Source organism: Enterococcus sp. E4-223, from assembly GCF_035727065.1.
Classification (GTDB): domain Bacteria; phylum Bacillota; class Bacilli; order Lactobacillales; family Enterococcaceae; genus Enterococcus_B; species Enterococcus_B faecium.
In genome coordinates this window covers 115,343-173,013 of record NZ_JAPMLH010000005.1, presented here as the reverse complement: position 1 = coordinate 173,013, position 57,671 = coordinate 115,343, and the positions used below count along the sequence as shown (strand labels likewise).

Annotated in this window: 55 protein-coding genes and 1 pseudogene (2 of these 56 running past the window's edge); 49 read left to right on the top strand and 7 right to left on the bottom strand. The window is 38.9% G+C overall.

Going from position 1 to position 57,671, the window contains the following annotated elements; translation table 11 throughout:
- The 12 genes from secY to truA form a co-directional block, all read left to right on the top strand.
- Positions 1 to 1,126, top strand: partial view of a preprotein translocase subunit SecY gene (gene secY, locus OS139_RS08620; protein WP_002288688.1) — the 3' portion only. 170 nt of this gene lie to the left of the window's left edge; 1,126 of the gene's 1,296 nt are visible here — the last part of the coding sequence; the start codon falls outside the window, past its left edge; its stop codon occupies positions 1,124 to 1,126.
- Positions 1,127 to 1,187: 61 nt separating this feature from the next.
- On the top strand, positions 1,188 to 1,835 hold the full coding sequence (locus OS139_RS08615) for an adenylate kinase (RefSeq protein ID WP_002288690.1): 648 nt from the start codon (positions 1,188 to 1,190) through the stop codon (positions 1,833 to 1,835).
- 190 nt (positions 1,836 to 2,025) lie between these two features.
- A complete protein-coding gene (gene infA, locus OS139_RS08610) occupies positions 2,026 to 2,244 on the top strand; it encodes a translation initiation factor IF-1 (protein WP_002288695.1) in 219 nt (72 codons plus the stop codon).
- A gap of 32 nt (positions 2,245 to 2,276) precedes the next feature.
- Positions 2,277 to 2,393, top strand: a complete 117-nt coding sequence (rpmJ, locus tag OS139_RS08605) for a 50S ribosomal protein L36 (protein ID WP_002288710.1) — start codon at positions 2,277 to 2,279, stop codon at positions 2,391 to 2,393.
- A 17-nt stretch (positions 2,394 to 2,410) separates the two neighbouring features.
- A complete protein-coding gene (rpsM, locus tag OS139_RS08600; protein ID WP_002288713.1) occupies positions 2,411 to 2,776 on the top strand; it encodes a 30S ribosomal protein S13 in 366 nt (121 codons plus the stop codon).
- 27 nt (positions 2,777 to 2,803) lie between these two features.
- Complete coding sequence (rpsK, locus tag OS139_RS08595; RefSeq protein WP_002288714.1) at positions 2,804 to 3,193, top strand: 30S ribosomal protein S11; 390 nt, start codon at positions 2,804 to 2,806, stop codon at positions 3,191 to 3,193.
- A gap of 79 nt (positions 3,194 to 3,272) precedes the next feature.
- Positions 3,273 to 4,211: a DNA-directed RNA polymerase subunit alpha gene (locus OS139_RS08590; RefSeq protein WP_002288715.1), complete on the top strand. Its 939-nt coding sequence runs from the start codon at positions 3,273 to 3,275 to the stop codon at positions 4,209 to 4,211.
- 27 nt (positions 4,212 to 4,238) lie between these two features.
- Entirely contained in the window at positions 4,239 to 4,619 is a 381-nt protein-coding gene (gene rplQ, locus OS139_RS08585) for a 50S ribosomal protein L17 (RefSeq protein ID WP_002288716.1), read from the top strand.
- A gap of 271 nt (positions 4,620 to 4,890) precedes the next feature.
- The gene (locus tag OS139_RS08580; protein ID WP_002332021.1) at positions 4,891 to 5,730 is read left to right on the top strand and encodes an energy-coupling factor ABC transporter ATP-binding protein; all 840 of its coding nucleotides are present in this window, start codon (positions 4,891 to 4,893) and stop codon (positions 5,728 to 5,730) included.
- Positions 5,706 to 6,575 (top strand): energy-coupling factor ABC transporter ATP-binding protein, encoded by an 870-nt coding sequence (locus OS139_RS08575; protein WP_002332020.1) that lies wholly within the window; start codon positions 5,706 to 5,708, stop codon positions 6,573 to 6,575. The genes OS139_RS08580 and OS139_RS08575 overlap by 25 nt, the downstream gene beginning before the upstream one ends.
- Positions 6,565 to 7,362, top strand: coding sequence for an energy-coupling factor transporter transmembrane component T family protein (locus OS139_RS08570; RefSeq protein WP_002288724.1), 798 nt, complete (start codon positions 6,565 to 6,567; stop codon positions 7,360 to 7,362). Before OS139_RS08575 ends, OS139_RS08570 begins: the two co-directional genes overlap by 11 nt.
- 202 nt (positions 7,363 to 7,564) lie before the next feature.
- Entirely contained in the window at positions 7,565 to 8,311 is a 747-nt protein-coding gene (truA, locus tag OS139_RS08565; protein WP_002298563.1) for a tRNA pseudouridine(38-40) synthase TruA, read from the top strand.
- A 332-nt stretch (positions 8,312 to 8,643) separates the two neighbouring features.
- Here truA and OS139_RS08560 read toward each other — a convergent pair whose 3' ends face one another.
- Together OS139_RS08560 and rpmB are read right to left on the bottom strand one after the other, a co-directional pair.
- Positions 8,644 to 11,313, bottom strand: coding sequence for a YfhO family protein (locus tag OS139_RS08560; RefSeq protein ID WP_325066877.1), 2,670 nt, complete (start codon positions 11,311 to 11,313; stop codon positions 8,644 to 8,646).
- A 237-nt stretch (positions 11,314 to 11,550) separates the two neighbouring features.
- Positions 11,551 to 11,739 (bottom strand): 50S ribosomal protein L28, encoded by a 189-nt coding sequence (gene rpmB, locus OS139_RS08555; RefSeq protein WP_002290463.1) that lies wholly within the window; start codon positions 11,737 to 11,739, stop codon positions 11,551 to 11,553.
- A gap of 269 nt (positions 11,740 to 12,008) precedes the next feature.
- On the opposite strand from rpmB, the gene OS139_RS08550 reads away from it, so the two are divergent.
- The 15 genes from OS139_RS08550 (at position 12,009) to gshAB (ending at position 32,516) form a co-directional block, all read left to right on the top strand.
- Positions 12,009 to 12,371, top strand: coding sequence for an Asp23/Gls24 family envelope stress response protein (locus OS139_RS08550; RefSeq protein ID WP_002294298.1), 363 nt, complete (start codon positions 12,009 to 12,011; stop codon positions 12,369 to 12,371).
- Between the two features lie 51 nt (positions 12,372 to 12,422).
- Positions 12,423 to 14,105, top strand: coding sequence for a DAK2 domain-containing protein (locus OS139_RS08545; protein ID WP_002301169.1), 1,683 nt, complete (start codon positions 12,423 to 12,425; stop codon positions 14,103 to 14,105).
- 116 nt (positions 14,106 to 14,221) lie between these two features.
- Positions 14,222 to 16,258 carry an ATP-dependent DNA helicase RecG gene (gene recG / locus OS139_RS08540; RefSeq protein ID WP_002301167.1) on the top strand — a complete coding sequence of 679 codons (2,037 nt, stop codon included), beginning with the start codon at positions 14,222 to 14,224 and terminating at the stop codon, positions 16,256 to 16,258.
- Positions 16,259 to 16,306: 48 nt separating this feature from the next.
- Positions 16,307 to 17,308: a phosphate acyltransferase PlsX gene (gene plsX, locus OS139_RS08535; RefSeq protein WP_002289721.1), complete on the top strand. Its 1,002-nt coding sequence runs from the start codon at positions 16,307 to 16,309 to the stop codon at positions 17,306 to 17,308.
- A 121-nt stretch (positions 17,309 to 17,429) separates the two neighbouring features.
- Positions 17,430 to 17,672: an acyl carrier protein gene (gene acpP, locus OS139_RS08530; RefSeq protein WP_002294295.1), complete on the top strand. Its 243-nt coding sequence runs from the start codon at positions 17,430 to 17,432 to the stop codon at positions 17,670 to 17,672.
- A 267-nt stretch (positions 17,673 to 17,939) separates the two neighbouring features.
- Positions 17,940 to 18,944 carry an ABC transporter ATP-binding protein gene (locus OS139_RS08525; protein ID WP_002287889.1) on the top strand — a complete coding sequence of 335 codons (1,005 nt, stop codon included), beginning with the start codon at positions 17,940 to 17,942 and terminating at the stop codon, positions 18,942 to 18,944.
- Positions 18,945 to 19,889, top strand: a complete 945-nt coding sequence (locus OS139_RS08520) for an ABC transporter ATP-binding protein (protein WP_002287891.1) — start codon at positions 18,945 to 18,947, stop codon at positions 19,887 to 19,889. It begins immediately after the preceding gene.
- Complete coding sequence (opp4B, locus tag OS139_RS08515) at positions 19,889 to 20,851, top strand: oligopeptide ABC transporter permease (protein WP_002287892.1); 963 nt, start codon at positions 19,889 to 19,891, stop codon at positions 20,849 to 20,851. The genes OS139_RS08520 and opp4B overlap by 1 nt, the downstream gene beginning before the upstream one ends.
- A gap of 26 nt (positions 20,852 to 20,877) precedes the next feature.
- A complete protein-coding gene (locus OS139_RS08510; protein WP_002287893.1) occupies positions 20,878 to 21,792 on the top strand; it encodes an ABC transporter permease in 915 nt (304 codons plus the stop codon).
- A gap of 25 nt (positions 21,793 to 21,817) precedes the next feature.
- On the top strand, positions 21,818 to 23,599 hold the full coding sequence (locus tag OS139_RS08505; protein ID WP_002294293.1) for an oligopeptide ABC transporter substrate-binding protein: 1,782 nt from the start codon (positions 21,818 to 21,820) through the stop codon (positions 23,597 to 23,599).
- 347 nt (positions 23,600 to 23,946) lie between these two features.
- On the top strand, positions 23,947 to 24,633 hold the full coding sequence (gene rnc, locus OS139_RS08500; RefSeq protein WP_002287896.1) for a ribonuclease III: 687 nt from the start codon (positions 23,947 to 23,949) through the stop codon (positions 24,631 to 24,633).
- A gap of 19 nt (positions 24,634 to 24,652) precedes the next feature.
- On the top strand, positions 24,653 to 28,234 hold the full coding sequence (smc, locus tag OS139_RS08495; protein ID WP_002332017.1) for a chromosome segregation protein SMC: 3,582 nt from the start codon (positions 24,653 to 24,655) through the stop codon (positions 28,232 to 28,234).
- An 8-nt stretch (positions 28,235 to 28,242) separates the two neighbouring features.
- Entirely contained in the window at positions 28,243 to 29,052 is an 810-nt protein-coding gene (locus tag OS139_RS08490) for a Cof-type HAD-IIB family hydrolase (protein ID WP_002332016.1), read from the top strand.
- An 11-nt stretch (positions 29,053 to 29,063) separates the two neighbouring features.
- Positions 29,064 to 30,062: a signal recognition particle-docking protein FtsY gene (ftsY, locus tag OS139_RS08485; RefSeq protein WP_002287900.1), complete on the top strand. Its 999-nt coding sequence runs from the start codon at positions 29,064 to 29,066 to the stop codon at positions 30,060 to 30,062.
- A 186-nt stretch (positions 30,063 to 30,248) separates the two neighbouring features.
- Complete coding sequence (gene gshAB, locus OS139_RS08480; protein WP_002307330.1) at positions 30,249 to 32,516, top strand: bifunctional glutamate--cysteine ligase GshA/glutathione synthetase GshB; 2,268 nt, start codon at positions 30,249 to 30,251, stop codon at positions 32,514 to 32,516.
- 88 nt (positions 32,517 to 32,604) lie between these two features.
- On the opposite strand, the gene OS139_RS08475 is transcribed toward gshAB, so the two are convergent.
- Positions 32,605 to 33,057 carry a YueI family protein gene (locus tag OS139_RS08475; protein ID WP_002287902.1) on the bottom strand — a complete coding sequence of 151 codons (453 nt, stop codon included), beginning with the start codon at positions 33,055 to 33,057 and terminating at the stop codon, positions 32,605 to 32,607.
- A 149-nt stretch (positions 33,058 to 33,206) separates the two neighbouring features.
- Between OS139_RS08475 and OS139_RS08470 the strand changes: the two genes are divergently transcribed.
- The 4 genes from OS139_RS08470 to OS139_RS08455 are packed head-to-tail and all read left to right on the top strand — an operon-like array spanning position 33,207 to position 36,837.
- Complete coding sequence (locus tag OS139_RS08470; protein WP_002297787.1) at positions 33,207 to 34,157, top strand: ABC transporter permease; 951 nt, start codon at positions 33,207 to 33,209, stop codon at positions 34,155 to 34,157.
- Positions 34,150 to 35,109 carry an iron chelate uptake ABC transporter family permease subunit gene (locus OS139_RS08465; RefSeq protein ID WP_002332014.1) on the top strand — a complete coding sequence of 320 codons (960 nt, stop codon included), beginning with the start codon at positions 34,150 to 34,152 and terminating at the stop codon, positions 35,107 to 35,109. Before OS139_RS08470 ends, OS139_RS08465 begins: the two co-directional genes overlap by 8 nt.
- Entirely contained in the window at positions 35,106 to 35,861 is a 756-nt protein-coding gene (locus OS139_RS08460; protein ID WP_002301162.1) for an iron ABC transporter ATP-binding protein, read from the top strand. Before OS139_RS08465 ends, OS139_RS08460 begins: the two co-directional genes overlap by 4 nt.
- A gap of 22 nt (positions 35,862 to 35,883) precedes the next feature.
- Positions 35,884 to 36,837, top strand: coding sequence for a siderophore ABC transporter substrate-binding protein (locus OS139_RS08455; protein WP_002332013.1), 954 nt, complete (start codon positions 35,884 to 35,886; stop codon positions 36,835 to 36,837).
- A 643-nt stretch (positions 36,838 to 37,480) separates the two neighbouring features.
- On the opposite strand, the gene OS139_RS08450 is transcribed toward OS139_RS08455, so the two are convergent.
- Positions 37,481 to 37,777, bottom strand: coding sequence for a phenylalanyl-tRNA synthetase subunit alpha (locus tag OS139_RS08450; RefSeq protein WP_002287909.1), 297 nt, complete (start codon positions 37,775 to 37,777; stop codon positions 37,481 to 37,483).
- A 355-nt stretch (positions 37,778 to 38,132) separates the two neighbouring features.
- Between OS139_RS08450 and OS139_RS08445 the strand changes: the two genes are divergently transcribed.
- From OS139_RS08445 to OS139_RS08420, 6 genes and pseudogenes are all read left to right on the top strand, one after another.
- The gene (locus OS139_RS08445) at positions 38,133 to 38,489 is read left to right on the top strand and encodes an iron-sulfur cluster biosynthesis family protein (protein ID WP_002307335.1); all 357 of its coding nucleotides are present in this window, start codon (positions 38,133 to 38,135) and stop codon (positions 38,487 to 38,489) included.
- A 9-nt stretch (positions 38,490 to 38,498) separates the two neighbouring features.
- Positions 38,499 to 39,398 carry a metallophosphoesterase gene (locus OS139_RS08440; protein WP_002294282.1) on the top strand — a complete coding sequence of 300 codons (900 nt, stop codon included), beginning with the start codon at positions 38,499 to 38,501 and terminating at the stop codon, positions 39,396 to 39,398.
- 519 nt (positions 39,399 to 39,917) lie between these two features.
- On the top strand, positions 39,918 to 40,646 hold the full coding sequence (locus OS139_RS08435) for a WxL domain-containing protein (RefSeq protein WP_002325942.1): 729 nt from the start codon (positions 39,918 to 39,920) through the stop codon (positions 40,644 to 40,646).
- Between the two features lie 144 nt (positions 40,647 to 40,790).
- Positions 40,791 to 42,818, top strand: a pseudogene (locus OS139_RS08430) (lectin-like domain-containing protein).
- Positions 42,819 to 42,925: 107 nt separating this feature from the next.
- Complete coding sequence (locus OS139_RS08425) at positions 42,926 to 44,023, top strand: DUF916 and DUF3324 domain-containing protein (RefSeq protein WP_016628152.1); 1,098 nt, start codon at positions 42,926 to 42,928, stop codon at positions 44,021 to 44,023.
- A 305-nt stretch (positions 44,024 to 44,328) separates the two neighbouring features.
- Positions 44,329 to 45,798: a helix-turn-helix domain-containing protein gene (locus OS139_RS08420; protein ID WP_325066876.1), complete on the top strand. Its 1,470-nt coding sequence runs from the start codon at positions 44,329 to 44,331 to the stop codon at positions 45,796 to 45,798.
- A 92-nt stretch (positions 45,799 to 45,890) separates the two neighbouring features.
- Here OS139_RS08420 and OS139_RS08415 read toward each other — a convergent pair whose 3' ends face one another.
- Positions 45,891 to 46,625, bottom strand: a complete 735-nt coding sequence (locus tag OS139_RS08415) for an MIP/aquaporin family protein (RefSeq protein ID WP_002290500.1) — start codon at positions 46,623 to 46,625, stop codon at positions 45,891 to 45,893.
- Between the two features lie 325 nt (positions 46,626 to 46,950).
- Here OS139_RS08415 and OS139_RS08410 point away from each other — a divergent pair, with 325 nt between their 5' ends.
- From OS139_RS08410 to OS139_RS08385, 6 genes are all read left to right on the top strand, one after another.
- Complete coding sequence (locus OS139_RS08410; protein ID WP_002294274.1) at positions 46,951 to 47,361, top strand: CidA/LrgA family protein; 411 nt, start codon at positions 46,951 to 46,953, stop codon at positions 47,359 to 47,361.
- Positions 47,354 to 48,055, top strand: a complete 702-nt coding sequence (locus OS139_RS08405) for an LrgB family protein (RefSeq protein ID WP_325066875.1) — start codon at positions 47,354 to 47,356, stop codon at positions 48,053 to 48,055. The genes OS139_RS08410 and OS139_RS08405 overlap by 8 nt, the downstream gene beginning before the upstream one ends.
- Positions 48,055 to 49,638, top strand: a complete 1,584-nt coding sequence (locus tag OS139_RS08400) for a helix-turn-helix domain-containing protein (RefSeq protein ID WP_002332009.1) — start codon at positions 48,055 to 48,057, stop codon at positions 49,636 to 49,638. Before OS139_RS08405 ends, OS139_RS08400 begins: the two co-directional genes overlap by 1 nt.
- An 18-nt stretch (positions 49,639 to 49,656) precedes the next feature.
- Complete coding sequence (locus tag OS139_RS08395; RefSeq protein WP_002290506.1) at positions 49,657 to 49,878, top strand: DUF2829 domain-containing protein; 222 nt, start codon at positions 49,657 to 49,659, stop codon at positions 49,876 to 49,878.
- Positions 49,875 to 50,636: a 3-oxoacyl-ACP reductase gene (locus OS139_RS08390; RefSeq protein ID WP_002307347.1), complete on the top strand. Its 762-nt coding sequence runs from the start codon at positions 49,875 to 49,877 to the stop codon at positions 50,634 to 50,636. Before OS139_RS08395 ends, OS139_RS08390 begins: the two co-directional genes overlap by 4 nt.
- 382 nt (positions 50,637 to 51,018) lie before the next feature.
- Positions 51,019 to 51,528 carry a QueT transporter family protein gene (locus tag OS139_RS08385; RefSeq protein ID WP_002332007.1) on the top strand — a complete coding sequence of 170 codons (510 nt, stop codon included), beginning with the start codon at positions 51,019 to 51,021 and terminating at the stop codon, positions 51,526 to 51,528.
- A 69-nt stretch (positions 51,529 to 51,597) separates the two neighbouring features.
- Here OS139_RS08385 and OS139_RS08380 read toward each other — a convergent pair whose 3' ends face one another.
- Together OS139_RS08380 and rpsD are read right to left on the bottom strand one after the other, a co-directional pair.
- Positions 51,598 to 52,137, bottom strand: a complete 540-nt coding sequence (locus OS139_RS08380) for a biotin transporter BioY (RefSeq protein WP_002297927.1) — start codon at positions 52,135 to 52,137, stop codon at positions 51,598 to 51,600.
- 139 nt (positions 52,138 to 52,276) lie between these two features.
- The gene (rpsD, locus tag OS139_RS08375) at positions 52,277 to 52,888 is read right to left on the bottom strand and encodes a 30S ribosomal protein S4 (protein WP_002294265.1); all 612 of its coding nucleotides are present in this window, start codon (positions 52,886 to 52,888) and stop codon (positions 52,277 to 52,279) included.
- A gap of 261 nt (positions 52,889 to 53,149) precedes the next feature.
- Here rpsD and OS139_RS08370 point away from each other — a divergent pair, with 261 nt between their 5' ends.
- From OS139_RS08370 to mutS, 6 genes are all read left to right on the top strand, one after another.
- Positions 53,150 to 54,001, top strand: a complete 852-nt coding sequence (locus OS139_RS08370; RefSeq protein WP_174123390.1) for a formate/nitrite transporter family protein — start codon at positions 53,150 to 53,152, stop codon at positions 53,999 to 54,001.
- Between the two features lie 27 nt (positions 54,002 to 54,028).
- Positions 54,029 to 54,664, top strand: a complete 636-nt coding sequence (locus OS139_RS08365; RefSeq protein WP_002297142.1) for a DNA alkylation repair protein — start codon at positions 54,029 to 54,031, stop codon at positions 54,662 to 54,664.
- A 19-nt stretch (positions 54,665 to 54,683) separates the two neighbouring features.
- Positions 54,684 to 55,457 carry a Cof-type HAD-IIB family hydrolase gene (locus tag OS139_RS08360; protein ID WP_002332006.1) on the top strand — a complete coding sequence of 258 codons (774 nt, stop codon included), beginning with the start codon at positions 54,684 to 54,686 and terminating at the stop codon, positions 55,455 to 55,457.
- 401 nt (positions 55,458 to 55,858) lie between these two features.
- Positions 55,859 to 56,656, top strand: coding sequence for a TIGR00282 family metallophosphoesterase (locus OS139_RS08355; RefSeq protein WP_002297139.1), 798 nt, complete (start codon positions 55,859 to 55,861; stop codon positions 56,654 to 56,656).
- Positions 56,634 to 57,047 (top strand): YlbF family regulator, encoded by a 414-nt coding sequence (locus tag OS139_RS08350; protein ID WP_016628157.1) that lies wholly within the window; start codon positions 56,634 to 56,636, stop codon positions 57,045 to 57,047. The genes OS139_RS08355 and OS139_RS08350 overlap by 23 nt, the downstream gene beginning before the upstream one ends.
- A protein-coding gene (mutS, locus tag OS139_RS08345; protein WP_002332004.1) for a DNA mismatch repair protein MutS crosses the window boundary here: on the top strand, positions 57,031 to 57,671 show its 5' end (the start). It continues 2,005 nt past the right edge of the window; only the first 641 of its 2,646 coding nucleotides appear in the window; its start codon is at positions 57,031 to 57,033; its stop codon lies off the right edge, out of view. The genes OS139_RS08350 and mutS overlap by 17 nt, the downstream gene beginning before the upstream one ends.

Below are 57,671 nucleotides of genomic sequence, written 5' to 3'. Positions count from 1 at the left end.
CTTGGTAAGTGGTAGTGCGATGCAAAACTTTTCCATTTTCTCAATGGGGGTTTCACCATACATTACTGCTTCTATCGTCATTCAGCTTCTTCAAATGGACATCGTGCCTCGATTTGTTGAATGGTCGAAACAAGGGGAAGTTGGTCGTAAAAAACTGAATCAAGCGACTCGATATCTGACATTAGTATTGGCATTTATCCAATCTGTCGGTATCACTGCTGGATTCAATCAATACGCTCAATTAGGTTTCGTGAATAATCCTAACGTAGCAACTTACGTAACGATCGGTTTGATTCTAACAGCCGGTACGATGTTTGTTACTTGGCTAGGAGAACAGATCACAGAAAAAGGTATCGGAAATGGCGTATCAATGATCATTTTTGCAGGTATCATTTCTAGATTGCCTGAAAGTATCAGAGAAATTTATGAAGATTACTTTATAAATATTGATCCTTCAGACATATGGAAATCTGCTATTTTTGTGGCCATTTTACTAGTAGCGGTCTTATTGATCGTGACATTCGTAACATTTTTCCAACAAGCTGAACGCAAGATCCCGATCCAATATACGAAACGCGTAGCTGGCGCGCCTACAAGCAGCTATCTGCCGTTGAAAGTAAATGCAGCTGGAGTTATTCCAGTTATCTTTGCTAGTTCGTTTATTGCTACGCCAAATGCTGTTTTACAAGCATTGAGCGGTAGATTCGGTTCTGAAAACTGGTACAAAGTGATGATGGAGATCTTTAACTATAATACAGCACCTGGTGCTACGATTTATACGATTCTGATCGTTGCCTTCACTTTCTTCTACGCCTTTGTTCAAGTAAACCCTGAGAAATTAGCGGAAAACTTGCAAAAGCAAGGAAGTTATATACCAAGCGTACGCCCTGGTAAGGGGACTGAAGAGTATGTCTCAAGATTACTGATGCGTTTAAGTACAGTTGGTGCAGTCTTCCTTGGTTTAGTGGCATTGCTTCCAATCATTGCTCAAATGGTTTGGGATCTTCCACAATCAATCGGATTAGGCGGTACAAGCTTACTGATCGTTATCGGTGTAGCTTTAGAAACTGCGAAACAGTTAGAAGGCTTAATGCTGAAACGTAAATATGTTGGATTCATTGAGTAAGAAAGCGTGTTGAGGTTTCCCCTCAACACACGTTCTCACACATTTATTAGGAGGGAAAACAATGAACCTCATTTTAATGGGGCTGCCAGGCGCAGGTAAAGGAACACAAGCTGAAAAAATCATTGATGCTTATGGTATTCCGCACATCTCAACAGGAGATATGTTCCGCGCAGCGATGCAAAACGAAACAGCTCTTGGCCTGGAAGCAAAGTCTTATATGGATAAAGGTGCATTAGTTCCTGATGAAGTAACAAATGGAATCGTGAAAGAGCGACTAGCTGAACCAGATACAGAGAAAGGCTTCTTATTAGATGGCTTTCCACGTACGCTAGATCAAGCAAAAGCTCTGGACGCAATGCTAAAAGATTTGAATAAAAAAATTGATGCTGTCATCGATATCCATGTTGGTGAAGAAATCTTGGTCGAACGTCTAGCCGGCCGATTTATCTGCAGCAATTGTGGAGCAACTTACCATAAAATTTTCAACCCTACAAAAGTTGAAGACACATGTGATCGTTGCGGTGGGCATGAATTCTATCAAAGAGAAGATGATAAACCTGAGACGGTTAAAAATCGTCTGGCTATCAACATCAAAAATAGTGAACCAATCTTGGCTTATTATAAAGAACAAGGTTTGCTAAACACTATTGATGGTGCTCGTGAAATCGATGCTGTATTTGCAGATGTACAAAAAATCATTGAAAAATAGCACGATTGCCCGTAGCCGACTTGCATTATGCAGTTACTCTTGTCAAGTTCAATAAATTATGATAGAATATGTCAGTCCGACTTCTAGAGAATCCTCTAGATGATCCATTTTGAGAATTTTGAGGTGGGAACTGCAGTTTCCGCCATTTTATCGTGTGAAAATGCGAAACAAGTACAAGGAGGTACTGTGCGTGGCAAAAGAAGATATGATTGAAGTCGAAGGTACAGTCGTCGAAACTTTGCCGAATGCAATGTTTAAAGTTGAACTAGAAAACGGACACCAAGTTCTTGCTACTGTTTCAGGTAAAATTCGTATGCATTACATCCGTATCTTACCTGGTGACAAAGTAACGGTTGAATTGTCTCCATACGATCTTAACCGTGGCCGTATTACTTATCGCTTTAAATAATTGTACTCCGTAAAACTACAGGAGGTATTATCATGAAAGTAAGACCATCAGTAAAACCAATGTGCGAACATTGTAAAGTAATTCGTCGTAAAGGACGCGTTATGGTGATTTGCCCAGCAAATCCAAAACATAAACAACGTCAAGGATAATTGGAGGTGCTATAAATATGGCTCGTATTGCAGGAGTAGATATTCCTCGTGATAAACGTGTAGTAGTTTCACTTACTTATATCTATGGTATTGGTAACACTACTGCTAAAAAGATCTTAGCTGATGCTGGTGTATCTGAAGATGTTCGCGTTCGTGAATTAACGAATGAACAAACAGATGCTATCCGTGCAGAAGTAGATAAATTAAAAGTTGAAGGGGATCTTCGTCGTGAAGTGAACTTGAACATCAAACGTTTGATGGAAATCGGTTCTTACCGTGGAATCCGTCATCGCCGTGGATTGCCTGTTCGTGGACAAAACACGAAAAACAATGCACGTACTCGTAAAGGCCCAGCTCGCGCTATCGCTGGCAAGAAAAAATAATTCTTAAGTGAAGGAGGTTAAAACTTCATGGCAGCAAAAAAAGTGAATCGTAAACGCCGTGTGAAGAAGAATATAGAAGCAGGTATTGCACATATCCATTCTACATTCAATAACACTATCATCATGATCACTGATACTCACGGAAATGCATTAGCGTGGTCATCAGCTGGTTCATTAGGTTTCAAAGGAAGCAAAAAATCAACTCCTTTTGCCGCTCAAATGGCAGCAGAAACTGCTACAAAAGCAGCAATGGAACACGGATTAAAGACTGTTGAAGTAACAGTTAAAGGACCTGGTTCTGGACGTGAAGCAGCAATTCGTTCATTACAAGCTACAGGTTTAGAAGTGACTGCAATTCGTGACGTGACTCCAGTTCCTCATAATGGTGCCCGCCCTCCAAAACGCCGTCGTGTTTAATGAGTGCCGCTCATTTTGAGTTTTATCAGTAACGTCATTGAACAAGACACTTTTCGTTTTGAAAGGGGTAAAGATAAGAATGATTGAGTTCGAAAAACCAAGAATCGCAAAAATTGATGAAGAAAAAGATTATGGCAAGTTCATCGTTGAACCTCTTGAAAGAGGGTATGGGACTACTTTAGGGAATTCCCTACGTCGTATTTTATTATCTTCTTTGCCAGGTGCTGCCATCACTAATATTCAAATCGATGGTGTACTGCATGAATTCTCTACCATCAAAGGTGTTAGAGAAGACGTCACTCAAATCATCTTGAACATTAAAGGCTTAGCGCTGAAAATGTATGGCCAAGAAGAAAAAACCCTTGAAATCGATATTACCGGACCTGCTACAGTAACTGCTGGCGATATTATCGTTGATAGTGATGTAGAAATTCTTAACAAAGATATGTACATCTGTAGTGTCTCTGAAGGAGCTACGTTCCATGCTCGCTTAACAGTGAAACCTGGACGTGGTTATGTTCAAGCAGATGAAAATAAAAAAGAAGATATGCCAATTGGCGTTCTTCCAGTCGATTCAATCTACACACCTGTTCGTCGTGTGAACTATCAAGTTGAGAACACACGTGTTGGGCACCGTGAAGATTTTGATAAATTGACGATGGAGATTTGGACAGATGGTTCAATTGAACCGTTGGAAGCAATGAGTTTGTCTGCGAAAATCATGACTGAACATTTGGATATTTTTGTGAACTTAACTGATGAAGCAAAAAATGCTGAAATCATGGTCGAAAAAGAAGAAACACAAAAAGAAAAAATGTTGGAAATGACGATCGAAGAGTTAGACTTGTCTGTTCGCTCTTACAATTGTTTGAAACGTGCAGGAATCAATACTGTACAAGAACTTACAAATAAATCTGAGCCTGAAATGATCAAAGTCCGTAACTTAGGACGTAAATCATTAGAAGAAGTTAAAGCAAAATTGCACGACTTAGGTTTAGGTTTACGTAAAGAAGATTAAAACCTTTTACGAAGGAGGGAAACCAACGTGAGTTATCGTAAACTAGGACGCACATCTAGCCAACGTAAAGCGATGTTGCGTGATTTAACAACTGATTTATTAATCAACGAACGTATTGTGACTACTGAAGCTCGTGCGAAAGAAGTTCGCTCAACTGCAGAAAAAATGATCACTTTAGGTAAACGCGGAGATTTGCATGCACGTCGTCAAGCTGCGGCTTTCGTACGTAATGAAGTTGCCAGCGTGCGTGAAGAAAATGAGGACATCGTCATTGAATCAGCTTTACAAAAACTGTTCAACGATATTGCACCTCGTTACGCAGAACGACAAGGCGGATACACACGCATTTTGAAGACAGAACCAAGACGCGGTGATGGTGCACCAATGGTTGTCTTAGAACTTGTCTAAAATCACACTAATAACATCACTTTATAGATGATTCTTTTAGAGTGTTATGATGTTGGAAGATATTTTTCCGAGTCTAGCTCAGCGCTGCTCCTCAAGCGAATATCGCTTGGGGAGTAAGCACTCATCATAAAGTGTTTTTTTATACCTTTAATTACCTGTCATGACAGATATGTTTGAAGGCATAAAAAAACATTTTAAGCGAGAAATAATTGAAAATTTTGTCTTTTTTTGATAGTGTTAGTAGGAACTTTAGGATGAAGAAGGAGTAATCATGGAGCCAATTATTGAATTAGAAAAGATAAATTATAAATACCAGCCAGATGATCTTTGCCCCGCATTGAAAGATGTCTCCTTTACAATTGATAAAGGTGAGTGGATCGCTATTATTGGACACAATGGTTCAGGAAAATCGACACTTGCCAAAACGATCAATGGATTGCTTCTGCCAGAATCAGGGATCGTGAAAGTGGGAAATCAAATATTAGATGAAGAAAATATTTGGACGATCCGACAGATGGTTGGAATGGTTTTTCAAAATCCAGACAATCAGTTCGTTGGTTCGACAGTAGAAGATGACGTTGCTTTTGGTCTTGAAAATCAAGGGATTCCCAGAGAAGAAATGCTAGTGCGTGTGAAAGATGCACTTGAGAAAGTTAGAATGGCTGAGTTTGCTTCACGCGAGCCTGCTCGTTTATCAGGAGGGCAAAAACAACGTGTTGCCATTGCCGGCGTGGTTGCCTTACGACCTGATATCATTATTTTAGATGAAGCAACAAGTATGCTAGATCCAGAAGGTCGTGAAGAAGTGATCTCTACGATCAAGAAGATCAAAGAAGAAAGTCAATTGACCGTTATATCTATCACTCATGATATTGATGAAGCAGCTAATGCCAATCGGATACTAGTGATGAGACAAGGAGAACTTGTCCGCGAAGGTACACCAAAAGAAATTTTTTCTGCTGGTCCTGAACTGATCGACTTAGGTCTGGATCTACCATTTCCTGAAAAACTGAAGAGCGCACTGAAAGAACGTGGGGTTGATGTGCCAAGTGAATATATGACAGAAGAAAGGATGGTGGATTGGTTATGGACATCCGTTTTGAACAAGTAGACTTCACTTATCAGCCGAATACACCATTTGAACAAAGAGCCTTATTTGACATCAATATGACGATCAAAGAAAACAGTTATACTGCATTAGTAGGGCATACCGGAAGCGGGAAATCAACCTTACTTCAGCATTTGAATGCGCTTGTTAAGCCAACAAGCGGTACAGTCCATATTGGAGATCGAGATATTCAGCCGGATACGGATAATAAGAATTTAAAGCCCATCCGAAAAAAAGTTGGTATCGTCTTTCAGTTTCCAGAAGCACAGCTATTCGAAGAAACGGTAGCAAAAGACATTGCTTTCGGTCCTAAAAACTTTGGTGTCAGCGAAGAAGAAGCACTAGTCCTAGCAAAAGAAACATTAGAACAAGTTGGGCTGGATGAAAGCTATTTGGAACGTTCGCCATTTGAACTTTCAGGAGGGCAAATGCGTAGAGTAGCAATCGCTGGTGTGCTTGCCATGAGGCCGGAAGTACTTGTATTGGATGAACCAACGGCAGGACTTGATCCCCAGGGTAGAAAAGAAATGATGGAGATGTTTTGGCGTCTCCATAAGGAACAGCAGATCACTATTGTATTAGTTACGCATTTAATGGATGATGTAGCCAATTTTGCAGATTATGTCTATGTGCTGGAAAAGGGACGAATCGTTAATAGCGGGGAGCCGCAAGAGGTCTTTCAAAACATTGAATGGCTAAAAGAAAAACAACTAGGCGTACCTACTGCCACCGAGTTTGCAGAAGAATTAATGGCTAAAGGGATGAACTTTGCTACCTTGCCTTTGACAGCTGAAGAATTAGCAGACGCTATCGTCCATTATGCTGGAGGAAATGCCCATGATGAATAAATTGATATTTGGTCGTTATATGCCTGGAGATTCCTTGATCCATCGATTGGATCCCCGAGCTAAATTATTAGCCAGTTTTTATTTTATCGGAATCATTTTTTTAGCAAATAATTGGGAAACGTACCTTTTGTTGGCATTTTTCACATTACTTTCTGTCTTCTTGTCAAAAGTAGATTTGAAATTTTTTATCCGAGGCATTCGCCCATTGATCTGGCTAATCCTCTTCACTGTAGCTTTGCAGGTCTTGTTTACAAGTGGCGGAGAAACTTATTGGAGTTGGGGTGTTTTCCATATCACTGAATTTGGTGTGATGAACGGCCTCTTTATTTTCTGTCGATTCGTGTTGATCATTTTTATGTCGACTCTACTCACGCTTACTACACCGCCTTTGGAATTATCGGATGCGATTGAGTACTTGCTTCGTCCATTGAAAGCCGTACGGTTCCCAGTCCACGAAATTTCATTGATGCTGTCGATTGCTCTTCGTTTTGTGCCTACATTGATGGACGAAACAGAAAAGATCATGAACGCTCAGCGCGCTCGCGGTGTTGATTTTGGTGAAGGAAACCTAGTTCAGAAAATGAAAGCAGTCATTCCTTTGCTGATTCCTTTATTTGTCAGCAGCTTCAACCGTGCGGAAGATCTTGCGACTGCTATGGAAGCAAGAGGCTACAAAGGTGGGGAAGGAAGAACGAAATATCGTGTATTGCATTGGCATAATAGAGACACGATGGTTATCATTGCTTTTGTATTATTAACTGTGCTACTGATCTTTTTAAGAGGATAAACGTTCAGTGGGCCGCTATCTATTCTTTTCTTGCTGATCTGTTTGCAAGAAAGGATGCGAGCAGTGTATGACAAGAAATATTAGGGTCTGTGGCAGACTAAGGTCACAGGCCTCTTTCTTTTATCTGAAAAAAAAGAACGAAAAAATTTTATAAAAAAATCATTATTCCAGATAACCTTTTAGGAACAAAGGAGAGAAAAACATGGTACGTTACAAAGCAATCATTGCGTACGACGGAACAAATTTTAATGGATTCCAAAAACAGCCAAATGGGCGTACTGTTCAAGAAGAAGTAGAAAAAACATTACAAAAAATGGCAAATGGAAAAGAAATCACGGTCTTTGGTTCGGGAAGGACAGATGCCGGAGTACATGCGATCGGGCAAGTAATCCATTTTGATTATCCAGAGGAGCGTCCGTTAGAACGAATGCGTTTCGCGCTAGATACCCAGTCACCAGAGGATATTGCTGTAAGACAAGTAGAAATTGTTTCAGAAGACTTCCACGCAAGATATTTGGTCAAAGAAAAGACGTATCAATTTCGAGTGGATATAGGGAAACCACGCAGTCCTTTTCGACGCCATTATGCAAGTTATTTTCCTTACCCTCTTGATTTGGAAAAAATTCAGCGGGCACTTCCTGATTTATTAGGGACTCACGATTTCACCTCTTTTTGTGCATCAGGAAGCTCGATAGAGGATAAAGTACGTACGATCTACGAGGCTAAGATGGAGGTAAATGAAACAAAAGACGAATTGTTGTTTACATTTAGGGGAAATGGCTTCTTGTATAAGATGATACGGATCTTAGTAGGAACGCTTTTGAAAATTGGCAATGGCCGATTGCCTGAAGATAGTATCCCAGATATTATTGCGAAAAAAGATCGTAATGCAGCAGGACCTACAGCACACCCTGAAGGACTTTATTTGTATGAAGTGAAATATGAATAAGAGGTTACGATAGAAGTGGTCAGTTTCAAGAAATAAGAAGGAATTTACGAAAATTACTTCTCAAAATTTTGCAAAATTTCGGCTTATTTTCGAAGGAGCTACTTCTGGAACACCGTTTAAGAAAGAGGTCGTGAGCCTGTCATTTAACTCTGAGTCACAAGGAGCAATTTCAAAAAACAGCTTCTCATCTTTGATGAATATCGTGACTTGTGGACGAGGCGTTGATAAGTGAATCATCTTTTTGTTACCTATTTTTTCTGTAACCAAAAAACGATGGAACGTTGTTTTGATTGCCCTTGGTGCGGACAGTCTGAACAGGTTCCATCGTTTCTTTATTTTCTACGTCTTCTTCTGTGTGTGTTTCGTGGTTGTTCTTCTATTGCTGGATCAATCGTACCATGAAAGGGGCGATTGCGATTAAGATACCAGACATAAAGAACAAACAGTGCAATACATAGGACAAAAAGGATTGCACCTACCATAAATCCTTCAGGCAAGTAACTGAAAGTGACAGTATGTTTACCTGCTGGAACTTTTATCATCAAGAATGCGTCTTTGAAATTGCTGACCTTGACTGGTTTCCCATCAATTTTAGCTTTCCATCCTTTGTCATAAGGAATAGTTGTCACCAACATGGAATCTTCAGCGGTATTTACAGTCCCAGAAGCTTTTCTGCCAGTGGCTTCCATTTCGACACCTTTTTCTTTGATCTGATTCATTGCGGCTTGATAGGCTACAACATCTAGACCAACGACTTTAGGCTCCATGAAACTTATTTCTTTCGTCCCATAAAAACTTGCAGTAAATGTCACTGTTGTCTCTTGAGGATAATAGCCAAGATCATAGTATTGACCAGAAATGTTGATTTGCGTTTTTCGCGATGTACCATTGACAGTGATCGTCGCACTAGAACTTTCTAATTGTGCAAAATTGGTTGGGAACAAACTTAAGTAAGCTTGTGTATTTGCAGGCACATGGACTTCCCAAGTGAGCTCTTTTGGCTGGTTATCTGCTGTTTCTGAGTAAGTGACGCCAGTCGTTGTCTTTGTGATCGTCGTATTCAACTGATTCTTCAAAGTAGGTGTATAGAATGTAAAATACTGTTCATTTAAACCAGACAATGTATTGATCAAGTTTGTCTGACTGGTCAAATTATCTGTCACTGGCTGCTCAACATCATTAACGGACAACGGTGCAGTAAATGCTAGTGGCAATGCATTGACATTCTGATACAGTGTATAGTCGCCACTTTGACCAGCTTGGCGGAAGCCATATTTACTGAACGTGCTTTCGTTTTTAGAAATGTTATATTTGATTCCTGTAAACCCATCCATCAGCAAAGTATTATTGTTATAACGGATATTCAAATTTGTTCCTCTTGAACGGAAACCTAATTTATCCAGGTAAGAGGAAGAATTACGATTTCTTATAGAAGAAAACAAACTGATACCACTGTAACCATAGTTGATCGAATCGTTTGCAGATACTGGATCCAGATTTTCCAAGCGGTAAAACGAGTCGGAATCTTTTTTTGTTTCATTTACAAGAGCTTTCAAGTCAGGATAAGGATCAGTATATAAACTGCGGGAAGCATAATTCCAATCATCAAGAATGCCCTGGATCATACTATTCGTATTGACCAGTGCTTCAGCAGACATGATCAATAATAACAATATATTCAGATGATTGAATGAAAGTTTTTTATGCTGATAAAATCCCACAGCAAAAGCATAGATCCCTAAGAAAACCACTGTCAATACAAAGGAAGTCATCGTCACATAGGTGTAGCTTCCTTCAGGTTTGATGCCCCATGCCACCGCAAAGAGAGCAGCTACGACCAAAATGATTCCTAACAACAGCCCACGATCGTCTTGTTCTATCTTTTCCCATCCTTTTCCTGCAAGCAGGAGCACTAAGAAAGAGAACAGATAGGCATAACGGAATAAAAACATATTCGGTGCATGCATACCATGCCAGAACAAATTTAATGGAACAAGATAAAAACTTGCGATAAGTATGGCGAAAAGACTGCCGTACAAAAATTTATTTTTCAACGGTACTTTCCGACTGGCAAAATAAAACAGACAGAGGACTAATGGTAGCAGACCTGCGTAAACGAACGGAATCGATCCGTATTTTGTCGTGTCATAAACACCAATCATATTTTTCATGATCAGATCCAGATAAGAAGTCGCTTCTGTTTTCAACGTAGTGATCTGACTCAGTGCCTCGCCATTTGACCGAAGATCCAGCACTGCTGGCAATACAATGATCATTGAAGCGCCGCCTGCCAGTAAAGAAGTGATACCATAAGGAACAATCGTTTTTTTATATTCTGACCAGTTTGTCAATAGACGGGCGATAAAATATAAGAAAGAAAATACGCCAATCATAAAACCCATATAAAAACTGGATAAAAACAAGAGTAAATAACTGATAAATAAAAGTTTCGGCCGTTTAAGATCCATAGCACGATGAATCCCCAAAATCACTAATGGAAGATAAACAAATGCATCCAGCCACATGATGATCTCCGAATGTGCAGTGATAAATGAGATCAATGCGTAACTGACGCTAAGTGCAACATGCCCCCAGCGAGGAATCTTGAACGTACGTGCAAGAAACCAAAAAGCCAATCCGGCACAGCCGACCTTAAGCAAAGTCAGAACATACAGTGCATCTGGCATCATCTGGTTTGGAAAAAAGAACACCAGTGGCGTGAAGATCCCGCCTAGATAGTAAGAAATTAAAGATAAATAATTCAATCCTAGAGAAGCATTCCATGTATAAAAAATACTTTGCTTTCCAAGAAGAACATTTCGGAAGCTGGCATGAAAATTAGAAAACTGTGAAAAGGCATCACTTGCCAAAATACTTCTGCTGCTTCCAGGATAGATCCCGATACTTAGATAAACAAGTGCTAAAATCAAAAACGGAATCAGGAAACTAGCTGCTGCGTAGCGTCCGTTTTCTCTAAAGAATGACTTTAAATTTTTTTTCATATTTATTTTCCACCAAATTTCTATGAAGTTGTATTCAGTTTATCATATCCTTGTTTTTCTCTGCTTAAAAAGAGTCTAGTTTTCACAAAAAAATAAAATTTAGAATAAATAACTTCATAATTTGTTCGTATAACAAAAATAAACGCAAAAAAAGGGTAGGAATCAAAAGTCCCACCCTTAAAAATTTTTATTAAATAAAAAACCGTTCACTATCTGAACGGTCCAAGTATCATTCAATTAAACGCGTTCAACTTTTCCTGATTTCAAAGCACGAGTTGACACCCAAACTTTTTTAGGTTTTCCGTCGACCATAACGCGAACTTTTTGTAAGTTAGGTTTAACAGTACGTTTTGTTGAGTTCATAGCGTGTGAACGGTTGTTTCCACTTTTTGTCTTGCGACCTGTAAAGTAACAAACTTTTGCCATGGTAATTTCCTCCTTTGCCTTGATTTGGAGCAATAGAATAATTCAGCTCATACCAGACTAACATATCATATAGAATGGGAATTTGCAAGTACATTTTCATAGATACAATTGACAATTGAGAAGAATAATTGTAAATTAAACAAGGTTATACCTGAAATTTTGCAAGGTTTTTGAGTACTTTGGGTAACTGCCTTTTATTTCAAGTTGCGCTATGATAAAATATGATAGAAGAAAAATGGGAGTTTTTTACCCGTTAAGGAGGCTCATTCATGGCTGTAAAAATTCAAACGTCAGCTGGAACCATTGAAATTACCAATGATGTAATTGCAACAGTTGTTGGTGGCGCCGCGACAGATGTGTTCGGTGTTGTAGGAATGGCCAGCAAAAATCAAATTAAAGATAATATTACTGAGATTTTGCGTAAAGAAAATTACTCAAGAGGAGTAGTTGTCCGCCAAGAAGATAATGGTATTGCTGTAGATGTTTATACGATTATCAGCTATGGTACGAAAATCTCTGAAGTTTCCCGCAACGTCCAAGAAAAAGTGAAATACAATCTAGAGGCATTATTAGGCGTAACTGCCAATTCAGTTAATGTCTTTGTACAAGGTGTTCGTGTACTGCCAGACTAGGCAGGAGACTGGCTGGTAACTCAGCAGTCGATCTGAAGGAGGATTATCTAGGTGAGTGTAACAGAAATAAGTGCAAGCCAGTTCCAGGAAATGGTCCAGGCAGGTGCGAATCGTCTGCAAGTAAATGCAGAATACGTCAATTCATTAAATGTATTCCCTGTGCCAGATGGCGATACGGGAACAAATATGAATCTATCTATGACTAGTGGAGCTAAGGCAGTAGTAGATTCAACCTCAGAAAAAGTAGGAGAATTAGCAGCAATGCTTTCAAAAGGATTGCTGATGGGTGCGCGCGGAAATTCCGGCGTTATTTTGTCTCAATTGTTTCGTGGATTTTCTAAGCAAATTCCAGATGTTGTCTCATTAAATGCTTCTGATCTTGCTGCAGCCTTCACTCATGGAGTTGAAACTGCGTATAAAGCAGTAATGAAACCAGTAGAAGGAACGATTTTGACAGTAGCTAGAGAAGCAGCGAAAGCTGGAGAAAAGAAAGCAAAAAGTACTGATGATGTCGTTGAAGTAATGACAGCTGTTGTAAAAGGAGCAAAACGTGCTTTAGCTAAAACTCCAGACTTGCTTCCAGTCCTAAAAGAAGTCGGTGTCGTAGACAGTGGAGGGCAAGGACTGCTGTTTGTTTATGAGGGCTTTTTAAGTGCATTGAATGGAGAATTCCAAGCGGATGAAACATATGAACCTTCTCCAGCAGAAATGGATGATATGGTCAATGCAGAACATCATCGCAGTGTCCAAGGTCAAATGGCGACAGAAGATATCCATTTTGGTTACTGTACAGAAATCATGGTAAAAATCGGAGAAGGACCTACAGTCGATAGTACATTCGATTACGAAGAATTCCGTAACTATTTAGATGGTATAGGAGATTCTTTACTTGTGGTCAATGATGACGAGATCATCAAAGTCCACGTGCATACAGAAAACCCAGGAGAAGTCTTGAATTATGGACAAAAATTCGGTTCATTAGTCAAAATCAAAGTCGACAACATGCGCTTGCAGCATGAGACGATTTTGGAACACGATGAAGAAGTGAACGAGTTTGCGAAAAAAGAAACACCACGTATCCCGTATGGTATCGTAGCGATCGCTGCTGGTAAAGGCGTCCAAGAGCTGTTTGAAAGTTTAGGCGCTAATTATGTTATCAGTGGTGGGCAAACAATGAATCCAAGTACGGAAGACATTGTTAAAGCGATTCAAGAAGTAAACGCAGATAAAGTGATTGTCTTGCCAAACAATAAGAACATCTTCATGGCAGCTGATCAAGCAGCAGAAGTAGCAGATATCCCAGTAGCAGTTGTTCCTTCAAGAACGATTTCCCAAGGATTGACAGCTATGCTTTCATTCAATGATCAAGCTTCTTTAGAAGAAAACAAAGAAACGATGACAGAAATGTTGTCTAGCGTTGTGAGCGGTCAAGTCACTCACGCGATCAGAGATACCTCAATTGACGGTGTAGAGATCAAAGAAGGAGACTTTTTGGGCATGATCGATGGAAAAATCCTGATCTCTAACCCAGATATCACAGCAACAGCGTTAAGTACACTAGAACAAATGATCAATGAGGACACAGAGATCGTAACGATCTTGGCAGGTGATGAAGGAACAGTTGAACAAGCAAATGAATTTGCTGAGAAACTAACAGAAAAACATCCTGATTTGGAAATCGAGATTCACCAAGGAGATCAGCCTGTCTATCCTTATCTATTTTCTGCTGAATAATTTCTGTGTCAGAATATCTTTCTAACACAGTATTCATTCATAAAAGGCCTTCGGTTAGTGATCAGGTATGATCGCTGACCAAGTCCTTTTTTTGTTAAAGGAGGGAGGAAAAATTTATGCGTTCTTTAGATGATCCAATCACTATGCTGGCAGGAGTCGGAGAAAAAAGAGCAGCTAGTCTTGCCAGCTTGGGCATCCAAACGATTGAAGACTTACTGACTTATTATCCTTTCCGCTACGAAGATATTCAGGAAAGAAATCTAAACGAGATCCAAGATCAAGAAAAGGTTACTTTGAAAGGAATCGTAGTCTCGCCTCCTGTGATGAATCGATTTGGTTATAAAAAAAGCCGATTGCAATTTCGTATGATGCAAGAACATGATGTGTTCAACGTTTCTTTTTTTAATCAACCTTATCTAAAAGAAAAAGTCATTTTATCGGAGGAAATCGCCGTATACGGTAAATGGGATGCAAAGCGTAAAGCATTGAACGGGATGAAGATTTTAGGTTCTCAAACAATGGATGACTTTTCGCCGATATATCACGTCAACAAATCAATTCGTCAAACGACATTAGTTGATCTAATCAAAAAAGGGTTTCAAGAATACGGCACATTGATTGAAGAAAATCTGCCAAACAACCTTGTGGAGAAATATCGACTGCTTGACCGAGCTTCTGCTGTAAGAAGTATGCATTTTCCAAAAGACCACGAAGAAAACCATCAAGCCAAACGACGTGTCGTTTTTGAAGAGTTCTTTTTATTTCAAATGCGTCTTCAAGGATTGAAAAAAGCAGAAAAAGCAGAAACGAATGGTTTGGAGATCCTTTATGATGTCCAAAAATTGAAAGAATTTACTCAAAAGCTACCTTTTGAACTGACAAATGCACAAAAACGTGTAACGAATGAAATCTGTCGGGATCTTCGCAGTCCGCAGCATATGCAGCGACTTTTGCAGGGAGATGTAGGTAGCGGAAAAACAGTGGTTGCCGCGATTGCGTTATACGCTACCGTTACAGCAGGTTTCCAAGGTGCGTTGATGGTGCCTACAGAAATCTTGGCACAACAACATATGGAAAGCTTGCAACAGCTGTTTGATCCCAATGAAGTAACCATCGCATTGCTTACGGGGTCAACGAAAGCAAAAGAACGTCGTGAGCTCCTTGAAAAACTAGAGCAAGGGGAAATTAACATCGTGATCGGCACACATGCATTGATCCAAGATGGAGTCGAATTTCAGAATTTAGGTCTAGTTATTACGGATGAGCAGCACCGTTTTGGCGTGAACCAGCGGAAAGTACTTCGTGAAAAAGGCTGGCGACCAGATGTCTTATTTATGACAGCGACTCCGATTCCTAGAACATTAGCTATTACAGCATATGGTGAGATGGATGTATCTATCATTGATGAACTTCCAGCTGGACGTATCCCGATCGAAACACGCTGGGTAAGAACACCTCAATTGGACAGTGTACTGGATTGGACGAAAAAAGAACTGGCAAGAGGACATCAAATGTATGTCATCTGTCCGCTGATTGAAGAATCAGAAGCATTAGATGTAAAAAATGCAGTGGAAATCTATGAAAAACTTCGTGAACTATTTGCACCAAAATATGAAGTTGGCTTGTTACATGGTAAAATGAAGAATCAGGAAAAAGAAGTAATCATGGAAGCCTTCAAAGACAACCAGATGCAGATATTAGTTTCGACTACTGTAATTGAAGTAGGGGTAAACGTGCCGAACGCGACCGTCATGCTGATCATGGATGCGGATCGATTTGGATTGGCACAGCTGCATCAACTTCGTGGACGTGTTGGACGCGGAAGTGATGCTTCCTACTGTATCTTAGTTGCTAATCCTAAAAATGAACTAGGTGTGGAACGGATGAAAATCATGACAGAGACCACCAATGGTTTTGTACTAAGCGAAAAAGATCTGGAATTACGTGGTCCTGGTGAAGTATTTGGCTTCCGTCAATCTGGTCTGCCTCAATTTGCGATTGCTGACTTGGTGACGGATGGAAATGTTTTGGAGGTAGCCAGAGAAGAGGCTGCAGCCCTTTGGCAGATAAAGGATTGGCAGATGCTTCCTGAGTATCAGCCTTTAGCGCAAAGCCTCCAAATAGAAAATCAGGATAATCGTTATTTCGATTAGCAGACTGTGCTATACTTTATACTGATGACGGAAAAAGGAGTGGAAACAATGAAAATTGCCGTAGATGCAATGGGCGGAGATCACGCACCTCAAGCAATTGTAGAAGGCGTGGCTTTAGCGCAGCAAGATTTTCCAGAAGTAGAATTCTTACTTTACGGAAAAGAAGCAGAAATCAAGAAATACTTAACAAATGAAAAAAACATCACGATTATCCATACAGACGAAAAAATCAATAGTGATGATGAGCCAGTAAAAGCAATTCGACGAAAAAAGACTGCATCAATGGTCCTTGCTGCACAAGCAGTGAAAAACGGTGAAGCAGATGCTGTATTTTCAGCAGGGAATACAGGCGCGCTACTAGCAGCAGGGTTGTTCATCGTAGGACGTATCAAAAATATCGAACGCCCTGGCTTGATGTCTACCTTGCCAGTAGTAGGGAAAGAAGGTGCCGGTTTCGATATGCTGGATCTTGGCGCTAACGCAGAAAACAAACCAGAACATTTGTTGCAATACGGTATTCTAGGTTCTTTTTATGCACGTAAAGTCCGAGGTATCGGACGTCCTCGTGTCGCACTCTTAAACAACGGAACAGAAGCAACAAAAGGTAGTGAAGTGACGAAAAAAGCCTATGAACTCCTTCAGAATGAAACAAGCTTGAATTTTATTGGAAACGTAGAAGCTCGTGAGCTACTCAATGGTGTGGCTGATGTAGTGGTCACAGATGGATTTACAGGCAACGCTGTTTTGAAATCTATTGAAGGAACAGCAATGAATATGATGAATCTATTAAAATCTGCTATTCTAAATGAAGGGATCAAAGGAAAAATGGGCGCTATGCTTTTAAAAGACGGCTTACGTTCTTTGAAAGCAGAAATGGATTATTCCAAACATGGCGGTGCCGTTTTGTTTGGCTTGAAAGCACCAGTCATTAAAACTCATGGAGCAACAGGCCCCGATGCTGTTCGCTATACGATCCGCCAAATCCACACAATGCTTGAGACAGATGTAGTTGGACAATTAGTCGAACAATTTGAAAAAAGCGAAGAATAGTATTTGGATATCTGAAGCAATCCGTTCCATTGAAAAAAAGGTGGACATTCCTGAAAAATGCCAGTAAAATTAGCCATGGTGTAGGTAATTGACAAGTGTATGATTCTTGGAGGTGAAAAAGTTGACTCGCGAAGAAGTATTTAACAAAGTAGCGAAAATTATTTCAAATCATTTTGAGATAGATACCGATAAAGTGACGGATGAATTGAACATCAAAGATGATTTAAAAGCTGATTCAATTAGTATTATGGAATTCGTTTTAGAGCTTGAAGATGAATTCGGTACGGAAATTTCAGATGAAGATGCTGAACAAATTGAAACAGTCGGTGGCGCAGTAGATTATATCAGCAGCCATCTTAAATAATTTCAAATAAAAGCAAAGAAGGATAAAAAGCTGCATACAGCTTTTTATCCTTCTTTTTTTAATCTTTTTGACACGTAAAAGTCATTTTTCTGATAATTCTGGCGATAAACAGAAATTATGTTGCAAAGTAAAGCGATTTTCTATATAATTATTAATAATTCATTACACAAAGATAAGAATAACCTTTGTTATAAAACGCTTTATTCTGTGTAATGTCCTTTTTTATTAAGAAAAACTTCCATTTAGGAAGCAGAGAGGGGTATTCGATTGTCCGATAACCAATTATTAGAAGTTCAGAACCTACATACAGGATTCCGACTCAAAGATGACTATTACGATGCAGTAGATGACGTTTCATTTACTTTAGACAAAAACGAGATTTTAGCAATCGTTGGGGAATCTGGGTGCGGGAAAAGTACCTTGGCTACTACGATTATGGGATTACTTGATCCTAATAACACAAAAATTACAGGTGAGATTTTATATAACGATCTGAATTTAATCGACCTGAACGAAACGCTCTATAATAAAATCCGCGGAAATGATATCGGAATGATTTTCCAAGATCCGTTGTCTGCATTAAATCCTCTCATGAGAATCGAAGACCAGATCAAAGAAGGACTTTCCTATCACACAAAGATGAATGCAGAACAGCGTCAAGCTCGTGCACTAGAATTGCTAGAACAAGTAGGGATTCCTAATCCTGCGAGAGTTGGACGCCAATATCCCCATGAACTATCAGGCGGTATGAGACAACGTGTCATCATCGCAATCGCAATCGCCTGCAAACCTCCAATCGTCATTGCAGATGAACCGACGACAGCCCTAGATGTAACCATCCAAGCACAGATTCTTGATTTACTGAAAGACCTTCAGGAAGAAACAAAAACAGGGATCATCTTGATCACTCATGACTTAGGAGTCGTAGCAGAAATGGCTGATCGAGTGGCAGTGATGTATGGCGGACAGTTCGTTGAAGTAGCGGGTGTAAAAGAACTGTTTGATCATCCTAAGCATCCTTATACACGCTCTTTACTGAACTCTATACCACAAGAAGGAAATCATGATGCAGAACTCCATGTGATCGAAGGTGTCGTTCCTTCTCTGAAAAACATGCCTCGTAAAGGTTGTCGGTTTGCACCACGTATTCCATGGATACCAGCAAGCGATCATGAAGAAGAGCCTATCCTTCATGAAGTCGCACCGAACCACTTGGTACGTTGCTCCTGCTATAAGCATTTCCACTTTAGAGACGAAAAAGGAGAGGTGTAGATGACAGAATTAATCACAATCAAAGACCTGAAAGTTCATTACCCTATTCGCAGTGGATTCTTCAATCGAGTAACGGATCATGTATATGCTGTAGATGGTGTGGATTTTATTATCGAAAAAGGAAAGACATATGGTTTAGTGGGAGAGTCTGGCTCTGGAAAATCTACTACGGGAAAAGCCGTTGTGGGATTAGAAAAGGTGACAGCCGGACAAATCATGTATGAAGGAAAAGATGTAACGAAGCGAAGCAACCGCAAAAAAATGGGTTATAACAAGGATGTGCAGATGATCTTCCAAGATTCAATGTCCAGTTTGAATCCTAAAAAGCGAGTGTTGGATATCATTGCTGAACCCATCCGAAATTTTGAACGATTAAGCGATCAAGAAGAAAAGAAAAAGGTAAAAGGACTGCTAGATATCGTTGGGATGCCGGAAGATGCGCTATATAAATATCCTCATGAATTTTCAGGCGGACAACGTCAACGTCTAGGAGTAGCCCGTGCTGTTGCTACCAATCCAAAACTAATCGTAGCCGATGAACCTGTATCTGCTCTGGATCTATCTGTTCAAGCGCAAGTATTGAATTTCATGAAACGAATCCAGCAAGAATACGGCCTCAGCTATTTATTCATTTCACATGATTTAGGTGTAGTAAAACACATGTGCGACAACATCGCAATTATGTACAAAGGTCGATTTGTAGAAATCGGTACAAGAGAAGACATTTATAATGACCCGCGACATATCTATACGAAACGTCTGCTTTCAGCTATTCCGCAAATCGATGTAGAAAATCGGGAAAGCCACAAAGAAAATCGACGAAGAGTAGAACAAGAGTATATCCAAAATCAAAAAGAATACTATGATGCGACTGGTCGAGTCTACGATTTGCGTACGATCACAACTACACACAAAGTGGCGTTGAAAGATGGAGGTGCAAGCTAATGTGGAAAACGATTCTGCGACGTGTTTTATTGATGATCCCGCAAGTTATTATTTTAAGTGTTCTGATCTTCTTATTAGCCCAAGCGATGCCGGGGGATCCATTTACCGGTTTGATCAATCCAAATCAGGATCCGGCAGTGATCGAACAGATGCGACAAGCAGCTGGCTTGAATGACCCATGGTATGTCCAGTACTTCCGTTGGATCGGAAATGCTTTGCAAGGCGATTTTGGTCAAAGTTTCTTATACAAACGCTCTGTTGCTGACTTGATCGGCGAACGGATCATCAACACTTTATATCTATCGATCTTGACAGTTGTCCTTACTTATTTGATTGCTGTGCCTCTGGGGATGCTTGCTGGCCGGTATCAAAATTCAATCTTGGATAAGATTGTCGTAATCTACAACTTCTTTAGTTTTGCTGTTCCTTTATTTATCTTCGGCTTGATCATGCTATTTGTTTTTGGTTATCGTTTAGGCTGGTTCCCAACAAGTGGATCACAAACACTAGGTTTGCAAGGTGGATTTATCACTCAATGGATAGACCGTTTGAAATATATTCTGTTACCATCAATTACCCAAGCATTTTTGGCGACTGCCGTCACAATCCAATATCTGCGAAGTGAAGTAATCGATTCGAAATCGCTCGATTTTGTCAGAACAGCCCGTTCCAAAGGGGTACCGACGAATAAAGTATTCAGTCGACATATTTTCCGAAATGCAGCGTTGCCGATGGCTTCTCAAATGGGGTATGAAATCACTTCGTTGATTGCTGGTTCTGTAGTTATCGAAAAGATTTTTGGTTATCCGGGAGTCGGAAAACTATTTATTGATTCCATCGGCCAACGGGACTATACCGTGATCACATCCTTAGTATTGATTTTAGGAATCGCGACGCTAGTGGGGACATTACTTTCAGATATCATCATGAGTATCGTTGACCCGCGTATTCGGATTCAATAAAACCAATCAGAAAGGAGAATGGATCGATGAGTGAAAAAAACAATACAGCAGTTCAAGAAAGTATTCCTCCTATGGGGATACGAATGATTGCTCGAGAATTTAAAAAAGATAAAATTGCTATTTTTTCATTAGGTTTGCTAGTGGTTTTATTATTAGTGATCTTTATCGGTGCGATGCTGACCGATCAAGACAAAGTGATGTATGTTAGTATCTTCGACAAATACGCTGCACCAGGAACAGTTTCGACACAAGGACAAAAGTTCATTCTGGGAGCAGATGAAGGCGGACGTGATGTATTAGGACAATTGATCATAGGTGCTAGAAACTCTGTTACGATCGGATTTGCGATCACGATCCTTACTTCGATCATCGGGGTTGGATTAGGGATCATCTCTGGCTACTACGGAGGGATCATTGACAACATCTTGATGCGGATCGTTGATTTTATCATGATTCTACCGATCATGCTGATCATTATCGTCTTCGTATCGATTATTTCCAGATACAATGTCTGGTCCTTTATTTTCATCATGAGTGCATTTTATTGGGTAGCTAAAGCCCGATTATTCCGAAGCAAGACATTATCTGAAGCAAGAAGAGATTATGTAAGTGCCTCAAAAACAATGGGAACCAATGATTTTAAAATCATGTTCCGCGAAATCATGCCGAATCTAAGTTCATTAATCATTACTAATTTGACGATGAACTTTGCGGCAAACATCGGTATCGAGACAACTTTGACTTTCTTAGGTTTCGGCTTGCCGGCAAATGTACCTAGTTTAGGTACATTGATCGGTTATGCAAGTAACGGAGAAGTCTTAGTGAATCGGCAATGGATCTGGTTACCCGCATCAATCCTTATTTTAGTTTTGATGTTGAGTATCAATTATGTTGGACAAGCATTCAAGCGTTCTGCAGATGCGCGCCAACGGTTAGGCTAGTATAGAAGCGAAGGGGGAAATAGGAATGAAGAAAACGATTTTTGGATTTGCAGCGCTGATGTCTGCTGTCGTTCTTGCAGCATGCGGGGGCGGAGGTACAGATACCTCTGGAAACAACTCTGGAGGCAACGGCAATAACAAAGAGGAATTAACTTTTCCAATTGCAACAAAAAATAATGATGATGCAATCGAAGACGGCGAATTAGAAGCTGCGGTCGCAACGGACAGTCAGTTTAAAGGATTGTTCCAGTGGGAGTTTTACCAAGATTCATATGATGCAGCTTTTATGGCTCCTTCTCATGAACCGCTATTTGCAAACGATGACGATTTCAGAATCACAGACGACGGAGCTGCAACGCTTGATCTAGATGAAGATACGAAAAAAGCGACAATCAAAGTAAAAGACAACGTCAAATGGTCAGATGGTGAAGATGTAACGGCGGACGATGTGATTTTCCCTTACGAAATCATTGGGAATAAAGATTACACTGGTATCCGTTATGACGACACTTTCCGTAACATTGTAGGTATGGAAGAATATCATGATGGAAGTGCCGACACAATCTCCGGAATCAAAAAAATAGACGACAAAACAGTTGAAATCGAATATAAAGAAGTAAACCCAAGCATGCTTCAATCGGGTGGTGGTATCTGGTCATACGCAGCACCAAAACATACGTTAGAAGGTGTAGCAATCAAAGATATGGAATCAAGCGATCAAGTACGTAAAAATCCAGTGACTTTTGGCCCTTATTACATGAGTAATATCGTTGCAGGAGAATCAGTAGAATACTTGCCAAACGAGCACTACTGGAATGGTACGCCTAAATTGAAAAAGATCACGATGAAATCTGTACCGATTGCAAGTGCAACTGAAGCATTGAACTCTAAATTATATGATATGATTTTCCAAATGCCAACAGATACTTACGATACCTATAAAGAAATTGCTGGCTATACAAACTTAGGCCGTGAACAAACTTCTTATACTTATCTAGGATTCAAGTTAGGTAAATGGAATGCAGATACAAAGAGTGTGGAATACAATCCAGATTCAAAAATGGCTGATAAATCATTACGTCAAGCAATGGGCTATGCACTAGATAATGATGCAGTAGGTGAACGTTTCTATGCAGGTTTGAGAAGCAATGCGACTTCATTGATTCCTCCAGTATTCCAGTCATATCATGATGATGAGATGAAAGGATTCACACAAGATCTAGACAAAGCGAAAAAACTATTAGATGATGCTGGCTACAAAGATGTGGATGACGATGGTTTAAGAGAAGACAAAGATGGAAATAAACTAACAATCAACTTTGCTTCGATGTCCGGTGGGGAAACAGCGCAACCATTGGCAGATTACTATATCCAACAATGGAAAGAAATTGGTTTGGATGTCCAATACACAACAGGTCGTCTGATCGAATTCAATTCTTTCTATGATAAATTAGAAAACGATGATCCTGAAATCGATGTTTACCAAGCTGCTTGGAATACAGGAACTGATCCAAATCCAAGTGGACTATGGGGACCAAATGCTGCGTTCAACTACACTCGTTATGAATCAGAAGAAAATACAAAATTGATCAACGATATCAGTTCAAGCAAAGCATTTGATGAAGAGTACCAAAAAGAAGCATATCAAAAATGGCAACAATATGCGTTTGAAGAAGCATTTGCGATTCCAACGTTGTTCCGTAATGAAGTATTGCCAGTCAACGACCGTGTCAAAGACTGGGATTGGTCTTATGATGTACCAAACCCATGGGCAAATGTTTCTGTTACAGCAGATTCACGTTCATAATCACTAAAAATGACCGAAAAAGGGCGATGTCCTTTTTCGGTTTTTTGATATTTTTCTGTTTATTTCTCTAATATTCAGGTCAAGGCGCTGATTTCATGACTTCTCCAATAAACGGTGTTCAAAGTCCAGTTTCTCGGTATTAAGTCAAATTTATGCAAAAACATGGAAAGCCATTTTTACAAAATTTTTTCTTCATACTCGAAACTAAACGAATTTTTCACAACTTCTCGTCAATCACTAGGATTATTAAAGCTTTACTTACCTTTTGACCGAACCATTTCAAATTTGACAAAAAACCAGTATAATAAGGAAGTATCGAAAAAATATCCATAAAAGGAATGTGGAAAATGGACAACCAGCTGACAAAAGAACTAAAAGAAAACTATAACATCGTTTTTCACGATCTAAATTTGCTTGAACAAGCTTTTACTCATTCATCCTATGTGAATGAGCATCGCAATCTGCAATTATCGGATAATGAGCGACTTGAATTTTTAGGAGATGCCGTTTTAGAACTGATGGTTTCTCAGTATTTATTCCGTTTATATCCTCATTTGCCAGAAGGAAAATTGACAAAAACACGAGCTGCGATCGTTCGCGAAGACAGCTTGTCGAAATTTGCCAAAGAATGTCACTTTGATCAATATGTTCTGTTGGGCAAGGGAGAAGAGAATTCAGGAGGACGTACGCGACCAGCATTGCTTTGCGACCTATTCGAAGCTTTTTTAGGCGCGTTATATCTTGACCAGGGATTCGACACGACCCATGCATTCATCGAAAAAGTGATTTTTCCTAAAGTCAAAGCAGGTGCTTTTTCACATGAGATGGATCATAAAACAAAACTACAAGAAGTCTTGCAAAAATCAGGTGATGTATCAATCGAATACCGATTGATCAATGAAGAAGGTCCAGCTCATGAACGAGTATTTTGGATCGAAGTTTATGTAGATGATCAATTGATTGGCACTGGACAAGGAAAATCGAAAAAATTAGCAGAACAAGCTGCGGCGGAAAATGCATTGGCAGCACTGTAAAAGTAAGTGAGGGAAAGCTTTGTATTTGAAACGAATTGAAATAGCCGGTTTTAAATCATTTGCAGACAAGACAGTCATTGATTTTGAAAACAGCGTCACAGCAGTGGTTGGACCAAATGGCAGCGGAAAAAGCAATATTACAGAGGCTATCCGCTGGGTATTAGGAGAACAATCTGCTAAAAGTCTGCGAGGCGGAAAAATGCCGGATATCATCTTTGCCGGTTCCGATACCCGTAAGCAGCTGAATATTGCAGAAGTCACAGTGATTTTAGACAATAGTGATCATTATCTGCCATTGGAGTACAATGAGATCAGTGTAACCCGCCGTTATCGACGGACTGGGGAAAGCGAGTTTTTCATCAATAAACAAAGCTGCAGATTAAAAGATATCCAAGAATTGTTCTTAGATTCTGGATTAGGAAAAGAATCGTTCTCAATCATTTCTCAAGGAAAAGTAGAAGCGATTTTCAGTAGTAAACCGGAAGACCGTCGTGGGATCTTTGAAGAAGCAGCTGGTGTCTTGAAATACAAGCAGCGGAAAAAGAAAGCAGAACAGAAGCTTTTTGAAACAGAAGACAACCTCAGCCGCGTCCAAGACATCATCCACGAATTGGAAGAACAGTTAACTCCTTTGGCCGCCCAGAGTGAGGCAGCAAAGGAGTTTTTACGGCTAAAAGAAACACTGACTCAAACCGATGTCTCTTTGATGGTTGCCGAAATCAAGACAGCAAAAAAAGATTGGGACAACAAACAAGCACAGCTTGCGAAATTCAATCTAGAATTAGGCAAACTATCTGAGTCGATCCAAGAACAAGAATCCATTTTGGCGAAACAGCGTAAAGAAAATGCGCAAGCCGACCGTCTGATCGAAAAAAATCAGCAAGTGTTATTAGATCTTTCGGAAAAACTGAAGCAGACAGAAGGACAAAAAGATGTTTTGCAGGAGCGGACAAAGCATACACAAAAAAGCTCGCAAGAATATCAAACTTCATTAGCAGAAGCACAAAAAAAGGTTAAACATTTTGAAAAGCTTCAAGAAAGCTTGATGAAAGAAGCAGCAGAAAAAGAAACAGAGATCCAAAAAGCTGAAGCAAATCTCATAAAAACACAGCAAGAATTAGAAAAATACCAAAAATCAACGAAAGAATTATTGGCAGAATTAAGAGATCAATATGTTGATTTGATGCAAGAACAAGCAGCTGTAGGAAACGAACTGAAGTATCTAGAACGTCAATATATACAAGAAACAGCAAAAAGCAAGCAGACGTTAGCCAAGCAATCGGAAGTAGAAGCATCAGTAGATCGATTGATCTTACAAAAAGAAGAATTGACACAAAAGCAGGCGCAGCTAAAATCATCTTTAACTGAAACAAAAGAGAAGTTAGAAATGATCCAACAAAACGGGAAAAAGTTCCAAGAAGCATTAGCAAAAGAACAGCCTAAAATGTATCAATTGATGAATCAAGTCCAGCAGCTGCGTGCTCGTCAGAAAAGCCTTCAAGAAATCCAAGAAAACTATTTTGGTTTTTACCAAGGGGTTCGATTGGTCTTGCAGCATAAACAGCAGCTTTCGGGTATTGTCGGAGCAGTGGCTGAACTGATCGATGTTCCTGCAGATTTCACGTTAGCTATCGAAACAGCTTTAGGTGGGGCAGCCCAGCATGTCATCGTTGAAAATGAAAAAGATGCTCGGCAAGCCATCACGTATTTGAAACAGCAAAGAGGAGGAAGAGCAACATTCCTTCCACTGACGACAATCAAACCAAGACAATTACCGGCTCATATATTGACACAAGCAGCAGCTGTAGAAGGGTTTATAGGGATTGCCAGTGAACAAGTCAGTTATCCCGATCAAATCCAAACTGTGGTTCAAAACCTGCTAGGAACGATCCTTTTAGCCAAAGACTTAACTAGTGCCAATGCAATCGCGCAAACGATCCGCTATCAATATCGAGTGGTTTCCTTAGAAGGTGATGTGATGAATGCCGGAGGATCCATGACAGGTGGAGCGAATAAACGAGGAAACCAAGGCAGTTTGTTTGTACAAAATCAAGAATTGAAACAGTTGACTAGTGAATTTGAAGAAGCAGATAAACAACTCCAAGCACAAGAAAAAAAAGTTCAGGAGCTGCAACAAGAAACAGCTCGTTTAGCCGAAGAACAAGAAGTTTTGCGTACACGAGGCGAACAATTACGTTTTGAAGAACAAGAAGCGACAAATCAGCTACAAAACATCATAAATGAACTTGAACGTTTTGAAAAAGAAAAGCAAATCTCAACTTTTGAGACACGTGAACTGCAGCAGTTTATCGAAGATTACGAAAAGCAAACGAACGAATTGAAAGACAAACAAACAGATCTTGAATCGCAACGACAAAAAATCGACGAAGAAATCAAATCGTTAAGTCAAGAAAGCGACCAGATGGAAGCCAGAAGAGCACAAGTACAAAGTCAAAAAGCACAAGAACAAGCAGATCTTGCTGTCTTGAAAGAGCAGTTTAATCATCTGCAGATCCAGCTCCGCGGTGCCCGAGTCCAAAAAGCAGAGGCAACCGAACGTCAAGAAGCGATAGAAAAGCAGTTGGCGACATTGACAGCAGACTTTTCTGATCATGAAGTCACAGAAGAAAGTTTGGAAAAACAAATTAACGAATTATCTGCTCAGCGAGAAACATTAAAAGCCGAGTTGGCAAAAGCCAAAGAGCAGCGAGATAGAAGGCAAAAGGAGATCGATAAACTTGAAGCAGTCTTGGCAGAGCGTAATCGTGAGCAAAAAGCACGACTGTCGGAACAATCCAAATTAGAAGTCCAAAAAGACCGAGCTGAAATGATTTTAGATAATCATTTGACCTATCTGCAGTCAGAATATCAGCTGACATTTGAGAAAGCTTCCCAAGACTATCAAGAAACAACCGATATCGAAGACAGTAGAACAAAGGTTGCCTCCTTAAAAGAACAGATTGAAAAACTGGGACCAGTAAACTTAAATTCAATCGAACAATACGAACAAGTCAGTGAAAGACATACATTCTTAGCGACACAGCGAGATGATCTGTTAGCAGCGAAAAACCAATTGTTTGAAACGATGGATGAGATGGATGATGAAGTGCGGACAAGATTCAAAGAAGTATTTGAAGCTATCCGTCAAGAATTCAAAATTGTCTTTCCAAATATGTTTGGCGGCGGTAAAGCTGAATTAGTACTGACAGAACCAACTGATTTGCTGAAAACAGGTATTGAGATTGAAGTACAACCTCCTGGCAAAAAACTGCAAAGTTTAAGTTTGCTTTCTGGAGGAGAACGAGCACTTACAGCCATCGCGTTGCTCTTTTCCATTATCCGTGTCTGTCCTGTTCCGTTTTGTATCTTAGATGAGGTAGAAGCAGCGTTAGATGAAGCCAACGTGAAACGTTTTGGTCGTTACTTGAGCGATTTCCAAGATGACACACAATTTATCGTAGTCACACACCGCAAAGGAACGATGGTCGCAGCAGATGTACTGTACGGAGTGACGATGCAGGAATCCGGTGTATCAAAAATCGTTTCTGTACGGATGGAAGATATCAATGAAGAGGCGAAAATCAACGAAACGAAAGTGTAGGAACGAAAATGATCAAATTAGTAGCAATCGATTTGGACGGTACATTATTAAATGAACAAAAGCTGATTTCAGATGAGAATAAACAAGCATTAGCACAAGCAAAACAGCAAGGGGTCAAGATCGTTCTATGTACAGGACGCCCCTTAGCTGCGATGGCGCATTATCTGCAAGAATTAGGACTGGTAGATGAAGGTGACTACAGCATCACTTTCAACGGCGGTTTGGTACAAAAAAATGATACTGGTGAAATCATGGAAAAGAAAGTGATGGAAGTATCAGATATCCAACGCTTATACAAATTGGCTCAGCAATTGGATCTGCCATTAGATGTTTTGTCTGACAATGTGGTTTTACAGCTGCCTAGTGCCCCAAGGAAGCAATCCTTGTACAATGTGTTGAATAAGCTGCTGCAATTCCAACCAGCGGATATAAGCGATATTACAGATGAATTTGTGCTTAATAAGGCAGTAATCGCTTATGACCAAGAAGAATTAGATCCTAAAATCAAAGAAATACCAGTAGAATTCCATGAAATGTATGAGATCATCAAAACGAGAAGTATGCTTTTGGAATTTATGCCAAAAGGTGTTACAAAAGCTTATGGTATTTCTTTATTGGCAAAAGATCTTGGTTTGAAACAAGAAGAAATCATGGCAATCGGTGATGAAGAAAATGATTTACCGATGATCCAATACGCTGGACTAGGCGTAGCGATGGAGAATGCTGTGCCTTTCGTCAAAGAAGCAGCAGATTTCGTGACAGCCAGCAATGAAGAAAATGGCGTAGCCAAAGTGATCCAAAAATTTGTATTAGAGTAGGGGGGAGTCAAATGGGATTTTTTGATAAAATCAAGCGTGCTTTTACTGGCGAAGAGAAAACAGAAGAAGTTGAAGTACAGGAGAAGTACGACAAGGGTTTAGAAAAGACGCGTAAAACATTTGGTGAACGGATGAATGAGTTGTTTGCCAATTTTCGAACAGTCGATGAAGACTTTTTTGAAGAATTAGAAGAAACACTTATCGGTGCAGATGTAGGTTTTGAAACAGCGATACGAATCACCGAAGCATTACGTCAAGAAGTGAAACTCAGAAATGCGAAAAAATCGGCAGAAGTCCAAAATGCGATCATCGAGAAACTTGTGGATCTCTATGAAGCGGAAGGAATCAATGAAGTAAATGAACTAAATATCCAAGAAGACGGACTAACAGTTATTTTGTTTGTCGGTGTTAATGGTGTAGGGAAAACAACAAGTATTGGTAAACTTGCCCATCAGTTCAAAAACGAAGGTAAAAAAGTATTGATGGCAGCAGCAGATACCTTCCGCGCTGGAGCAATCGACCAGTTAGTTGTCTGGGGCGAACGCGCTGGTGTTGAAGTTGTTCGTGGCAATGCAGGCGGCGATCCAGCAGCTGTCGTATTCGATGCTTTGGAAAGAGCAAAGACAGAGCAGGCAGATGTTTTACTAGTTGATACTGCAGGCCGACTGCAAAATAAAGTGAACTTGATGAACGAATTAGAAAAAATAAAACGAGTAATCCAGCGGGAATTACCAGAAGCACCCCAAGAAACACTTCTTGTACTAGATGCAACAACTGGTCAAAACGCGATGGTTCAAGCAAAACAATTCAAAGAAACAACAGATGTGACCGGTCTTGTTTTGACAAAATTAGATGGTACAGCAAAGGGCGGTATCGTACTTGCTATCCGTAATGAATTGCATTTACCAGTGAAATTGGTCGGTCTTGGTGAAGGAATCGATGACTTGGAGCCGTTTGATCCAAATGATTTTGTCGTTGGATTGTTCAAAGGATTACTAAAAGAAGAATAACCCATGTCTAAAAAGCAGGAGCTGTGACAAAAGTTGCAGCTCCTTGTTTGAATGATTGTTTTTAACATAGCTGTGTTTTTGATGCCTTCATTTTTATACTTATTTGTAAGCGGTTCTCAAACAATTTCGTTCTTTTTCTTAGACTTTTTGATTATAATTAGATTCATATGAATTGGAGGTCACTTAATGATGAATTTTAAGCAATTATTATTGCATGTCAATGCGCGCCCTTTTATCGACCAAGCTCGATTTGGTATAGAACGGGAAGGACAGCGGGTTGATCTTGCAGGAAATCTAGCAAAAACCGATCATCCAGCAATCTTTGGCGATCGATCCTATCACCCCTATATCCAAACAGATTTTAGCGAAACACAAACAGAGATGATCACCCCTGTTACCGATTCTATTCCCGAATTATTTCAGTATCTCGCTGCTGTTTATGATGTGACTGCTCGTTCTATACCGAAAGAAGAGATGATCTGGCCATTAAGTATGCCACCTGCCTTACCGGAAAAAGACGAAGAGATCATTATTGCAAAATTAAAAAATTTCGAAGATGTCTTGTATCGACGTTATTTAGCAAAAGAATACGGGAAGCGAAAACAGATGGTAAGCGGTATCCATTTCAATTTTGAATTTGGCGATGAGTTGCTAAGAACATTGTTCAGCCATCAGGAAGAATTTCAAGATTTTTCCGAATTCAAAACAGAACTTTATTTGAAAACAGCGAGAAACTTTATGCGCTATCGCTGGATGATCACTTATTTATTCGGTGCTTCACCAATGAGTGAGAAGAACTACTTTTTAGATGAATCACATCCGCAAGAACCTGTTCGCAGTATTCGCAACAGTGCGCTGGGCTATACGAATCATCCAAATGTGAAAGTTTCCTATGCTTCTATGAAACAGTATTTAGCAGATATCGAGCGAATGATCGAAGAAGGGAAACTTTCGGAGGAGAAAGAATTTTATACACCGCTTCGTTTCCGAGGCGGAAAGAAAGTCGCAGATTTAGCAACAACAGGTGTTCGTTATATTGAATTGCGGAATATCGATTTGAATCCTTATGCAAGATTGGGTATCAATCCAGAGCAAGTTCGGTTCTTACAATTATTCCTGATGTACATGTTATGGACAGAAGAAAAAGAAGACTGTGACCAATGGGTAGCAGAAGGTACGACTCGAAATAACAAAGTAGCACTAGAACAACCATCAGATCAAACAGAATTTCATCAAGAAGGTAGAGAAATTCTTGAAGGGATGAAGCAAATGCTGGTTGAATTGGATTGGTTGGATTCTCTTTATTTAGTAGAGGAAGCATTGACTCAAATGGATCATCCTGAACAAACGTTAGCAGCGAAACTCTATCAAGAAGCACAGCTATCGAGTCAGCAAGAAGTTGCTGTGGCATTGGGACATCAATATTATAAAGAAAGCCATGAACGTCCCTATCAGTTGGCTGGTTTTCGCGAAATGGAACTTTCTACTCAGATATTTATGTTCGATGCCATCCAAAAAGGTGTCCAAGTCAAAGTATTAGATGAGTCGGATCAATTTTTGCGTCTGCAATTCCAAGACCATGTAGAATATGTGAAAAATGCAAACATGACAAGTAAGGACAGCTATATCGTCCCACTTATCATGGAAAACAAAACAGTAACGAAAAAAGTCTTAAAAGAAGCTGGGTTCCGGGTACCAGGAGGCGCAGAATTTTCATCCATGGAAGAAGCGGTAAAAGCTTATCCGAGATTTGCCGAGCAGGCATTTGTGATCAAACCTAAATCAACCAATTACGGGTTAGGTATCACGATTTTCAAGGAAGGAGCTAGTCTGGAAGATTATCAAGCAGGTTTAGCCATTGCTTTTCGTGAAGACAGTTCGGTTTTAGTAGAAGAATTTATGCCGGGAACGGAATATCGTTTCTTTGTGATCGACGGAGAAGTCCAAGCCATCATGTTGCGAGTCCCTGCTAATGTTATTGGTGACGGTATCCGAACAGTGAAAGAACTAGTTGAAGAAAAAAATAGTGACCCTTTGCGTGGAACGAATCATCGTGCACCTTTAGAATTGATCCAATTAGGTGAATTAGAACAATTGATGTTGAAAGAACAAGGGTTAACGATCGAATCAGTTCCCCAAGCCAATCAAATTGTTTATCTAAGGGAGAACTCAAATATCAGTACAGGTGGTGATTCGATCGATATGACTGATGAATTTTCTGAAGCTTACAAAAAAATCGCCGTTTCTGCGGTAGAAGCACTAGGAGCTAAGATCAGTGGTATCGATTTGATTATACCAGATAAAGAAATCGATCCTACAACTGATAAAAAAGCATATGGGATCATCGAAGCAAATTTCAATCCAGCGATGCATATGCATGTTTATCCTTTTGCAGGAAAAGGCAGAAGATTGACGATGAATGTATTGAAATTGTTATATCCTGAAGTATTTTAAAAGAAAAAGCTTTTGACAGATTGTCCTATTTGATGTCAATCTGATCAAAAGCTTTTTTTGCATGTAAAAATTTATGTGTTTTTTCGTTTTAAAATAAACGATCCCAGAAGCTTTTTTTCTTTTTTGGTTTTTCTTTTTCAGCTGGCGAAGAGTTTTCTTCTGGGTATTTTTTTTCGATATCAATCACAGGTTCATTTACTGCTTCTTTTGCTGTTAAGAGCAATCCGAATTCCTCAGGATTTGCAGTGACGTAATCGTTGACTACAGTGAAACGGCTATTGTTTTTCGTTGCTAGCTGGATATATTGGTTTTGGACAGAAAGGGGTAGAGCCCCATTCAAGAGTATGGAAGCATCTGGATGTTTTTTGAGTTCTTTTAAAAAGTTTTCTTTGTTTTTTGGTTGGATCATTTCAGCAACAGTCATACTAAGATAGCAGCGTTCCCTGAATGTCCCTAAATATTTATGCTGTTCTTCAGGGTTCACTAAAGGTGTACCATAAAGTCCCTTATCCAAATGGCTTTTTACATCATCTTGTGCCATAAAAAATACCCTCCTTCTTCTCTTTGTCTTTCTTACGATTATAGCATATTCCCAATAATACCTAAAACATATGAAAAAGCGGTTGCTTTTGTTCAACGATTCACTTAAAATAAGAATGAAAATCATTCTCAATTAGAAAGGTGGATTGGATGCGCTACGGACGACTAGTAGCATTATTAGTTATTTTAAGTAGTATTTCATTGTTCATCGGAGTATCGAATGTACAATTGTCAGAACTGCTCCAGTTAGATGGGCAAAGCTTACAAATCTTGCTAGCGACTCGTTTGCCACGAACGATTTGTTTGATCCTTGTGGGAGCGACCAGTAGTATTTGTGGGTTGATCATGCAACATTTGACCCAAAATAAATTTGTTTCACCAACGACTGCGGGCACGATGGATAGTGCGCGTTTAGGTATTTTAGTGGCTATGATTTTCCTACCTGGTGCATCCTTGATTGTCCGATCCTTGACAGCATTTTGCTTTGCTTTTGCAGGAACATTGCTTTTTTTATCCCTTACGCGATTGTTCCCCCAGAAAAATCAATTGATGCTTCCGTTGATTGGAGTCATGTTAGGGAATATCATTGGTTCAGTTGCTACTTTTTTTGCTTATCAATTCCAGTTGGTACAAAATATGACTTCATGGCTTCAAGGGAATTTTGCGACTGTGATACGAGGAAATTATGAGTTATTGTATGCTGTTGTTCCATTGTTGCTCTTGGTTTGGCTATTTGCTTACCGATTTACGATCATTGGTCTGGGCGAATCGTTTGCAGTAAATTTGGGAATAGATTACCAGAAGATGCAGTTTTTAGGCATTGGCTTAGTATCATTGGCTAGTGCAGTCATGTTGATCATGGTAGGAAGCATTCCTTTTATCGGAGTGATCATTCCGAATCTTGTCTCTAGAATATATGGAGATCAAGTGCACAAAACAATTGGCGTAACTGCTTTAGCAGGTAGTTTGTTCTTAGTATTTTGCGATCTTGTCGCTCGCGTGTTGATTTTTCCTTATGAAATACCAGTCAGTGTGATCGTTGGAATCATCGGTGGGGCTATCTTCCTTTATCTTCTGATAAGGGGGCGACGATATGCTTAAAAAAAAGCCATCTATTTTTATTGGTATGCTTGTTCTTGTTTTATTTGTTACAGGAATGTACTTGACGATCCATACATATGGAAACTGGCATTTTGCATGGGCATTGAGGAGTAAGAAAATTTTTGCATTTATCCTCGTCTCGCTAGCTGTCAGCAGTGCCACAATCAGCTTTCAGACAATTACGCATAACCAGTTTTTGACTCCTTCCGTATTGGGACTTGAGTCGTTATATGTCCTTGTCCAAACGGTCCTTTTCTTCTTTATCGGAGGAGTGACGATGCTTCAGCAGACAGGTACAGTTTTTTTCTTATTGAACGTTGGGCTGATGGTTGGGCTGAGTCTGTTGTTATTTTTCTTTCTTTTGAAAAAAATGAGAGCGAATCTTTTTTTATTACTGATGTCAGGGATGATTTTAGGTACGCTTTTTGGTAGTGTCAGTACCTTTTTACAAGTCATCATGGATCCGAATGAATATGATTTGCTTCAAGGCAGATTATTTGCAAGCTTTGGCAATATCCAGAGTCAGTATCTTTTGCCTGCTTCTTTGATCATTATCGGCTGCTGGTACCTGTTATTTCGATATCGACATGCGCTAGACGTTTTCCATCTCGGAAATGAACAAGCAGTAAACCTCGGGATAGACACAGATCGTTTTGAATTTTTGATTTTATGTTGTGTCAGTCTTTTGACAGGGACATCAACGGCTCTTGTGGGTCCAGTTACTTTTTTAGGGTTTATTGTCGCAAATATCAGTTATCGTGTCTTTTCTACTTATCGTCATGGTCAGCTATTTATCGGAAGCTTTCTGGTAGCTATGCTGTTTCTGACAGGAGGGCAGCTCGCAGTAGAGCAGATTTTCGGCTGGAATACAACAGTGAGTGTCGTCGTTGAATTTGTCGGAGGAATTTATTTTGTCACAAAATTGATTCGCGAAAGGAAGAGTATCCTATGATTGATTTACAAAAGGTCAATAAACTGTACCATGGAAAATCAGTGGTTAAAGATGTACAGTTAACGATTCCTGAAAAGAAGTTGACTGCTTTTATCGGTCCAAATGGTGCTGGAAAGTCAACGGTGTTGTCGATGATCAGTCGTTTGATACCAAAAGATACAGGTGAAATCTATTTAGACCATAACGAAGTAAAGGCTTGGAAATCCAATGAATTAGCCAAAAAATTATCGATCCTACGACAATCGAATGAAATAAATGTCCAAATCACCGTGAAAGAATTAGTAGAATTTGGACGATTTCCTTATACGAAAGGAAAATTGACGACAAAAGACGAGGAAATCGTTCAGGAATCACTGGAACACCTTGGGTTAGAAGAAATAGCGGATCAATCGATTGACACTCTTTCAGGCGGTCAACTCCAACGTGCGTATATTGCAATGGTACTAGCGCAAGACACGGATTATATTTTACTGGATGAACCTTTGAACAATCTAGATATGAATTTTGCGGTTCAAATCATGCAGATCTTAAAAAAATTAGTACAAGAAATCGGGAAAACAATTGTTATTGTTCTTCATGATATCAACTTTGCTGCAAGTTATGCAGACGAAATTATTGCAATGAAAGATGGGCAGTTATTCACGCAAGGAACGACCCAAGAAATGATAAAAAAAGATGTACTGGACGAATTGTACGAAATGGACATACGAATTTGTGAGATTGAAGGTCGCAGATTCTGTCTTTATTTCTAAAACTAACATTAGGAGAGAAGAGATGAAAAAATTAGTAGTAGGTATCTTGATTCTAGCATCATTTGGTTTAGCAGCATGTGGAAATAGTGACAACACCAGTCAGGCAGATACAAAGAAAAGCAGTACGCAAGCTGAAACGGCATTAACGATAAAAGACAGTAATGGCGATCAAATCGAGGTGCCAAAGAATCCTGAAAAAGTCGTCGTATTCGACAATGGTTCTTTAGATACGATGGATGCTCTTGGTGTTGGAGATAAGGTAGTTGGAGCAGCTACAAGCAGCCTTCCTGAGTATCTTTCATCCTATAAAAAAGTAGAATCAGCAGGTGGAATAAAAGAACCAGACTTAGAAAAAATTAATCAGCTTCAGCCAGACCTGATCATCATTTCTGGCCGGCAAAGAGATTTTCAAAAAGATCTAAGTCAAATTGCTCCGACCATTTTCCTTTCTTTAGATGCGAAAAAGCCATGGGAATCTTTCCAGCAAAATGTCACTACTTTAGGGGAGATCTTTGGCAAGCAAGAAGAAGCCAAAACTCAATTAGAGGAATTATCTAGTGCAATCGATCAGACGAAAAAGAAAGCAGAAGCGTCTGATAAAAAAGCACTAGTCACACTTGTGAATGAAGGGCAATTGTCAGCCTACGGATCTGGTTCTAGATTCGGTTTCATCCATGATTTATTTGGCTTTGAACAAGCAGATGATCAAATCGAAGCATCCACTCACGGTCAAAGTGTTTCTTATGAATATGTGCTAGAAAAAAATCCGGATATCTTATTTGTGGTAGACCGAACAAAAGCTATTGGTGGAGACGACAGCAAAGATGATATTTCTGCCAATGAACTGGTAGCACAAACGAATGCTGGTAAAAATCAGCAGATCATCTCCCTTGAACCAGATGTCTGGTATTTAAGCGGGGGCGGTTTAGAATCAATGAAACTGATGATCGAAGATGTGAATCAAGCATTTAAATAGCATAAATAACAGAGGATTAAACTCTCATACTATGTAACAATAATGTTTCTTACATTCTTAAATAGCAAGAGCCTATCCTAAAAGAAGTTATCAAAAACCATCCGTAAAATCGTATTGATGATTTTACGGATGGTTTTTATTTATTTGGGAAATCTTTTTTCAACGTGAATTCATTCTCTACATCATACGGGTTGATTCTAGAATGGGGAGTGGCAAAAAATAGTGTGATCCATTTTTTCAGCATCAAGATCGCCTCCTTTGATTTGAATCAAAGGTACAAAGCGAAACTTAGATAAAACTTAAATTTAGATATTTTTATTTTGTACCGATCTCTTCTTTAAACGATGTTCCATCTGCTGCTTCTCGGCAATAAGTCCACTAGACTAGAAAATATGAGAAGCTATTTACTGTCCAGCGTTCTTATTACTCAAAGCAAATCGCAGTTGTCACAATCTCTTCTAAACGATGTTCCATCTGCTGCTTCTCGGCAATAAGTCCACTAGACTAGAAAATATGAGAAGCTATTTTCTGTCCAGCGTTCTTATTACTCAAAGCAAATCGCAGTTGTCACAATCTCTTCTAAACAATGTTCAATCAGCTGACCTTCGGTATTAGCTCAAAGCACTGATTTCACAACCTCTATTTAGGCATGTGTCTCAGCAAGTGGTTGATAGTTGATGATCTGCATTTTTCGATAAAAATCGGCGGGAAGCTTACTCCACCGTTTTAATAATTGATAGAAATAACTTTCTTCTGCTTTGATTTTATACTCGCTTAATATCAATCCAAAACTATTCGTTTTTTTTGAAGCTAATTTTTTATAAATATCCAATGCTTTGGTTTTATCTTCATTGACAAATAGTGTTTTTACTTCAATATAAGAACCCTCGATATTTTGTGTTTCTTCGATAAAATAGATGTTTTTTATATATTCCTTCATAGTGATTCCTCCAAAGAAGTCTTTTTATTTGATAAGTTTACTCTACCGAAGAGTTGTTAATAATCCGTGAACAAAAAGTAATTCTTTTTCCAATAGTTGTTAAAGGTTTTTTATTTTTTATAGTATTTTTTGTTATTTAAGAAAGGAATAAGGTTAAACAAATAACAGGTTGCTTTTTGGGTCTTTTTCCGTTCAAGAAACTGAACGAAGAAAAGGGAAAGTTGTCTCTTTTGTGATAAGAGAAATCATAATAAACGAATGACTTACTTTCCAATAAATTGAGAACAGTCAGAACCAGACAAATTAGTTGCATCTGATGGATAAAGTGATTATTCTATGACATGAGGTGATACAGATGAAATTAGAAGTGACAAAAGAAGCACAAGAAGTATTGAAGAATAAATTAGAATCAGACGATCAACTTTTATTAGATATCGAAAACGGTGACGGTCCATTTGCAGAAAGCCAAGTCAGTTGCCAATTGGACACGGCATTTCGATTGATCATTGTCAAAAAAGATACACAAACAGATCTAAGTCTTTATTCTGTAGTGGCTGATACACCAGTTGGACCAATCAAAATCAAAGACAGTGCAATACTTTACATGGATGATCCATCCACACTTGCTTTAGAACCAACTTATAATAGTTTACAATTAAAAGGACCAAGCGGCTTGAGAAAAGGCAACTTGCAAGTTGTTCGAAAAGACTAGAGGGATAAAATGGGAAAATTGGCGATCATCAGCGACCTACATGTGGACATCAATAAATTCGGCGAATCAGAGCTGATGCAGCTTTGGCAAGTTTTGCAAAAGCACAAGATCACTCGGCTTCATCTAGCCGGAGATACGGCTAATAAAGTAGACCGTTGCCTAGCTGTTGTCGAATTTTTCGTCAATAAAGGATTATCTACGACATTTCATTTCGGCAATCACGAGTTGGCAGATGTGCCCAATGAACAGATGATGGACCATTTTCCAGACCCACATTTTTTAAATGAACGGTATATTGCTTTAAATGAGCAGACCGTTCTTTTAGGGATGAATGGCTGGTACGACTATCAGTTTTCCGAATTGAAAGATTACGAGGCAATCGTACGAATGAAGCGTTTGTATTGGTATGATCGGTTCATCCAGCGTGGGAAAACAGATCTCGAGGTCAATGCAGAAATGCTTGCAGCTGCAAAAAATTTGCTAGACCAGCTGGAAGCAAAAAAACTTGAGGTGATTTTATCCACTCATTTCGTTCCTAAACGGGCATTTATCATGTATCAATCTGCTCCTTATGAGCGTTGGAACAAATTAAATGCATTTTTAGGATCAGAATCATTCGGAGAATTACTTGACCGTTATTCAAATATCAAACAAGTAGTTTTTGGCCATACGCATCGTCGCTTTGAAGATAAATCCATCGGTCACACGATTTACAGCTGCAGACCTTTTGGTTATTATTATGAATGGCAGCTGACCCGAGATTTTGTCTTGAAAGAACAGCTGTTAGATAGCTATGAACCCATGAAATTACGTGTCCTCTTGCGTGCCCATCACCCAGCTTTTCAGGCCTATCAAACACAACATTTGCAAGAGGAATTTGAACAGGCGATGACAATCGTTCCGTATTGAGACAGCATTAGTAATGTGTAAAAGAAAATACCTTGTAAAACATAAGGATAAGTAAGAGCAGTAGATCCATTTATCGTGGATATGCTGCTTTTTTTGTGGAAAATAATCAGCGAATGTTTATTTGATCGGATGATTTGTAACTCGCGGAGTACTAAATGCAAGCGTTTATTCTTTTTTTGAACGATAATCACAAAAAAAAATATAATATACATTTTTTATTTAATTATAATTAATATTGATTGAAGTCTAGGCAGTCAAGTCACATTTTGATAGATAGGAGGGGGACTTACGAATTATTTTAAAGGCTATGACAGCTGTATTTCTAGATTGTGTTTGCATCAAGTTGCAATAAAAACTAGAAGTCAAATCGGGCTGATAATCATTTATAACTAATCGATACATAGGACTAAATATAGGTCTATGTTCTTTTATTTCATAAGTATCGTAAAACAGAATTTTGCTATGGATTAATCCAATTGACTGATATGTTTAGTAAATAAAGAAAGAGGAATGTCAATGATGAAAAAAGAAATCGTATTAACAGCAACAACGATGTTATTCAGCATGGTAGCAAGTACGACTTTTGTTTCTGCAACTGAAGTATACCCAAAGGAATATAACACAGAAGGAACGATTACATTTGAAGCAGGAGATGAGGGTGTAACTCCTCCTGTTGATCCAGAGAATCCTGATCCCAATAAACCTGTCGATCCATCAGATCCTCCAAGCCCTGGAACAGGAGGGGCATTATCGATTGATTATGGATCAAAATTCAAATTTGGGACTCAAAAAATTTCTACTGCGGATAAAACGTATTATGCAGCTGCTGATGTGATGAACGATGGGTCTAGAAAACCGACATATGTCCAAGTGACAGATAGGAGAGGTACCTTATCTGGGTGGAAATTAAGTGTCTCTCAACCAGAACAGTTTAAAACTGCCAGTGGGGATGAACTAGTTGGAGCACAGCTGAAATTTACGAAAGGGCAGGCTGTTTCTTTGGTTGATCCAACATATACGCCGCAAACGGTGAATTCTGAATTAACGTTGACACCGGGAGGAAACAATACGTTAGCAATTAATGCTAAATCAGGAACAGGTGTGGGGACTTGGGTCTATCGATTTGGTGCAAATGAAAATGAAAATCAAGATGCGGTACAGCTTTCGGTACCCGGTAAATCTGTCAAGTTAGCGCAACAATATTCCACTAAATTAGTTTGGACATTAGAAGATACACCTAACAACTAGTTTACTGAAAAGAACTGTTAAAAATAAATACGTAGTCATATTGTCTTGCGAGGTAATCGAGCAAAAATTGTCAAAGGCTAGGCTAAATTTGTTTGGATACGAATAGTTCATCTAGGAATTTAACGTTCAGGAGGAAAAGATATATTGAAAAAGAGGAGGATCGTGCTCATTTTAAGCAGTCTCTTAGTGACTAATATCTTTCCGATCATAGGGTACTCTTTGGAATTGAATCAGTTGGAGCATGGAAATAGAAGAGACGAAGAAAGCAAACTCACTTCGACATTCGACAGTTTAATAGAATCCAACCAGACACAAGAAAGCAGTGAGGATTTAAGTATTTCGAGTAGTGGAGAGACCACTGACAACGTAGAAGCTGAGGGTTCGGACAAACAAGGACTGGAAGATGCACCAATTTCTGCGGTTGAGCTGCCTGACGATCCCAATATTATTTCTATCGATAAAATTTTTCAAACACCTATCGGTACTAGCACGTCCATATTGGAAAATGGGAAGTTACTGCAGTTGAACCCAGCAGAAAGGTCTCAAAGAGGTGCTATTTGGTCAAATAAGAAGATTAGTTTACTCTCGGATTTTACATTTAAATCTTATTTATACTTAGGAAATCAACGAGATAGAGCGGGAGATGGCATGACCTTTACATTGACTGGCGATCCTAGAATGGCTAGTAATCCCAGTCAAGTTATTGGATCGCCAGGTATGGGAATTGGCTCATATTCTACTCGTTCTGGCCAACCTTACATTGCGAATGCGCTCTCGATTGAGTTTGATACGTATAAAAATAGTGGTTCTTCTGATCGAATGGATCGAGAGATAACTGCTGATAATAGAGGGCATGGACATGTCGCTTTTGTCACGCCTAAACCAAATAATAATAATTATTCTGGAGAGCATACTGGCGTGACGGTAGCTCCTACATTTCTTTCTAATGGCACATGGCGCTTGTTAATAATTAAATGGGACGCGGAGCAAAGAAGTCTTACTTATGATTTGGAAGGTGTCGGTCGCTCTTCTCGGATTATACCTGATCTCATTAGGCAGTTCGGTTCTACAGAAGTAAATTGGGGGTTTACTTCTTCAACAGGTACTTTTTTTCAAGAAAATGCTGTCGCTGTCACGCGACTTCCATCGAATGTCACATCAACAGCTGATGTAAAAGTCAACGATAGTGATTATGGTGCCATCGCTGAAGCTGGAGGAAACGATAAGATAACTATCAGAAATACATTGAAGGTCGAGGGGGATTTTCTTGAATATAAGAAAATGCAGACTAGTATCGACCTCCCACAAGAATTAACTATTCCCGAGCATATCTTGATCAATGGAAATCAAATTGATGCCAAAGATATCTTGATAACCGGAAATCGAGTCACGCTAAATCTAACAGATTATTTTATTGCTGGAGATACGTTAATAATCGAATTGGAGACAACTTTGCAGGAAGTAATTCCTGAAAAAGTACTCACTATGCATTTTGAATACCTTGAAAACGAGAATTTGATTGAGTAATCGAATGAAATAAACCTAAAGATCGCAAAGCTGAAGGAGATAGATATCCATGTTTATTATAAAGATAAAGACAGTCAGATTGATATTGCTGAAATGAAAACAATCACTGGGAAAATAGGAGAGAAGTATAAAGAAACTCCTATTGATATTGAAGGGTATGTCTTTGACTCGGATTCAGCGAATACAGAAGGCATCTTCTCCGAAAATACAGAGGATATCTATTTTTATTACAGAAAAGGCAAACTTTATCTCTCAACTGCTCCTCAATATGTCAATTTTGGAAAACATAAAATATCCAGTAGACCATTAAGTGAATTCGGACAGTTTTCAGGTGGGTTGAAAATTATAGATGAACGGGCTTTTGGAAGTTGGAAATTACAATTGAAACAAGAGAAAGTTCTTACAAATGGAGATTTTGAGCTTCCAGAAGCTCTTTCCTTTGTTACCTCTGAAAATACAACGGTTATAGGGACATCCGCTGTTACGATTTTCGAAAGTGATCAAAAGGGTGAAAGCGATTTGTCCTCTCTTTTAGATTCTACAGCTCATCGTGGAATCAGAATAGATATTCCTGTAGAAAACCAAAGAATCGGAACCTTTGAGGGGAAACTATCTTGGATACTTGCAGATGTCCCAGGAAATTAACAGGAAGAGAAGAATATAACAAAATTATTGAGTTTCAAGAAGGGCACAGGTACCATAGGCTCTTGTGTCCCACAGAGACAAGATTTTGTTATAGTCTTCTCTTACATATGATTAAAGGAGCGATTTTCTTGAGACCAAAACAACAATTATTTATCACACTCCTAGTTATTTTAGGGGCACTTTTTAACAATATATCAGTGTCAGCTAGTGCATTTAATTTTTCAGTGACGCCGATAACTTCAGAGAATCAAATCGACAAGAGAAAAACTTACTTCGATCTTCAACTTGATCCGGATCAGGAAGTAGAAGTAAAAGCGGAATTGAGAAATGATACAGAAAAAGAAGTGAAAATCGATATTTCTGTGAATAGCGCAACCACCAATTCAAATGTGATGGTTGAATACGGAAAAAACGAGATTGAAAAAGACATGAGCCTGATCTTTGATCTGGTAGATTATGTGAGCTATCCACAGATAGTGACGCTAAAACCTAAAAGTGACCAAACCGTTGCTTTTCATGTCAGGATGCCGAATGAGCGATTTGATGGTGTATTGGCTGGTGGGATCACATTCCAAGAAATCCAGACGGAAAAGGACCAAACAGAAACTAAGGATCAAAGCTTATCGATTGAGAATGAATACACCTATATTATTGCTTTGTTGATGCAACAGACACTGAACGAAGTTGCTCCGAACCTTACTCTTCATGAAGTTAAACCAGATCAAATCAATGCAAGAAATGTCATCTTAGCAAACGTTCAAAATGATCAAAAAACCTATATCAATCAAGTAGTTATTGAAACAAAAATTACAAAAAAAGGACATTCTGAAGTTTTATATCAAGAGGAAAAAGAAGGATTGCAGATTGCGCCGAATACAAACTTTTCTTTTCCAACAGCTTTGAATGGTCAACCGCTAACCCCAGGTGAATATCACCTTAAAATGACTGTTTTAGGAAATGAAAATGAAAATGGAAAATTTTCGAGAAAAAAAGGAAATACTACGATCAACTATACCAATCAATGGGTATTTGAAAAAGATTTTACAATAGACGGAAAAGTAGCCAAGGAATTGAACACGACGGATGTTACGATTAAAAAAGACAATAATTGGATTTATATCTTAGTAGCTTCACTTTTCTTATTGTTTATTTTATTATGCATACTTTTGTTTGTTTTGAGAAAAAAAGAAGAGAAAGAAAAGTAAGGTTAAGATAACAAATAGTAAATTTTTATTATTGTAGGATGGTTGGGCTCTTTTTATAATAATATAAAATATACCATTTTATTAATAAAAATGCATACTAGTAAATGATATAATTCTTATAACAGGTTTGATCGCGAGAAAGGCCAAATAAAACGCTCTCCAAAATGTTAAAAAAAGACAGGACGATGTATATTATACAAACAAGAATCGCTGACAACAGTGACTCGGATCCAGGAAATCAGTTTTATCCCCAGCTAGTTGGTGAATGCATGGAAAGTAATATACGTAGAAAGAGCTGATGACTAATGAATTATGAGTTTTTTTTAAGCAAAGAAGATCACAGAAGTTATTCATTACTTAAATATTTAGAAGCAAGCTCAAATTTATCAGAGTCAATATCGAATGTTCAAGAAGAGATGTCGCTATCGACATTTCTCTTGAAAAAAACGATCGATAAGCTGAAACATGATTTACAAAAGTTCGATCTAGAGAAAAATTTGCGAGTAACCGTCAGTGAATTGGATATATGTCTGGAAATTAATGGAAAATGTTCTAGCAAAGCTCTGTTATCTCGTTATATAACGGATTCTTTATCTATGAAAATGGTATTGGCTTTCTTTCAGGAAAAATATATCTCAGTAGAAAATTTTGCTAAACAGCATCACGTGAGTTATTCTGTGGCTTATAAAGTATTACAAAGACTAAAAAGAAATCTAAAAAAATATCAAATTTTTTTTGAAAAGAGAAAGTTGACAGGGAATCCTAAAAACATTCGGCTTTTTTTATATAATCTTTTTAACTCAACAGAGATAAGTTTTGTGGAATTGTATACGCTACCTATAATTATAAAAATAGAAAAAATGTTAAAAGATTTAAAACAGTATTATCCTCTGTCTGCTTATGAAAAAAAGAAATTATTCCACTTTTTAGCAATCAACCTGTTGGCTGAACAAGCTGATTCTTTAGATATTGCTAGCAATCAGTCGCTATTTTTTTCGGATATAGGATTTTACCACTTAAAAGGAGTATTAGGAGAAAAATCCGTTATTTTTATCAATAAGACACTCTCTTGGCTTTATCTTCATGATAAATTGGATCAAAAATACTTGAGAAAAAATGAAGATGAAACAATCGAATGGTTGAATGAACGATTCATTGAAAGTTTTGAAAATCAGTTTAATCTGTTGCGAGAAGAGACGAGCCAATTGATCCGAAGAGAGTTAACCAAAATACATTTTAAACTTTTGCATTACACTATTAATAAAGCTGATGAATTTCCACTTGATGTTTCTTTTTTTAGAGAAAACTATCCAGCATTTTATTGCTATTTGATAGAGTATATAAATGATCTAACGTCAAAACGCAAAGAGTTGCTTCAAGATAAATTTTTTCTTTTTTTCAGTTATTTATTATTATTGATCAATCACATACCCATTCAACTGATTTCTGAACCAGTAAAGATCATCATCGATTTTTCTTATGGTGCTGCCTATAATCAATTTATCAAGAAAAATTTAAGCTTGTACATTAATCTGAACACGGAAGTGATAGAGGCAGGAAAGCCTGAGTTCCCGGATGTTATAATCACGAATAGGAATAATCTATATGAAGAAAGTGCATCTCAAGTAGTGGTTTGGCTCGATCCGCCAAGAGCAGTAGACTGGGGGAATCTTACAAAGATTTTGTTGACTATCCAAGAAGAGAAATACAAAGACAGCAAAATTGACAAGCAAATAGACGATTTTCCTGAAGAAATCATCGACAGGATCGAATAGTGAACTTCTTTTAGAAAGTCCGACTGCATTTTCTAAAAATAAAAAAACTTGGTACGCAATCGCTGTACCAAGTTTTTTTATTTAGCTTTTGATTAAGCCATAAATAATAATTTATATAAGAATACTGCTACGACACCAGCACAGATAGGTGCTACAACTGGTACCCATGCATATCCCCATTGAGAAGAACCTTTATGTTTCAATGGAAGAAGTGCGTGTACAAGACGTGGAGCAAAGTCGCGGGCTGGGTTTAGTCCAGGACCTGTAGGACCACCAAGTGAAGCAACTAATGTCCATACAAGGAAACCAAGTGCTAAGTGAGCTGTACCAAGATTATCTTGGAAGAATGGTGCTTTTGTAATACCTAGGGCACCAAAGAATAAAACGAATGAACCAAAGAATTCATTGACGAAACCATTGAATTTAGAACCAACGCTGTTGATTGTTGAGAATGTACCTAACACATGGTTTACGTCTTCTGTTTGGTCGTAGTAAGGTTTGTAACAAGCTACTACGATCAATTGTCCAATCGCTGCACCAATCAATTGTGCAATGATATAAGGAACAACTTCAGCCCAAGGGAATAGACCATTAGATGCTAAAGCAATTGTAAATGCTGGGTTGATGTGGTTACCGCTGATTCCACCAAAAATCATTGCTGGCATCATAACCCCGAATCCATACCCGACAGCAATCAGCATCCAGTCACTGCCATATCCTTTTGTACCTTTTAAATCTACGTTTGCTACAGCACCGTTACCTAGAACGATTAGTAATGCTGTACCAATCATTTCCGCCGCAAGACGGGTCATTAGTGAGTAATCCATAAATACCTCCAAAAGTTATAAAAATGCAAAAAAAAAGAAACATCAACACGAAAAGCATCGGTGCAGTGTTTCGTGTCGGAAGGATTTCTGCAGTCTTAACAAATGTGAATAAAAAAATGAATTCCATTACTTATAAGAAACCAGACCAACAGTAAAACTCCAACTCTTTTTAAAAGTTCTCCACAAATCACCAAGCTTAACTATAAATATACCAAAAAAAAAACGTTTTTTTTCTCAAAAATTGTATCTTAGAAACAGCATGTTTTGAAACTTTCAGAAAAGGTTTGTTAGTAAAATGAAAGCTATACGTAAGGAGTGTTGTTTGATGAAATTTTTTCAAGAGTTTTTCATTATTATTTTCTTTTCTGTATTAGGAGAAGGCATACGGATTTTTGCTCATTTACCTATTCCTGGAAGTATCTTAGGTATTCTTTTTTTATTTTTAGCATTTGAAATGCATCTTGTTGATCCTGAAAAAATCGGAGCAACTGGTGATTTTTTATTGAATAATCTAGCTATTTTATTTGTTCCTGCTGGTGTAGGTTTATTGGAATATTTTGATGATATTGCTTCGATATGGCCTGTTTTACTGGGAGCAGTCGTCGTGTGTTCCATCGTCACGATGGTTGCAGCGGGAAAAACGGCAGAAGGTGTAGAAGCTTTGCTGGGCTATGTCCGTAAGAAAAAAGCAGGAAGGGTATCTGTAAACGAAATGGAGGAAAATCAAATTGACTGAGTTTTTTGTGAATCCACTATTTGGCTTAAGTTTGACTTTAGGAGTGTATGTATTATCTGATAAATTTTTGCGGAAATATAAACTGCCTGTTTTGAATCCTCTCGTATTATCGATTGTTGTTATTATCTTATTTTTGCATTTTTCTGAGATCAGCTATAAAGACTATAATATCGGGGGCAATTTTTTGACTATGCTGATTACTCCTGCGACAGTGGCACTTGCCATCCCTCTTTATAAAAACTTCCGTTTACTGAAAGAGAATTTTTATCCTGTAATGGCTGCGATTTTAGCAGGAATAGTCGCAAATTGCTTGGTTAGTGTAGGGTTCGGTTACTTCTTCTCTCTTCATAAAGAGATGGTGATCTCATTACTACCTAAATCTGTAACGACGGCTATTTCTGTCGATTTATCTCATACGATGGGCGGGGTGAATGCCGTGACACTTGCTATTGTTGTCTCTACAGGTATTTTTGGTTCGCTGATCGCCACTCATATTTTCCGCCTATTCAAGATCGAAAGTCCAGTTGCTCGCGGTGTGGCGTTAGGAAGTACTTCTCATGCTATCGGTACAGCAAAAGCAATCGAGATTGGCGAAGTAGAAGGGATCATTTCAGGGCTTGCGATATGCGTAAATGGGATATTGACCGTTTTGTTGCTGCCGTTATTCTTTCAGCCTTTTGCTGGCTTGTTTTGATGCGAAAACCACTATTTTATGCTACAATAACCAAAACGTTCGAGCATAAAAAAGGAGGGAAAGACGTGTATTTGTCTTCCGAGTATCTTAAACAATTTGATAAAGATCTATATTATAAGATTCTCCTCCTAGAAAGTTTTGAGGATCAAGCTTGGCATACCGCTGCACAATTAGCGCAAGTTGTTCAGCTGGATGCCCGCAGCGTGTCGAAATACCTGAACGAGCTGTCTAAAAACTATCAGCAGTTTAGCGGTAAGACACACCCTTTGTTTACAAAAAATCACCGTTCTGGTTATAACTTTTATGATACGCTCGATTCAATTGAACATGAGCGTTTTTTGATCTATCTCGTGCAAAGTACGCTGAAATTCCAGTTGCTGCACGACATTTTTTTTGAAGAATTCCATACAATGTACCAATTTGCGCAAAAGCATTACATTAGTGAATCTACTGCTCATCGAAAAATCAATGAATGGAAACAGCAACTGCAAACTTACGGAATTCGGCTGCAACGAGGTACATATATCGCTCAAGGCGAAGAAGAAATCATTCGACTTTACTTGCATATGACATTCTGGCAGTTGTTTCGAGGGAAAATCTGGCCATTTGAAACGATTTCTCAAATGGACGTAAAGAATATGGCAGAACATATCATGGCTTTTTTTAATGTTCGTCTGAACGAGATCAAAAAAAGACGATTGGAATATATGCTAGGTGCCTTTTTTTTAAGAAAATCACAGAAGCATTATGTTGTATTGAATGAGAAAAAAAGACGGCTGATTTCTGACAATCTGTTGTTCCAGCGATTTTGCCAAGTCATGGAGCCGGTATTTCCTAATTATTTTCAAGTAGAAGACGAGTTAGGCGCATTATTTCTTGTACTGATGACTCGTGAAGAATATTATAGTGATCCTAAGATACGGAAGAAAATTTTTGATTTTCATCAACAAGCAAAAACACCGCCCTTTACAGCCCTTTCAGAAGCAAAAGCCGCTCTTTCTCTTTATCAGGAAGAGCAGGGGCTGCCAGCAGAAAATCTAACCTTCGAGGCAGAAAACTATTTATTCAGCAGTCATTTTTTCGCCTATCTTTTTCCTAATGCGAAAGAAACGATTGATGGCAATAGTAGTGATTTTATTAATCATTTAGTTATTGAAAACAAGGAATTGAAACAATGGCTCGTACATTTTTTTGAAAGTAGACACAAACATCCCAATCATCTGGCATTTAAAAATCATGCGTTTTTGATGGGTCGGTATCTGACTGTGTTTAAAACATTAGGAGCCTTTACTCCACAGCTTCCAAAGATCACGATCCTTTTAATGACAGATTTCCCATTATTTGAAGAGCAACTGTTAGAGGAGGGATTACGGACATTTTTCCGTAATGAGTATCAGCTGATTTTTCTGCCAACAGATTATCGGGGGAGAGAAGTTGATCTTCTGATTTCGACAAGTAAAGTCCACCGCAAACCATGGGCGGATCTTGACTATTTTATTGTGACTGAAGAACTAAAATTAATTGATTACATCCAACTATCTCAAAAATTTGAAATGATTCAAAAAAAACTATTAAAACAATAACAAAGAAGGAGAAAAAAGATGACATTTGAAGAAATTTTACCAGAATTGAAAAAAGGTGCAAAGATTATTCGTAAAGGATGGAGTGGATTTGAACTTTATGTTGTTCTCGTATCCGATGATGAATTTGATGGCTGTCCAGTGACACCTTACTTATTGATCAAAACAAGTGACGAAGGTTTTTCCAGCTTCGCTCCTACAGTCTGTGATATTTTAGCAGATGATTGGGCGATCGTAGAATGAAAAACCAGTATCCAGATCTAGCTAAACAGGTTGTATTTATCACAGGAGCTGCTTCTGGAATTGGTGCTGCGCAAGCCCGAGCGTTTCTTGAACAAGATGCTTTTGTATTTGGATTAGATCAAAAGTTCGGTAAAATGGAAGAACTCTCTTTGCGATTTCCTGAAACTTTTGCCTACGCACTAGGTGACGTTCGACAAATGAAAGAACTCCAACAAGCGGTATCGAAATGCCAGGATCGTTTTGGTGAAGTTACGATTTTACTGAATACAGCGGGGATATTGGATGCCTACAAACCATTGATGGAAACTGACGAATCGCTGTGGGATCTTATTTATGAGACGAATGTGAAAAGCATGTATCAGCTGACAAAAATCATCCTTCCTGATATGATCCGTCGAAAAAGCGGAACAATCATCAACATGGCTTCGATTGCGGGTTTGGTTGCTGGCGGAGGTGGGATCGCTTATACAAGTGCGAAACATGCAATCGTCGGTTTTACCAAACAACTCGCTCTGGATTACGCAGGACAGGGTATCCGAGTAAAAGGAATTGCTCCAGGAGCCATCCAAACACCAATGAATGCGGCTGATTTCGAAGGAGAAGGCGAGATGGCTGAGTGGGTCGCAAATGAAACACCAGTCAAGCGATGGGCACAGCCGGAAGAAGTAGCTGAGCTGACGTTATTTCTTGCCTCTCCTCAAGCAAGCTACATACAAGGAACGATCATCCCAATCGATGGCGGATGGTTGTTAAAATAACCTTGTGTTTTTTTCAAGCTTCTGTATGATAAGAAATAAAGAGAGAACCAAATGGTTGATGATAAAAGAAAGTCGATGATTGTTCCCGACATTCGATGCCGAACAGCCAGTTCAAAAAATTCTTTTTAATAATCGTTAATATTCGAAACTAAGCGGCTTTTCACGACCTTTTGATATAAACGGTGTTCAAAAGCTTGCAACTGCGGTAACAAGTCCAGCCAAATGAAAAATATAAGGAGCTATTTTTATTTGACTATTCTTATTACTTGTTGCAGGGCAGCTTTTTCACTACCTTCTGCGGCACTTCAGTTGGAATTTTCTTCCCATCCTTTGGTCGCAGTCATTACCAAGATAAAATTATCTTGCAAAGGAGAAATAGAACATGGAAAAAAATAATACCCGTTCAGCCAAACGCTGGACAACGACAGATGCGACTCGGATGGCGCTAGTCACTGGTTTATATGTGGCAGTGACGCTGGTTTTGTCTGTCTTTAGCTTTGGAGTGATTCAGATTCGTCTCTCGGAGATGTTCAACTATCTGTCCTTGTATAACAAAAGATACATCGTCGCGGTAACAGCGGGAGTAGCTTTGGCTAATATTGCTTCTCCTTTTGGACTGATAGATGTTGTAGTAGGAAGCGTCAGCACGCTGATTGTATTGCTTATCAACTATAAAATCACTAGTCGCATCAAAAACATGAAAATCAAAATGGCTGTGACAGCATGCGTATTTGCTTTTTCCATGTTTACAGTAGCTGGTCAGCTAACGATTTTATATCAACTACCTTTTTTCTTGAATTGGTGGGTGATTGTTTTAGGAGAATTGGCATCAATGATTGTCGGTGGGATAATTATTTATTGGATCGGTAAAAAAGTGGATTTGTCAAAATAAAGATCTGTTTAATTTAAAATATGGCAGCGTGGAAGAGACTTTGAGTCTTCTTCCATGCTGCTTTTTTGATTAATTTGTATGAAGAAATCGATTTAGCCGTTTTTTCATCAAGATACCGATATAAGCTGCTCCAGTTGCCTTGATTGCTTCCGGCAGTAAAAACGGCAGTAGTCCACTGGCAAATGCAGTTGTAAAAGTAAGATCACCACTTATTTTCAGCCAGATCGTTCCGCAGATCAATGCAGCAAGAGAGCCCATTAGATTGGCAAAGATTGCATACAAGTAATGAGCATCCGTTCTTTCGATCATCCAACCAGTTATCCACGTTTGTAAGAGAAATCCAATCAAATATCCGCCAGTTGGCCCAAATAAAACAGCTATACCTCCAGTCATCCCTGAAAATACAGGAAGACCAATCAAGCCAAGTAAAAGATAAACTGCAACAGATATCAATCCTAGTTTTCTTCCGAGAAAAGTTGCTGTTAATCCAATAGCAAATGTTTGCCCTGTCAAAGGAACCAAACCAAAAGGAATGGTCATCTGAGAAAGGACAGAAATAATCGCGGCAAATTCCGCAGCAAGTATCAATTCTTTCAATGTTCGGTTCATAACGCCCTCTTTTCGTTAACTTAATATTTTTATTTGGTTAACGAAATTGTAAAACAAAGTGATTCCTTTGTAAATAGAAAATATAAAAAAAGACCAGCTATCCAATAGATAGCGGTCTTTTTCAAGAAAGCTTTTGAAATTATAAGCTTTGGTTGTAGTATTCAACGACAAGAGCTTCGTCGATTTCTGGATATAGTTCGTCACGTTCTGGTAAACGAGTCAATGAACCTTCCAATTTTTCAGCGTCAAAGCTTACGAATGCTGGGCGTCCAACAGTTGCTTCTACAGCTTCTTTTACTGTTACGATGTTTTGTGATTTTTCACGAACTGAGATCACTTGACCCACTTCTACGTGGTATGAAGGGATATCAACGCGTTTGCCATCAACTAAAATGTGACCATGGTTAACTAATTGACGTGCTTGACGACGAGTCGTTGCAAGTCCTAAACGGTAAACAACATTGTCTAAACGTTGTTCTAGTAAGATCATGAAGTTAACACCATGTTTACCTTCTTTGATTTTGCTAGCTTTTACGAACAAGTTACGGAATTGACGTTCGTTCATTCCGTACATGTGACGAAGTTTTTGTTTTTCAGTTAATTGCATGCCGTATTCTGATTGTTTGCCACGGCTGTTAGGTCCATGTTGACCTGGTGCGTAAGGGCGACGTGCTAATTCTTTTCCTGTGCCTGACAATGAGATGCCTAAGCGACGAGAAATTTTCCATGATGGTCCTGTATAACGAGACATTAAAATTTCCTCCAATGAATATAAGTTTTTGGAGTAAAATAATCCGTTGAAAAATTCATAATCATATAGTTTGTTCTTCAATCTTCACCTTTGCAGCCGCGGTTACACAATCGAACCCGAGACGGGGCAACAAACTAGGGATGAGTTATTATTTTTCTGCTGCATTATTTTACACAAACTACAGTATATGATAGATCATCCATGAATGTCAAGATAATTAGTACATAAAAACGCTTTACAAACCTAGGCTGTCTTTATAAAATGAGAGGGTATGTGCAAATGGAAAAAAGCGAAGGAAGTTTAAGGAGAAAATCAATGAATCCGGTATCACCATTATTTGAGAAAATCGATGCTTCAATTGAAAAGAAGGCGAATCTTTTTGAAAACAGCTTTTCACGTTACGCTGTTCGAGCGGTTCTCGCCTGTTTGTTTTTGACTTTAGGAACGGCTGTGGCATTTGCGATCGCGATGAAGGGGGAAGATATCGCGCATGGTCTAGGAAAGATTTTATACGCATTTATGTTCAGCTGGGGTCTGGTCATGATTCTATACATGAACGCCGAATTAGGAACATCGAATATGCTTTATATGACCGTGGGTGTTTTTCGGCAGAGACTTGCTTTAAGTAAGGCAGCCAAGATTCTATTTGCCTGTATTTTTTTCAATATGATTGGCGGTATATTATGTGGATTTCTAATTTCTATGACTACGCCATTTCAAGATTTAACGTTGGACAACTTTATGTTAGAATCAATAGCAGTAAAACTAGCAAAACCTGCAGCAACGATTTTGGTGGAAGGGATGTTTGCGAATATCGTTGTCAATACCGCTGTACTGATCAGCATGCGGATGAAAGAGGATGCCGGAAAAGTGATCACAGTCGTATTCATCATTTTCATTTTTGCTTTTTTAGGATATGAACACGTGATAGCGAATTTTCCTGCCTTTACGCTTGCTTACTTTGCTTCTCACGGACAGATGGATGGAATGACAGTCAGCAATGTGTTACATAATTTGTTTTTTGCTTTGGCAGGAAATTATATTGGTGGCGGTTTAGTAATGGGACTGGGATATGCTTGGCTGAATCAGTCAAAATCATCCTATGTGGACTAAAAAGTCGTTCATTAAAGGGGAAGTACCATGGAAGTTTTAGTTTTTCCAAAAAATGAGGAAAAAGCGTTACAAATGGAAAAGTACATGAAAAATCTTTTTTCCTTTGCTGGAGTACCTAAGCCGGAACGCGCTCTTTTACAACAACCGTTACTGGATGAGAGCAAAAATTTATCTATTTCTGAAGTTTTAGCTTTTGTTCATTATTATTATGAACAAATCGAAAGAGAGTATCAGTATGTAGCGATCGATTTAGTCCAGAAAAACATCAAACGGCTTACATTTGAAGACTTAGTCGTATTGTTGCCACTAGTTCAGAAAAAAGAATGGTGGGACAGCATCGACTCTTGGAGGAAAGTATACAGCACATGGTGTAAAGCCTACCCAGAGCAGCGTGAAGAAGTCTTTCAATTGTTTGAAAAAAAGGAAGATTTTTGGCTACGTCGAATAGCAATCACGTTGCAATTAGGTTATAAACAGCAAACAGACACAGGACTATTGATCCGAGCAATAGACGAAGATCGTCAAACAAAGGAATTCTTTATCCAAAAAGCAATTGGTTGGGCATTACGCGATTATAGTAAGACCGATGCCGATTGGGTAAAAAGACAGCTGACAACAGATTTGAGTAAGTTAGCTGTTCGAGAGGCAAGTAAGTATTTATAAGAAAGCGAGACGACAAGAGATGAGACGCAAATTATTTGCTTTTGATATTGATGGAACGTTGTTAGATTCAAACAAACAAGCTTTAGATAGCACGAGAGAATCATTGGAAAAATTACGCAAAGCCGGTCATCTGGTCACGATTGCTACAGGGCGGAGCCGATTTCATGCGCAAGAGATCATTCGCGATCTTGATTTTACGAACTACATTTTATGTAATGGAGCGGCCGGTTTTTTAGACCATGAACAAGTATATAAGAATTTACTAGATCGCGACCAGTTGGATGCGTTCGTTCAAGAAGCGCATCATGAGCAGATCGATACAGCTTTTGTCAGCTTAGACAATATCAAGCGTTCTTCTTCCAATGATGTAACGGTGATGGAAGAAGCGATGCATTCTTTCGGTGCTGTCTTGCCTGAATTAGATCAGTTTTTTGCAGAGGAACAAGAAATATACCAAGCGTTAGCATTTTTCGATCAAACATATGATGGGAAGTTCTCTTCATATGATAAAATTCGATTTGTCCGCTGGCATGAGAACAGTGTAGATGTCGTACCTAAAAATGGTTCTAAAGCAGCGACAATTCTGCACTTAGCAGAACAAGTAGGCATCCCTCATGAAGACATCATCAGCTTTGGCGATGGACAAAACGACCGTGAAATGTTGCGCATGTCAGGAATTGGGATAGCTATGGGGAATGCTGTGCCAGAAGTACAAGCAGAAGCTAAGATGGTCACTGATACAAACGATCAGGATGGAATTTGGAAGGCATTGAAAGAGTTAAGCGTGATTTAAAAGAGGTTGTGAAAAAGCTGTTCTGCATCAAGTAATAAGCCCAGCCAAACAAAAATAGCTCCTCCTATTTTTCGTTTTTCTGGGCTTATTACCGCAGATGCAAGCTTTTGAACACCGTTTAAGGAAGAGGTCGTGACAGAAGTGGTCAGTTTCAAGAAATAAGAAGGGATTTACGAAAATTGCTTCTCAAATTTTTGTAAAATTACGGCTTATTTCTGAAGAAGTAGATGAAACAACGTTTATTCGGGAAATGGGACTGTGACAAGATGTTTGTCATAGTCCCATTTTTTATTTTTCAAAACTAAGAAATACCAGGAAAGAGTTCCTTTTGTTTGACCTTTTCTTTCTTATTGAAAACAACTATAATATAGAGTGATGTTAAAAGAGAAGAGGAATTTAGTGTGCGGGTATTGTTTATTGGTGATGTAGTAGGTTCAATGGGACGAGAGATGATTACTGAATATCTTCCTAGATTGAAGAAGAAGTACCGTCCGCAAGTAACGATTGTAAATGGTGAGAATGCCGCTTCTGGACGTGGAATCACAGAAAAAATCTATAAAAAATTTTTGCAAGACGGCGTAGATGTCGTGACGATGGGGAATCATACGTGGGACAACCGCGGAATCTTTGAGTTTGTAAATGAAGCTAAAAAGATGGTTCGTCCGGCAAATTTTCCGGAAGGGACGCCTGGACAAGGGATGGTCTTTGTCAAAGTGAACCAAGTCGAACTGGCAGTGATCAACATGCAGGCTCGTTCTTTTATGGTGGACTTGGATGATCCTTTTCGTAAAATGAATGAGCTGGTAGAAGAAGCCAGAAAACGTACGCCGATCATTTTTGTAGATTTTCATGGAGAAACAACAAGTGAAAAACAAGCAATGGGCTGGTTTTTAGATGGGAAAGTTTCAGCAGTGGTCGGTACACATACACACGTTCAGACAAATGATGCGCGAATTTTGCCAAGAGGAACAGCGTATCTGACAGACGTTGGGATGACAGGTCCCTATGATGGTATTTTGGGTATGCGCAGAGAACCTGTAATCGAAAAGTTTCTGACTGCATTACCAAAACGTTTTGAAGTTGTGGAACAAGGCCGATCGATTTTAAGCGGCTGTATCTTGGAATTGGATGATACGACAGGCCATGCAAAAGAGATCCAGCTGATTCAGATCAACGATGATCGACCGTTCATGGAGTAGAAAGAGAGGCAGTTTTTTGCAGCAGGAGCCGGAAATTCAAAAAGAAGTAAGGAAACTGACAAAACTTTTAGGAGAGAATGAAACGATCATTCGCTACAAAGAACTTGAAGAAAAGATCCAGCAAAACCAGTATTTAGCTGAGTTGAGAGAAAAAATCAAACAAGCGCAAAAAGATGCTGTTCATTTTGCCCACTATGACAAACCAGCAGCAGAACAAGAAGCAATCAAACAAGCGGATCAATTCATGCAAGAATTTGATCAGCATCCGCTTGTTGTAGCTTATAGAAAACAGCTGTTGGAAGCAGATGATCTGCTTCATCATTTAACAACTATGATACAAGAAGAAATCAATGGACAAATAGAGGAGGAAAAACATGCCTCAAAAAACTAAAAATACTCCTATGATGGAACAATATCTAAGCATCAAGGCCCAATACCAAGATGCTTTTTTGTTCTATCGTTTAGGAGACTTTTATGAACTATTTTACGAAGATGCGATCAAAGCGTCACAGCTTTTGGAATTAACGTTGACGAGCAGAAATCGAAATGCAGAAGAACCTATTCCTATGTGCGGTGTACCTCACCATGCAGCACAAGGATATATCGATGCCTTGATTGAAAAAGGCTATAAAGTAGCGATTTGCGAGCAGGTAGAAGATCCAAAGACGACTAAAGGGATGGTCAAGCGCGAAGTGATCCAGCTAGTAACTCCTGGTACAGTCATGGACAGCAAAGGATTGTCGGCAAAAGACAACAATTTTTTAACAGCTGTAGTTAGTCAAGGAAATGAATTTGGCTTTGCTTATGCCGATTTAAGTACGGGAGAATTGAAGACGGCTCGGTTGCATGATGAAGAAGCTGTTTTAAATGAAGCCTCTGCATTGCAGACAAAAGAACTCGTATTAGGCAGTGAGATCACTGATACCCTTCGTGAACAGCTAAGCGGGCGTTTAGGGCTAGTCTTTTCTCAACAAAATGAGATGGAAGAAAACGCGGAATTTAGCTTTTTGACAAG

What these genes read in the sequence shown, in the direction of transcription:
- OS139_RS08615 (WP_002288690.1), top strand. Translation starts at nt 1,188, where the DNA reads ATGAACCTCATTTTAATGGGGCTGCCAGGCGCAGGTAAAGGAACACAA.
- rpmJ (WP_002288710.1), top strand. Translation starts at nt 2,277, where the DNA reads ATGAAAGTAAGACCATCAGTAAAACCAATGTGCGAACATTGTAAAGTA.
- rpsM (WP_002288713.1), top strand. Translation starts at nt 2,411, where the DNA reads ATGGCTCGTATTGCAGGAGTAGATATTCCTCGTGATAAACGTGTAGTA.
- rpsK (WP_002288714.1), top strand. Translation starts at nt 2,804, where the DNA reads ATGGCAGCAAAAAAAGTGAATCGTAAACGCCGTGTGAAGAAGAATATA.
- OS139_RS08590 (WP_002288715.1), top strand. Translation starts at nt 3,273, where the DNA reads ATGATTGAGTTCGAAAAACCAAGAATCGCAAAAATTGATGAAGAAAAA.
- OS139_RS08580 (WP_002332021.1), top strand. Translation starts at nt 4,891, where the DNA reads ATGGAGCCAATTATTGAATTAGAAAAGATAAATTATAAATACCAGCCA.
- OS139_RS08575 (WP_002332020.1), top strand. Translation starts at nt 5,706, where the DNA reads ATGGACATCCGTTTTGAACAAGTAGACTTCACTTATCAGCCGAATACA.
- OS139_RS08570 (WP_002288724.1), top strand. Translation starts at nt 6,565, where the DNA reads ATGATGAATAAATTGATATTTGGTCGTTATATGCCTGGAGATTCCTTG.
- truA (WP_002298563.1), top strand. Translation starts at nt 7,565, where the DNA reads ATGGTACGTTACAAAGCAATCATTGCGTACGACGGAACAAATTTTAAT.
- OS139_RS08560 (WP_325066877.1), bottom strand. Translation starts at nt 11,313, where the DNA reads ATGAAAAAAAATTTAAAGTCATTCTTTAGAGAAAACGGACGCTACGCA.
- rpmB (WP_002290463.1), bottom strand. Translation starts at nt 11,739, where the DNA reads ATGGCAAAAGTTTGTTACTTTACAGGTCGCAAGACAAAAAGTGGAAAC.
- OS139_RS08550 (WP_002294298.1), top strand. Translation starts at nt 12,009, where the DNA reads ATGGCTGTAAAAATTCAAACGTCAGCTGGAACCATTGAAATTACCAAT.
- recG (WP_002301167.1), top strand. Translation starts at nt 14,222, where the DNA reads ATGCGTTCTTTAGATGATCCAATCACTATGCTGGCAGGAGTCGGAGAA.
- plsX (WP_002289721.1), top strand. Translation starts at nt 16,307, where the DNA reads ATGAAAATTGCCGTAGATGCAATGGGCGGAGATCACGCACCTCAAGCA.
- OS139_RS08520 (WP_002287891.1), top strand. Translation starts at nt 18,945, where the DNA reads ATGACAGAATTAATCACAATCAAAGACCTGAAAGTTCATTACCCTATT.
- opp4B (WP_002287892.1), top strand. Translation starts at nt 19,889, where the DNA reads ATGTGGAAAACGATTCTGCGACGTGTTTTATTGATGATCCCGCAAGTT.
- OS139_RS08510 (WP_002287893.1), top strand. Translation starts at nt 20,878, where the DNA reads ATGAGTGAAAAAAACAATACAGCAGTTCAAGAAAGTATTCCTCCTATG.
- OS139_RS08505 (WP_002294293.1), top strand. Translation starts at nt 21,818, where the DNA reads ATGAAGAAAACGATTTTTGGATTTGCAGCGCTGATGTCTGCTGTCGTT.
- rnc (WP_002287896.1), top strand. Translation starts at nt 23,947, where the DNA reads ATGGACAACCAGCTGACAAAAGAACTAAAAGAAAACTATAACATCGTT.
- OS139_RS08490 (WP_002332016.1), top strand. Translation starts at nt 28,243, where the DNA reads ATGATCAAATTAGTAGCAATCGATTTGGACGGTACATTATTAAATGAA.
- ftsY (WP_002287900.1), top strand. Translation starts at nt 29,064, where the DNA reads ATGGGATTTTTTGATAAAATCAAGCGTGCTTTTACTGGCGAAGAGAAA.
- gshAB (WP_002307330.1), top strand. Translation starts at nt 30,249, where the DNA reads ATGATGAATTTTAAGCAATTATTATTGCATGTCAATGCGCGCCCTTTT.
- OS139_RS08475 (WP_002287902.1), bottom strand. Translation starts at nt 33,057, where the DNA reads ATGGCACAAGATGATGTAAAAAGCCATTTGGATAAGGGACTTTATGGT.
- OS139_RS08470 (WP_002297787.1), top strand. Translation starts at nt 33,207, where the DNA reads ATGCGCTACGGACGACTAGTAGCATTATTAGTTATTTTAAGTAGTATT.
- OS139_RS08465 (WP_002332014.1), top strand. Translation starts at nt 34,150, where the DNA reads ATGCTTAAAAAAAAGCCATCTATTTTTATTGGTATGCTTGTTCTTGTT.
- OS139_RS08460 (WP_002301162.1), top strand. Translation starts at nt 35,106, where the DNA reads ATGATTGATTTACAAAAGGTCAATAAACTGTACCATGGAAAATCAGTG.
- OS139_RS08455 (WP_002332013.1), top strand. Translation starts at nt 35,884, where the DNA reads ATGAAAAAATTAGTAGTAGGTATCTTGATTCTAGCATCATTTGGTTTA.
- OS139_RS08450 (WP_002287909.1), bottom strand. Translation starts at nt 37,777, where the DNA reads ATGAAGGAATATATAAAAAACATCTATTTTATCGAAGAAACACAAAAT.
- OS139_RS08445 (WP_002307335.1), top strand. Translation starts at nt 38,133, where the DNA reads ATGAAATTAGAAGTGACAAAAGAAGCACAAGAAGTATTGAAGAATAAA.
- OS139_RS08440 (WP_002294282.1), top strand. Translation starts at nt 38,499, where the DNA reads ATGGGAAAATTGGCGATCATCAGCGACCTACATGTGGACATCAATAAA.
- OS139_RS08435 (WP_002325942.1), top strand. Translation starts at nt 39,918, where the DNA reads ATGAAAAAAGAAATCGTATTAACAGCAACAACGATGTTATTCAGCATG.
- OS139_RS08425 (WP_016628152.1), top strand. Translation starts at nt 42,926, where the DNA reads ATGATTAAAGGAGCGATTTTCTTGAGACCAAAACAACAATTATTTATC.
- OS139_RS08420 (WP_325066876.1), top strand. Translation starts at nt 44,329, where the DNA reads ATGAATTATGAGTTTTTTTTAAGCAAAGAAGATCACAGAAGTTATTCA.
- OS139_RS08415 (WP_002290500.1), bottom strand. Translation starts at nt 46,625, where the DNA reads ATGGATTACTCACTAATGACCCGTCTTGCGGCGGAAATGATTGGTACA.
- OS139_RS08410 (WP_002294274.1), top strand. Translation starts at nt 46,951, where the DNA reads ATGAAATTTTTTCAAGAGTTTTTCATTATTATTTTCTTTTCTGTATTA.
- OS139_RS08400 (WP_002332009.1), top strand. Translation starts at nt 48,055, where the DNA reads ATGCGAAAACCACTATTTTATGCTACAATAACCAAAACGTTCGAGCAT.
- OS139_RS08395 (WP_002290506.1), top strand. Translation starts at nt 49,657, where the DNA reads ATGACATTTGAAGAAATTTTACCAGAATTGAAAAAAGGTGCAAAGATT.
- OS139_RS08390 (WP_002307347.1), top strand. Translation starts at nt 49,875, where the DNA reads ATGAAAAACCAGTATCCAGATCTAGCTAAACAGGTTGTATTTATCACA.
- OS139_RS08385 (WP_002332007.1), top strand. Translation starts at nt 51,019, where the DNA reads ATGGAAAAAAATAATACCCGTTCAGCCAAACGCTGGACAACGACAGAT.
- OS139_RS08380 (WP_002297927.1), bottom strand. Translation starts at nt 52,137, where the DNA reads ATGAACCGAACATTGAAAGAATTGATACTTGCTGCGGAATTTGCCGCG.
- rpsD (WP_002294265.1), bottom strand. Translation starts at nt 52,888, where the DNA reads ATGTCTCGTTATACAGGACCATCATGGAAAATTTCTCGTCGCTTAGGC.
- OS139_RS08370 (WP_174123390.1), top strand. Translation starts at nt 53,150, where the DNA reads ATGAGAGGGTATGTGCAAATGGAAAAAAGCGAAGGAAGTTTAAGGAGA.
- OS139_RS08365 (WP_002297142.1), top strand. Translation starts at nt 54,029, where the DNA reads ATGGAAGTTTTAGTTTTTCCAAAAAATGAGGAAAAAGCGTTACAAATG.
- OS139_RS08360 (WP_002332006.1), top strand. Translation starts at nt 54,684, where the DNA reads ATGAGACGCAAATTATTTGCTTTTGATATTGATGGAACGTTGTTAGAT.
- OS139_RS08350 (WP_016628157.1), top strand. Translation starts at nt 56,634, where the DNA reads ATGATCGACCGTTCATGGAGTAGAAAGAGAGGCAGTTTTTTGCAGCAG.